The following is a 52,121-nucleotide window of genomic DNA, read 5'->3' on the forward strand; positions in this document are numbered from 1 at the left end:
CCACTACGAGGTGATCGACCCCGCCTCGGAGGAGCTCGTCGGCCTCGCGCCGGAGGCCTCCCGGGCCCAGGTGTACGAGGCGGCCCAGGCGGCCCGCGCGGCCTTCGACGGCTGGTCGCGGACGAAGCCGGAGGAGCGGGCCGCGATCCTGGACCGCGCCGCCGACCTGATGGCCCGCGACGCCGAGGCGAACACCCTGCTGGCCCGCGCGGAGACCGGCGCGACCACCGCGACCGCGCGCGGGATGCAGGTCGCGGTCGGCGCCTCGCGCTTCCGGCGGTACGCGCGCGGCGCCCTGGAGCCGGTCGAGCAGGCGCTCCCGCCGCAGATCAACGAGGCGGGCCCGATGGGCAAGGCGGGCGTGTTCGGGGCGGTGGCGGTGCGGCGCCCGGTCGGCGTGGTCACCTGCATCACCTCGTACAACAACCCCTGGGCCAACCCGGCCGGCAAGATCGCCCCGGCGCTCGCCATGGGCAACACGGTCGTGGTGAAGCCCGCCCCGCAGGACCCGCTGTCGGTGTTCGCGATGGTCCGCGCCCTGGCGGAGGCGGGCGTCCCGGCGGGGGTGGTCAACCTCGTCACGGGCTCCGCACCGGCCGTGGGCGAGGCCGCCGTGGACTCCCCGGAGGTCGACATGGTCTCCTTCACCGGCTCCACGGCCGTCGGCCAGGCGATCGGCGAGGTCTGCGGCCGGGGCCTGAAGCGGCAGCTGATGGAGCTCGGCGGCAAGGGCGCGGCGCTGGTCTTCGACGACGCCGACCTGGACTCCGCGGTGATGGGGATCGGCACGACCTTCTCCTTCTACAGCGGCCAGATCTGCACCGCGCCGACCCGGGTCCTGGTCCAGCGCGGGGTCCACGACGCGCTGATCGAGAAGCTGACCGGCTATCTCGCCTTCATGAAGGTGGGCGACCCGGCCCAGCGGGGCACGGTGGTCGGCCCGGTGATCTCGGCGGCCCACCGGGACCGGATCGAGTCCTATGTCGAGCTGGGCCGCAAGGAGGGGGCCACGGTGGTGGCGGGCGGCGAGCGCCCGGCGGGACCGGGGCTCGACCGGGGCTTCTACGTGGCGCCGACGCTGCTCGCGGACTGCACCAACGAGATGCGGGTGGTGCGGGAGGAGATCTTCGGCCCGGTGGTCGTGGTGGTCCCCTTCGACGACGAGGAGGAGGGCATCGCGCTCGCGAACGACAGCGACTACGGGCTGATCGACTACGTGTGGTCCGGCGACGTGGCCCGCGCCTTCCGGGTCGCGGCGCGGCTGCGGGCCGGCGGCGTCGGGGTGAACACCATCGGCCGGAACATGGAGGCGCCGTTCGGCGGCTTCAAGAAGAGCGGGGTCGGGCGGGACGTCGGCTCGTACGCCCTGCACGCGTACAGCGAGACGCAGGCGGTGGTCTGGCCCGGCTGAGCCCTCCGAGGACCTGTCCGGGGACCCGTCCGGGAACCTGTCCGGGAACCGGTCCGGGAACCTTCGGAAAATTCCTCGGGAAATTTTAAAAACGGACATTTAGGGCAGCGCTGCGGTTCCCGCATATCGGACACCCCGCACCGGACCTACCGGTTGGTCGGTCCGGTGCGGTCGTCGATCTTTCAATCATTGGCGGCTGTCCGGATTCGACCTCTCAATGCAAGGCGATGATCGATCAGATGAGCGGACTTCGATCTTCCGGATGTGGAAACCGCAGCATTTAACGTCCTGTTCATGACTCAGGTGGATGTGCGGCCCCAGGCCGGAGACACGGTAAGGGGCGCCGCGACCGCGGGTGGCGACCACGGCGTGCGCACCAAGGGCCTCGGCGGCAACTCCGTGGGCCTGCTCGGCAGCGCCGTCATCGGCATCTCCACCGTCGCCCCGGTCTACTGCCTCACCTCGACCCTCGGCTCCACCGCCGGCGAGGTCGGCCTCCAGATGCCCGCGATCTTCCTCGCGGGCTTCCTGCCGATGCTGCTCGTCGCGTTCGCGTACCGCGAGCTGAACAAGGTCATGCCCGACTGCGGCACCTCCTTCACCTGGACGGTGAAGGCCTTCGGCCCGAAGGTGGGCTGGATGTGCGGCTGGGGCCTGGTCATCGCGACGATCATCGTCCTGTCCAACCTGGCGGGCGTCGCGACCTCCTACTTCTGGCTGCTCGCCGGGGAGGTCACCAACAACCCCTCGATCGCCGCCCTGGACGACAACAAGGCCGTCCACATCGCCACCTGCCTCGCCCTGATCGCCACCGCCACCGCGATCAGCTACCGCGGCATGACCGCCACCAAGGGCCTCCAGTACACCCTCGTCGGCCTCCAGCTCGTCGTCCTCGGCCTCTTCGTGGCGATGGCGCTGTCGAAGGCCGGCTCCTTCGAGACCTCGGTCGACTTCTCCTGGTCCTGGATGAACCCCTTCGCGGTCCAGTCCTTCGCCGCGTTCACCGCCGGACTCTCCCTGTCGATCTTCATGTACTGGGGCTGGGACGCCTGCATGGCGACCAACGAGGAGACCACCGGCAGCGAGAAGACCCCCGGCCGCGCCGCGCTCATCGCGATGGTCGTCCTGGTCGCCTCCTACCTGGCCACCGGCATCGCCGCCCAGATGGCCGTCGGCTCCGGCGACAAGGGCCTCGGCCTCGCCAACCCGGAGACCTCCGACAACGTCTTCGCCGCCCTGGCCGGACCCGTCATGGGCCCCGCCCTCGGCATCCTGCTCTTCGTCGCGGTGCTCGCCTCGGCCGCCGCCAGCCTCCAGACGACCTTCATCCCGGTCGCCCGCACGGTCCTGGCCATGTCCACCTACGAGGCCCTGCCGAAGTCCTTCACCAAGGTCCACCCGGTCTTCAAGACCCCCGGCAAGGCGACCATCGTCGCCGGCGTCGCCACCGGCGTCTTCTACACGGTGATGACCCTGGTCAGCGAGCACGTCCTGGTCGACACGATCTACGCGCTCGGCCTGATGATCTGCTTCTACTACGCGCTGACGGCCTTCGCCTGCGTCTGGTACTTCCGCGGCGAGCTGTTCCGCTCGGCCCGCGACTTCGCCTTCAAGGGCCTGCTTCCGGCCCTCGGCGGCCTGATGCTGACCGCCGTCTTCGCCAAGACGCTGTACGACATGTGGGACCCGGCCTACGGCTCCGGCTCCGCGGTCTTCGGCGTCGGCTCCGTCTTCGTCATCGGCGTCGGGCTGCTGCTGCTCGGCGTGGTGATCATGCTGGTGATGCAGCGCCGCAGCCCCGCGTTCTTCCGCGGCGAGGTGCTCACCAAGGAGACCCCGTCGCTGGTGGTCGCGGACTGATGGACTCCGCGCCCGTCGGCTGACGGAAACGACGAGGTGGCGGGCCCGTGGGGGGTCCCGCCACCTTCGTCGTTCCCGGTACTGCCGGTGCCGCTCGGTACTGCCGGTACTGCCCGGTGCTCAGTGCCCGCCGGGCAGCAGCCCCGACACCAGCTTGTTGGCACCGGGCATCGCGGCGGGGACCGGCCCCTTGCCCTGGGGCATCAGGACGCCGCTTAGCGGGACGACGGAGGGAAGGTTGGCGCCCCCGGTGTCGGCGGCGGCACTCCCGGCGGCGGCGAGCCCGCCCGCCACGGCGAGCCCGGTGAGCGTGACTGCGGTGAGGATCTTCTTCATGCCCGCTCAACGCGGACGGGGAGGGTCCGGTTACGCGCCCGTCCCCCCGGCTGGTCGGACATGCGGGCGGTGGTCATGGAGCTCTCCTTAGGATGCGCCCGTGCAGACGGAAACGGATCGGGAAGCGGGCTGGCTGATACGCCCCGCGCGGGCGGCGGACGTGGAGCCCGTCGCCGAGCTGAAGGCCGTCGTGATGCGGGACGACCTGGTGCGTCTGGGCCGCTACGACGAGCACCGGGTGCGCGAGCGGCTGCGGGACGAGTTCCGCACCGAGCACACCTCGGTCGTCGAACTGGACGGCGCCTTCGCGGGCTGCGTGGCCTTCGGGCCGTACCCGCACGGCCCCGGCCGCTATCTGGCCCACTTCTACCTCGCCCCCGAGGCCCAGGGGAGGGGCCTCGGGACGGCGGTGCTCGGCACGCTGCTCGACCGGGCGGACGCCGAGGGCGTCCCGGTCCGGCTGACCGTGGTCCAGGGCAGCGCGGCGCGGCGGCTCTACGAGCGGGCGGGTTTCACGGTCGAGTCCGAGGACCCGATCGACGTGCGGATGGTGCGGGAGCCGGTGCTCAGAACGACGCGCCGGCCGGCTGCCGGGTCGTGACGTTGATCCGGTTGAAGAGGTTGGTGACGCCGACCATCAGGATGATCGAGGCGAGCTGCTTCTCGTCGTAGTGGTCGGCCGCCGCGTCCCACACGGCGTCCGGCACGGCGTCCGAACTGTCGGCCAGCCGGGTCGCCGCCTCGGCGAGGGCGAGCGCGGCCCGCTCCTCGTCGGAGAAGTACGGCGCCTCGCGCCAGGCGGCGACCGAGAACAGCTTCTCGTCGCTGACGCCGTTCTTCCGGGCGCTCTTCGCCCCGAAGTCGACACAGAACCCGCAGTTGTTGATCTGGCTGGCCCGCAGGTGCACGAGCTCCAGGGTGGACTCCGGGACGCCGCCCTGGCGGGTGGCCTTCAGCAGCTCCATGATCGCCGGGCCGGCGTCGGGGAGCAGGTGGGCGGGGTTGGCCATCCGGGGCTTGATCTCGTGCTGCATGGTCCGCTCCTCGGTCCGTCTGGGGCGACTTCCTTGGTCTCGCGTCGCCTTCACAGCACTGACGGATCGCACGACGAGGATGTGACAGCCTCGGGGAGGTTTTTTCGAATCACTTCTCCGGAGCGGCCTCCTCCGCCGGTTCGGCGATGAGCGCGGTCGCGATCGTGCGGAAGCCGAGCCGGGCGTACATCCGGGCCACCGTCCCGTCCGTGGCGCTCAGGAACACGGTCGTCACGCCCGCCCCGCGCGCGTCCGCGACCAGCGCCGCCGTGACCGCGAGACCGAGCCCCCGGCGCCGCGCCTCCGGGCGGGTGCCGACGCCGACGACCTCCGAGACCGCGCCGACCGGCTGGTGCTGCCCGGCCGCGAGGGCGGTCCCGGACGCGTCGAAGGCCGCCGCGAGACGGGTCAGGCCCGCCGCGATCCGCTCCCGGACCTGCTCGGCGGCACCGGGCGAGGGCGTCGCGCCGAAGGCGGCGTACGGGGCGGCGACGGCACTCTCCAGGGCCGGGTCGTCGGCGCCGACCATACGTACGACGCACCCTTCCGGAAGCGCGGGCAGCTCCTCCGCCCGCCCGTCGAGCACCATCAGCGGATGCGCGTGGACGACCAGCCCGCTCGCCTCGACCGCCGCCCGCAGCCCCGGCGTCGTCTCCGCCACCCACTCGAACGCCTCGGGCGCCCCCAGCTCCCGCTGCCGGGCCCGTACCCGCTCCACCGCCGCCGGGGGCACCTCGCCGAGGTGGCCGAGCGCGGGCCGCGCGTAATACGGCCAGCCTTCCCCGTCCCGTACGAAGAGGGTCAGCGGCCCGTGCTCCTCGGCGCGGGCGGCGGACCGGGGGACGGCGTCGTAATAGGACTCGATCAGCTTCAGCATGGGCACAAGGATGCAGGTACATGTCCCGGCCGCCCGCGCGCGATGATGGACCCATGACCGAGATCCTCACCCCCCGCCTCCTCCTGCGCCGCTGGACCGACGACGACCTCGTCCCCATGGCCGAGATCAACGCCGACCCGGAGGTCATGCGCTGGATCGGCGACGGCTCCGTGCGGGACCTGGAGCGGACGGCCGAGGGGATCGAGCACTGGGAGGAGGAGTGGGACGAGGAGGGCTTCGGGCTCTTCGCCGTCGAGCTCCTCGGTTCCGGCGAGCTGATCGGCTTCACGGGCCTCTCGGTGCCGCACTTCCTGCCGGAGGCGGAGCACGAGGTGGAGATCGGCTGGCGGCTCGGGCGCCAGTTCTGGGGCCAGGGTTACGCCTCGGAGGCCGCGCACGCGGCCCTGGAGTTCGCCCTCCAGGACCGGGGCCTGGACCGGGTCATCAGCATCTCCCGGCCCGGCAACACGGCCTCGCAGAACGTGATGCGGAAGCTGGGCATGACCCCGGAGCGGGAGACCACGCACCCGGAGTTCGGGCACGCGCTCACGATCCACTCGATCGACCTCACGGAGTACCGCGCCTGACCTGCTGAGGCCCGAGGAAGACCGGATTGGTGAAGGCGGCGAGCGCCCCCGGCAGGGGCGGTGAGCCGGCCGGATGCCGGACCTCCGCCCGTACGTAGGTGGCGTAGGCGGCGGTCGTAGTCCACTCGGTGGTGTCGGTGTCCCGCGCGGTGTGCAGGACGCCCTGGTCCGTGACGAGCCGGAGGGTGCCGCCGGGCGGGGCGCCGGTGACGCGGAGCCGGGCGGTGACGGGCGCGTCGGCGGGGACGTCGAGCCGCTCGCCGATCCCGGCGACGCGTCCGCGCCCGTCGGCGACGGTGAAGTCGACGGAGACCGAGGAGGACTCGGCGACGTAACTCCGCCCCGCTCGCAGCCCGTCCAGGACCGCCGCCCGGCTCAGCTCCTCCGCGAGGACCACGGTCTGCGGGGTGCCGACCCGGTCGGGATCGCGGTGGGCGTCGCTGTTGCCCATCGCGGGGGTCCAGCGCCCGCGCGCCAGGGCCGCGTCCCAGCCGGCCAGGGCGATCTCGTCGTCCGGGGTGTAGGGGCCGTTCCACACCTCGACCGCGTCCGCGTCGCCGAAGCCGAACTTCCAGGCGCAGCCGATGCAGGTGGCCTGCGGGTGGGCGGGGACGACGAGGCCGCCGGAGCGGCGGATCTCGCGGGCGAAGTGGGCGAAACGGTTCTCCCTGGCCCGGTAGCGCCAGTCGACGAAGGTGCCGGGGTCGGTGCCGAGGGCGAGGACGTGCCCGTTGCGGGTGGTGACCTCCTCGCCGAGCAGGACGAGCAGGTCGTCCCCGGCGAGACCGGCCCACGCGCCGTGCCCGGCGTGGGTGTTGTGCTCGGTGGTGGTCAGGAAGTCGAGCCCGGCGGCCCGGGCCAGCGCGGCGACCTCGGCGGGGGTGCGGCGCCCGTCCGAGTACACGGTGTGCAGGTGGCAGTCGCCCCGGTACCAGGCCCGGCCGCGCCCGCGCGCCCGCTCCGGCGGGTAGGCCGGGGCGACGGCGGGGGCGTCGGGCCCGAGCCGCAGGGTCACGGTCACCGTGTACGCGAGCCCCTGCGGGGCGACCGTGTACGGAGCGAGCACGACATGCCAGGTGCCGGCCCGCAGGGGCCCCGCGACGTACCCGGGCGTGGCGTCGTCCCCCCGCACGAAGAACTCCGCCCGGGCCCCGCCCGACCAGCCCCGGAACCCCCGCCCGCCGAGCGCGGTGCCACGCTGGTCGAACAGCCCGATGTCGAGGGCGTTGCCCGGCGTCCCGGCGGGCACACCGGGCCGCTCATAGGAGTACGCGACCCGCAGCTCGCACACCCCACGCGGCAGCTCGACCGGCAGGTACACGTAGTCGGGCGCTCCCGGCGGAAGCCTCCCGCTCACGGTACGGCTGAGCTCACCGCTGTCGGCCCGCGCGAAACTCACGCTCCCCAAGGTAAGCGCGCCCGCCGCGCCCGTCACGAGCACCGCACGCCTGCTGGTCTCCGTCATACCCATGGACTGTCCTCCAGCCCGATGAACGCCGAAACAACACACCACCGGCCCACCACGAACTCCGACCGACCACGCCGTCGGGGGACCGCCGCCCCGCACCCCTCGGAATTCCGCCCCGTACCCCCTACCGTGCCGTCATGCGGATCTCGACCACGATCTTCCTGACCGACGAGACCATCACCCCCGTGCGGCTCGCCCGCGAGCTGGAACAGCGCGGCTACGCCGGGCTCTACCTGCCCGAGCACACCCACATCCCCACCGAGCGGACCACCCCGTACCCGGCCGGCGGCCCACTGCCGCCGGAGTACGGGCGGGTCCTGGACCCCTTCGTCGCGCTCGGCCAGGCCGCCGCCGTCACCGAGCGGCTGCTGCTCGGCACCGGCGTCACCCTGGTCACCGAGCACGACCCGATCTCCCTCGCGAAGCGGATCGCCACCCTCGACCACCTCTCCGGCGGGCGCTTCACGCTCGGCGTCGGCTTCGGGTGGAACCGGGAGGAGGCCGACGACCACGGTGTCGCCTGGTCCACCCGCCGGGAACGCACCCGCGAGGCCATGCACCTGATGCGGGCCCTGTGGGCCCCGGAACCCACCGCGTACGCCGGTCCCTCGGGCCTCTCGGTGCGCGCCTCGCACGCCTGGCCCAAGCCCGCGGGCGGCGCCCCCCGCACGCTCGTGGGCGGGGCGGCGGGCCCGAAGCTCTTCGCGCACATCGCCGACTACGCCGACGGCTGGATGCCCATCGGCGGCCGCGGCCTCACCCAGACCCTCCCGGTCCTCCGCGAGACATGGGAACGGGCCGGCCGCGCCCCGAAGACCCTCCAGGTCGTCCCCTTCGCGATCCACCCCAACCCCGGCAAGCTGGCCCACTACGCGGACCTGGGCTGCGAGGAGGTCGTGGTGCAGCTCCCGCCGGGGGAGGAGGGCGAGGTGCTGCGGGCGCTGGACGGGTTCGCCGCGTACCTGTGAGCGATTGACGAGGCATTGACTTCGGAATACGTTCCGAAGTGTGGTCGGTCCATGCTGACCCCCACTGTCTCCTTCTCCGAGCTCTCCAAGAACTCGAAGCGGGTCGCCGAAAGGCTCGACAGGGCATACCGCCTGCTCGTCACCCGCCGCGACGGCCAGGACCTCTACCTGACCACCGCCAGCTACGACCAGGACCGCGAGGAGACCGCGGACGTCACCGCGAAGCTGCTCGCGGCGCTGCTCACGGCCGACGACGGTGCCCGGGTCATAGGGCGCGCCCTACCCTCGGTCTTCCCGTGGGTGCGCCACCTGTCCCCGGAGGAGCTGCGGGAGTTCGTCGGGGACCTCGTGGACGCGACGCACGACGCGGCCCAGTTGGACGTCCACGCCACCCTCCACCGCACGATCGTGGAATGGCGTGCGACGGCCCGCGTCCTCGCCGACCCGGCCCTCACCGCCCAGCTCACCCGCGCCCTCCCCGACGAGGACCACGGCGAGGTGACCGCCCCGTGACACCGTACGCGGCGCCCCGCCACCCGAAGGACACCGACTGACCCCACGTCGTGGGGGAGACCCATGTCCGCCCGGCGGGACCGCTCGTATGCTCCCTCCATGACGGATCACCAGGCACAACGCCCCGCAGCCCCCACCGAGAACGCGATGCGCCGCGCCCTCAGGCGGGCCAGGGACGGGGTCGCGCTCGATGTCGCAGAGGCCGTGGTGCTGTTGCAGGCGCGCGGGGGGGATCTCGCGGAGCTGGTCGGGGTGGCGGGGCGGGTGCGGGACGCCGGGCTCGCGGCGGCCGGGCGGGCCGGGGTCGTCACGTACTCGAAGAGCGTGTTCATACCGCTCACCCGGCTCTGCCGCGACAAGTGCCACTACTGCACCTTCGCGACCGTCCCCGGCAAGCTGCGCCGGGACGGCCACGGGATGTTCATGACGCCCGACGAGGTCCTCGACATCGCCCGCCGCGGCGCCGAACTCGGCTGCAAGGAAGCGCTGATCACCCTCGGCGACAAGCCGGAGGACCGCTGGCCCGAGGCCCGCGAGTGGCTGGACGCGCACGGCTACGACGACACCATCGCGTACGTACGGGCCATGGCCATCCGGATCCTGGAGGAGACCGGACTGCTGCCGCACCTCAACCCGGGGGTGCTGTCCTGGACGGACTTCCAGCGGCTCAAGCCCGTCGCCCCCAGCATGGGGATGATGCTGGAGACCACCGCCGAGCGGCTGTGGAGCGAGCCGGGCGGGCCGCACTACGGGTCGCCCGACAAGGAGCCCGCGGTCCGGCTCCGGGTGCTTGAGGATGCCGGGCGGTCGTCGGTGCCGTTCACCTCGGGGCTGCTCCTCGGGATCGGCGAGACGTACGAGGAGCGGGCCGACTCGCTGTTCGCGCTGCGCCGGATCGCCCGCGCCTACCACGGTGTCCAGGAGCTGATCATCCAGAACTTCCGCGCCAAGCCGGACACGGCGATGCGCGGCATGCCCGACGCCGAACTCGACGACCTGGTCGCCACGGTCGCCGTCGCCCGCCTCATCATGGGGCCGAGCGCCTGCCTCCAGGCGCCGCCGAATCTGGTGGACGCCGAGTACGAGCGCCTGATCGAGGCCGGCATCGACGACTGGGGCGGCGTCTCCCCGCTCACCATCGACCACGTCAACCCCGAGCGGCCCTGGCCGCAGATCGAGGAGCTGGCGGAACGGTCCGCCGCCGTCGGCTTCGAGCTGCGCGAACGGCTCTGCGTGTACCCCGAGTTCGTGCGGCGCGGCGAGCCCTGGCTCGACCCCCGGCTGCTCCCGCACGTGCGGGCCCTCGCCGACCCCGAGACCGGTCTCGCCAACCCCGACGCCCCCGTCCGCGGCCTCCCCTGGCAGGAGCCCGACGAGGCCTTCACCGGCGCCGGCCGCACCGACCTGCACCGCACCATCGACACCGAGGGCCGCACCGGCGACCGCCGCCAGGACTTCGACGAGGTGTACGGGGACTGGGAGGCGCTGCGCGAGGCCGCCGCGCCCGGCATGGTGCCGCAGCGGATCGACACCGACGTGCGGGAGGCCCTCGCCGTCGCCGCCGACGACCCGACCCGGCTCACCGACGCCCAGGCCCTGGCGCTGCTGCACGCCGACGGGCCCGCCCTCGACGCGCTGACCCGGATCGCCGACGACGTCCGCCGTGCCGTGGTCGGCGACGACGTCACGTACATCGTCACGCGGAACATCAACTTCACCAACGTCTGCTACACCGGCTGCCGTTTCTGCGCCTTCGCCCAGCGCCGCACCGACGCCGACGCGTACACCCTCTCCCTCGACCAGGTCGCCGACCGCGCCCAGCAGGCCTGGGAGGTCGGCGCGGTCGAGGTGTGCATGCAGGGCGGCATCCACCCGGACCTGCCGGGCACCGCGTACTTCGACATCGCGCGGGCCGTGAAGGAACGCGTCCCCGGCATGCACGTGCACGCCTTCTCCCCGATGGAGGTCGTCAACGGAGCCTCCCGCACCGGCCTGTCGATCCGGGAGTGGCTGACCGCCGCCAAGGAGGCCGGGCTCGACTCGATCCCCGGCACCGCCGCCGAGATCCTCGACGACGAGGTCCGCTGGGTGCTCACCAAGGGCAAGCTGCCCACGGCCACCTGGATCGAGGTGATCACCACCGCGCACGAGCTGGGCATCCGCTCCTCGTCCACGATGATGTACGGGCATGTCGACCAGCCCCGGCACTGGCTCGGGCACTTCCGCACGCTCTCCCGCATCCAGCAGGAGACTGGTGGCTTCACGGAGTTCGTGACGCTGCCGTTCATCCACACCAACGCGCCCGTCTACCTGGCGGGGATCGCCCGCCCCGGCCCGACGGTCCGCGACAACCGGGCCGTCATCGCGATGGCCCGGCTGCTGCTCCACCCGCACATCCCCAACATCCAGACCAGCTGGGTGAAGCTGGGCACCGAGGGCGCGGCGGAGATGCTCCGCTCGGGCGCCAACGACCTCGGCGGCACCCTCATGGAGGAGACCATCTCCCGTATGGCGGGGTCGAGTTACGGCTCGTACCGCTCCATCCGCGACCTGGAGGCCATCGCCGAGAGCGCGGGCCGCCCGGCCAAGCCCCGCACGACGCTGTACGGGGAGGTGCCCGAGGAGCGGCAGCGCACCGCCCGCGCCTCGGACGGGCATCTGCCGGAGCTGCTGCCGCTCGTCCAGGAGTAGCGGGGAGGGTCAGCCCACCAGGAGCTCGCGCTTCAGCTCCTTGAGCTCCTGGTGGTCGACGCCCAGGCCCTGGCGCAGATACGCGCGGAAGGAGCCGTACTCCCGCTCCACCTCGTCGAGGCTGGCGTTCAGGTACTCCGGGCGGACGTCGAGCAGCGGCTTGTAGACGGCGGCCTGCTGCGGAGGCAGGTGGGACAGGACGGCCTCGTTGGCGGCGGCCCGGTAGGTGTTGCTGGCGAGGTAGTCGGCCATGACCGTCTCCTCGGGGACGCCGAGCGCGGTGAGCAGCGCGGCGTCGGCCCAGCCGGTGCGGTCCTTGCCTGCGGTGCAGTGGAAGAGGACGCCGCCGTCGCCGAGGGTGTCGAAGACCGTGCCGTACGCGGCCTTCGCGGTGTCGCCGCTGACCATGAAGCGGTTGCCCGTGACCATCATGTTCTCGGCCTCGGCCGGGGACTTGGGCAGCGTGGCGAAGGTGCCGGTGCCCGCGAGGACGTCGGCGACGGCGTAGCGCGCCCCGGCCGGTACGCGGTCGGGGGCGGCCGAGCGCTCGGACTCCATGCGCAGGTCGAAGACGGTGCGTATGCCGAGGCGCTCCAGCTTGGCGAGGTCGGCGGGGGTCGCCTTGTCGAGGGCGTCGGAGCGGTAGACCTCGCCCATCTTCACCCAGTGCCCGTCGCGGGTGCGGTAGCCGCCCGCGTCACGGAAGTTGACCGTGCCCTGGAGGCGGATCAGCCGGTCGGCCAGGTGCAGCGAGCCGCCCCGCTCGGGGACCAGGTCGAACCAGCGGCGGTCGGCGGAGGGCAGCCCGGAGACGGTGACGCTGCCGGAGGAGCCGCCGCGGGCGACCGTGCGGCCGTCGGTGCGGACGGCGACGGCGCGGGTGCCGGGGGCGTCCCAGGTGACGGTGAAGGTGCCGCCGGGGTTCTCGGTGACGGTCGCGGCGGTGAAGGGGATGGCGATGCGGGAGTGCTGCGCGTGGCCGTGCGCGGCGGCGGTGGGGGCGGCGAGACCGACCAGGAGCGCGGCGGCGGCCAGGGCCGCGGAGGAGGTCTTGACTCGTGTCACGGTGTTCATGGCGCGGATGGTTCTGGCCGGGGGCCAACTTCCGGTGAACTGCGCGCAAAAGTGGACTGACAGGCGTCGGATCACATAACGCTCTGCACCCCGAACGAGCGCATCCGGTCTATTACAGTGCTGGACCAGAAGCTGCTGACCGGGGGAGGGCGCGACGTGACCACCACAGCCGCGGCCGTGTGGGGCCGCACCGAACAGCAGGACTTCCGGTCCCGGGTCCGCGGCTGTCTGCTCGGCGGCGCCGTGGGCGACGCGTTCGGCGCCGGGGCGGCCGGGCGCACGCTCGCCGCACTCCGCGAGGCCCACGGCCCGGAGGGCCTGACCGAGCCGGTCCCCGCGTACGGGAGGCACGGCGCCGTCACGGCCGCCACGCAGATGGCCCTGTTCACCGTGGACGGCCTCATCCGCGCCCAGGTCCGCCGCGACACCGGCGCCTGGCACCCGCCCACCGACGTGCACCGGGCGCACCTGCGCTGGGCGGCGACGCAGCGCGACTGGGGCCCCGACGAGCGGCGCCCCGACCTGGGCTGGCTGGCCCGCGAGGAGTGGCTGTACGTCCGCCGGGACCCGGCCAGGGCCTGTCTGACGGGCCTCGGGGACGAGGTGCTCGGCACCCTGGACCGGCCGAAGAACCCCGGCGCGGCGGACTCCGGCGCCCTGGTCCGCTCGGCGCCCTTCGGGCTGCTCGTCGGCTGGGAGCCGCAGCTGGTCTGCCAGCTCGCGGTGGAGTGCGCGGCGCAGACGCACGGCGACCCGGCCGGATATCTGGCCGCCGGCGCCCTCGCGGTCGCCGTGCACGGCGTGGCCCGCGGCGACGGCGTCGAGGGCGCCGTCCGCACCGCGCTGGAGCAGCTCGCCGCGCGCCCCGGCCACGAGCCGGTGACCGAGGCCCTGGAGGCCGCGCTGGCCGCCGTACGCCAGGGGACCCCGGACGCGGAGCGGGTGGCCGCGCTCGGGGCGGCGCAGGACCGGGCGGAGGGGCAGCTGGCGGCCGCCGTGTACTGCGCCTCGGTCGGCGAGGACGTCCGGCACGGCCTGCGCCTGGCGGTCAACCACGACGGCCCGTCCGCGGCGACCGGCGCCCTGACCGGCGCGCTGCTCGGCGCCCTGCACGGCGAGACGGCCCTCCCACCGGCCTGGCTGACCGGCCTGGAGGGCCGCGCGACGATCCTGGAACTGGCGGACGACTTCGCGATGGAGATGACCCAGGGCACGGCCCTGCACGGGCCCACCGACGCGGCTCCGGGGTGGCTGGCGCGGTATCCGAGGGGCTGAGGGGGCCGATGGGGTGGCGGGGCTTCGGGCGCCGGGGCTTCAGGCGCTGGGTCCCGCGCGGCTGGGCCCCGCATGGCTGGGCCCCGCCGAGGAGAGGCGCGCGCGGGAGGCGTCAGCGCATCAGTTCCCCCGCGTTGACCAGCAGCGACTGCCCGGTGATGGCCCGTGCCCGGTCCGAGGCGAGGAAGGCCGCCGCCTCCGCCACGTCCCCGTCCGTCGCCAGCTCCGGGAGTGCCATCCGCTCCGTGAGCCGGCCCAGGACCTCGGCCTCCGGGACCTGCTCGGTGTGCGCGGTGAACTGGACGTACGCCTGGACCGGCGGCCCCCACATCCAGCCCGGCAGCACGGTGTTGACCCGGATCCGGTGCGGGCCGAGCTCGCGTGCCATCGAGTACATCGCCGAGGTCAGCGCGCCCTTGGACGCCGCGTACGCCGCCTGCCACACCTGCGAGGGCGCGGCCACCGCCGACTGGGTGCCGATCAGGACCACCGAGCCGCCGCGCTCCTTCAGGGCCGGCAGACAGGCCCGGGTCATCCGCAGCGTGCCGAGCAGGTTGACGTCCAGGACCCCCTGCCAGGTCGCGAAGTCGGCGTTCTCAAGACCGCCGAAGTACGAGTCCCAGGCGGCCACGTGGACCACCGCGTCGATCCCGCCGAAGCGCTCCACGGCGAGCGCGGCCAGCGCCTCGCACTGGGCCTCGTCGGTGATGTCGGTGACCCGGTAGGCGGTGCGCTCGCCGCCGGGGTCGATCTCGGCGGCCGACTTGGCGAGATTGGCCTCGGTGCGCGCGCCGAGGACCGCGCGGCCCCCGTCCCGTACCACCGTCTCGGCGATCCGGTGGCCGAGCCCGGCGCCGACGCCGGACACCACGACCGTCTTTCCCTGGAGCAGCCCTTGGAACGCCATCCGGAACCTCCCTGGACCTGTTCAATGATCTGACGGCCCGTCAGAGTAGGTGCACGGAACCGAGCAGGGAAGGGGACAGACGATGAGCGACATCGAGAGCGACGTCGAGGGCGGGATCGAGAACGGGATCGAGAGCGGGATCGGGAACGGGATCGAGGGCGGGATCGAGGCCTACGCGGAGCTGGCGTCGGTCGGCCCGTACGGGGTGCACCCCGGTCACGCGCTGATCACCATGGTCGAACCGCACCCGGGCCACGAATACGCCTACAACCGCTGGTACGAGGACGACCACTACTACGCGGGCGCCATGGCGATGCCCTGGATGTTCGCCGGCCGCCGCTGGGTCGCCACCCGCGCGCTCCAGGAGCTGCGCGGCCCGGAGAAGTCCGCGGTCGCCCAGCCCGTCACCGCGGGCTGCTACCTCTCCACGTACTGGATCACCGAGGGCCGCTACGACGAGCACATGAAGTGGACCGTCGGCATCAACAAGCGCCTCAACCGGGACGCCCGGGTCTACCACGACCGCACCCACGTCTTCACCTCGTTCCAGGACCACGAGGCGACCGTCTACCGGGACGGCGCGGCCGGGCCCCGGGACTTCCACGCCCTCGACCACCCGTACGCCGGTCTCGTCCTCCAGGTGGTCGACACCGAGGGACCCGAGGCGCGCGACGCCCTCGTGGAGCGGCTGCGCTCGCGCGAACTGCCGCGCAGGCTCGCCGGTTCGCCCGCGGCGATGGTGACGCTCTTCCGGCCCACCCCACTGCCCGGCGACCGCATGACGTACGTGAAGCAGGTCGAGGGCGTCGACACCCGGCTGACCCTGCTGTGGTTCCTGGAGCGCGACCCGCGCGACTGCTGGGACGGGCACTTCGCGGACCTGGTGGCACCGGAGTGGGGCGCTCGGGTCGAGCTGGTGGCGCCGTTCGTCCCGACGGTGCCGGGCACGGACCGGTACGTGGACGAGCTGCGCTGAGCCGCCGGGGGGGGCATGGCCGAGCCCCCTCGGCCAGGACGGCGGACCGGACGAGAGGGCTCTTTCCACGGGGTGGTGCGGGTGGTGCGGGTGGTACGGGTGATGCGGTGCGGACCGGGGTCACAGGGCCCCGGTGCTCACCTCGCCCACGAACGCGCTCCAGGAACCCGGCGCGAAGGAGAGGGAAGGGCCCGCGGGGGCCTTGGAGTCACGGACCGCGATCGCGCTCACGACGGGGGACTTGACCTCGACGCAGGCCCCGTTACCGCCGGAATACGAAGACTTGGTCCACGTGTCCGTGCCGCCCTGAATGATGCCCATGTTTCTCAACTCCGGTTTCTGTAGGTGTCACGCCAGCGTTCTGCTCCGCTTGACGTGATCGACGCTACTAGCCCATCCCCGTCCGGTGGGACTGGCGTTCACTCGACCGGATGGCATATTCCAACTGCGCTTCCGCCGAGGCGATCCGGGGGTGTACCGTACCGGCCTCCTCCCGTCTGGCCAGGGCGAATGGCGGCATTCACCCCCGATTCCCTTCTTCGTCCGCGTCCTCCTTGTACTCCTTCGCGATCCGCGTCACGAACTCCCGCGTCTGCTCCGCGTTCAGCGCCTGCGCCCGCAGGTGCTCGTACATCACGCTGTACTTCGCGACGTCCTGCGCCTTCTCCAGATACAGGTCGCTCGTCACGCCCTCGATGTAGACCACGCTGGAGTCGGACGTGTCGGGGAATTCCAGGATCGCGTAATGCCCGCTGATGCCCGGGTGCGCGCCCATGTCGAACGGCAGCACCTGCACGGTCACATGGGGCAGCAGCGACTGCTCGACCAGGTGCTCCAACTGCTCCACCATCAGCCGCTTGCTGCCGACCACCCGGCGCAGCGCGCCCTCGTCGATGACGGCCCACAGCCGCAGCGGGCGCTCCTCGTCCTTGACCCGGTCCTGGCGGCGGGTGCGGACGGTGACCCGCTTGTCGATGTCGGCGGGCGTCGACTCCGGCAGCGCCCCGCTGATGACGGCCTCGGCGTAGCCGTGCGTCTGGAGCAGGCCCGGGATGATCTGCGGCTCGTACACCCGCAGACTCTCCGCGTCGGTCTCCAGACCGATGTAGACGCTGTACGGGATGTCGCCGAAGGCGTGCCACCAGCCCTGCTGGCGGGAGTCCTTGGCCATCTGCATGAGCGAGTCGACCACCCGCTCGTCCTCGACCTCGTACACCCCGCACAGGTCGCGGACATCGCGCTGGCTGATGGAACGACGGCCGTTCTCAAGGCGGCTGATCTTCGACTGGGAGACGAGGAGACGCTCGGCGACCTGCTCGGCCGTCATGTTCTTCGCTTCCCGGAGCCGGCGCAGCTCCTGGCCCAATCGGCGTCGCCTGACGGTGGGGTTGACACTGGACGCCACGGAAACTGCACCTCCGGCTGTCGGCTGCGTAGCTGTGAGTATCTACTGCTTGGCAGACTGCCACCAAAGGTGTGGTGTGCGCTGGGAAATCACCAGACGCGCGCATGCGGGACGGCCGTCACGACGGCCGTCCCGCACACGTATGCGGCTCCCGGTTCGGATCCGGTGTGGACCCGATTCGGATCCGGTGTGGATCACGGGGCGTGGGTCACGCGCGGCTCGCACGGCGACCGCACGCCCGGGGTCACATGGCGCGGGCCATGCTGCCCCGGCGCGGCTGCTGCGGAACCCCGCCCGCGGCCGCGTTGTTGCGGCGCGGCTGTGCGGCCACGCCGTTCTGGACGTCCATCACGGCGTGCGCCACGAGTCCGCCCATGGGGTCGTGCCGGATCAGGTCGCGCAGCCGGGACCGCGACGACCGTCCTTCGTTCCCCGGGTACAGGTGCTTGCCGAGACCGACCGCGTGGGCCAGCGCGGCGAGCGCCGCGGTCCGCGGGTCCGGCGGTACGCCGGTGCGGATCGCACTGTCCAGCCGGGACCTGATGTCCCGGCTGATCGCCGTGTCCGTCGCCTGGTAGCGAGTCGTCGGCAGCACCCCGCACATCTGGGTCTCCACGGCATGGACCATGCCGCAGCGCTCCAGGTGCGCGAGATAGATCTGACGCAGCCCCAGTCGGGGCCCGCCGATCCAGTGGACGGCCCGCACCGGGCTGCCGCGTCGGCGCAGCAGTTCCAGCGCGGAGTCCAGAGTCGGATCTCCGGTCGGCCGTGGCATCACCACGGCGATACGATCCCCGTCAGGGGCTATCCGTCCTGCCAGAGCCAGCTCCACTAGCTGTGCTCCGGCGAGGCCGAGGTCGAGCGACTGCGGCTGCGCTGTGGTACCCGTGGCCGGGTCCAGAGCGAGCAGCAGAAGCTCCTCCGGAATTGTTCTGCGGCTCCTGCCCATCCATGCCTCCCCGCGTGGATGAATGACAGGGTGACCCCTCTCACATTCATCTGTCGAGAGTGCCTGGCCGGTTCGTACGGGAACCAGCAGGTATGTCGTTCTCGTCTAGCACGGGAGCCAAGGGGTCCACACGGGACACTGGTAGATGGTTCGGACGTCCGGACGAGTTCCGGACTCTTTTCGTATGACGTTTCGTAATGACGCATGGAGGAGGCACGGTGGCGGGCGAGTCCCCGGACAAGGCGGAGCAGCGGAAGAGCGCGGCCGGCGACGACGGCAAGGACCCGCGGCTGTCCGTGCTCCAGGACCGCGTGGACGAGCCGACGGCGGTCTTCAAGGCGCTGGCGCCGAGGACGGCACCGGAGGATGCGGGGGTGCCCGAGGGGGCTGCTGCCCGGGAGACCGAGGGGGCCGCTGCCCCGGGGACTGCCGGGGGTGCCGCCGAGGGCGCCGTTGAGGACGCCCAGGGCGCGCCGGAAGGGGGCGCTTCCGGTGGGGACGCCCGGGAGGCCGCCGAGGACGCGGAGGCGCCTGCCGGGGGCGCACCGGAGGGCGACCGGCTGAGGGCGGCGGTGGCGGCGTGGGTCGCCACGGAGGACGAGGACGAGGACGGCCCGGAGGCCGCCGGGACGGCGGGCGAGGCGCCCGCCGACGCGGGGGCCGACGCCGACGCCGGTGCGGCCGAGGCCGGGCCCGCTGGGGCCGGTGCTGCCGAGCCCGCCGCTGGCGGTGCCACTGCGGCTGCCGCCGCGGTTGATGCCGCCGAGGCTGGTGCGGCCGAGTCCGCCCGTGCTGGTGCGGCTACCGACGCCGACGCCGACGAGGTTCATGCAGCCGCTGCCGGTGCCGCCGTGTCTGGTGCGGCTACCGTCGCCGCAGCCGACAACGACGCGGCTGATGCCGCCCCTGCCGGTGCCGCCGAGCCCGCCCGTGCCGGTGCCACTGCGGCTGCCGCCAATGCCGCCGCCGCCGACGCCACCGAGACCAGCGCCACCGAACCCGCCGGTGTCGCAGCCGCCACCCCGGAGCCCGAGGCGGACGCCACGCCCAAGGCCGAGCCCGAGGCCTCCGGCGCCGCCCCGGCCCGTACCACCTCCTGGGCCAAGGCCGCCGACGCCGCCGAGGCGCCGAAGGCGGCGGCCGCCGGTGACGAGTCCTGGTTCGCCGCCCGGAAGCCGACGCCCAAGGCGGAGCCCGAGGACGCCCCCGCCCCGGCGGCGAAGCCGGCCCCGGCCCCCGTTCCCGTGGACCAGCCGACCGCCGTCTTCAAGGCGCCCAAGCTGCCGGCGGAGCCCAAGGCGCCCAAGCCGCCCGTCGTCGACCAGCCGACCACGGCCCTGAAGCTGCCCGAGTCGATGTTCCGCCCGCTCCAGGGCGACATCACCCAGGAGCAGCCGAGCCCGAGCCCGACCCCGCCGCCCGCCGCCAAGGCGCCCGTAACCCCGTCCCTCTCCGAGCCGGAGCGCACCCGGCAGCAGCCGCTGCCGCCCCGCCCGCCGCTGGAGATCCTGGCGGAGCTGACGAACACCCCGCCGCCGCCGGAGACGCCGCTGCGGACCGGCGTGCGGCGGGTGAAGATCTGGACCCCGATCGTCATCCTGCTGCTCGTCGTGTTTGCGGTCGTACAGTTCGTGCGCCCGCTGCCCGAGCCGGCCCTGACGCTCTCGGCGGAGCCGACGTTCACCTTCGACGGCGGCGAGCTCAGCATGCCGTGGCCGTCCGAGGGCCAGGGCGCCGCCGAGGTCGAGGGCGTGGGCTCGCTCGGCACGTACGGCCCGCAGAAGCCGGCCCCGATCGCGAGCGTCGCGAAGACGATGACGGCGTACGTGATCCTCCGCGACCACCCGATCAAGGGGAAGGAGAAGGGCCCGGAGATCGAGGTCGACAAGACCGCGGGCGAGCAGGCGAAGGCGAAGGACGAGTCGACGGCCCCGATCAAGGAGGGCCAGAGCTACACGGAGAAGGAGCTCCTGGAGCTCCTGATGATCCCGTCCGGCAACAACGTGGCGCGGCTCCTGGCCCGCTGGGACGCCGGTTCGGAGGCCGCGTTCGTCGAGAAGATGAACGCCGCGGCCAAGGAGCTCGGGATGACGGAGTCGACGTACACGGACCCGTCCGGTCTGCAGTCGAGCACCGTGTCGACCCCCCTGGACCAGCTGAAGCTGGCGAAGGCGGTCATGCAGTACGACGTGTTCCGCGAGATCGTGGACATGCCGAACGTGACCGTCGACGGCATCCCCGGCCGGATCGAGAACAACAACAAGATCCTGCTGGAGCCGGGCGTCAGCGGCATCAAGACCGGCTCGTCCACCCCGGCCGGCGGCAACCTGCTCTGGGCGGCGAACACGGTCGTCGACGGCAAGAAGCAGCGCATCCTCGGCATCGTGATGGGCGCCAAGGACGCCGACCAGCTCTACCAGAAGCTGGACCTGGCCATCGCGAACAGCCTCAAGGTGATCCAGCAGGCGCAGAAGGACGTCACGTCCGCGGCGGTGGTGAAGAAGGGGCAGGTCGTCGGGTACGTGGACGACGGCCTCGGCGGCCGGACGCCGGTCGTGGCGACCAAGGAGCTCCGCGCGATCGGCTGGCCGGGGCTGAAGGTGAGGCTGGAGCTCACGAACGGCGGAAAGGCCGTGCCGCACTCCGGGAAGTCCGGTGACGTGGTCGGCCAGGTGTCGATCGGCACGGGCAACGGCAAGGTCAGCGCCCCGGTGGCCCTCCAGGGCGACCTGGTCGAGCCGGGCTTCGACAAGAAGCTGACGCGCGTCGGCTGACCCGCGCGGTCCGAAACGGTCGGGTGCCCGGGGAGCTCCCCGGGCACCCAGCTGTTAGCGTCGTGCCCGGGGACGGGAAGCGGAAGGGCCGGTACGGAGAGGCACCGGCGGAGCCGGGCAGGGCAGGGGAGAGGGCCGCAGTTGACCACCGCAGAGGGGACCCGGGAAACCGGAGGCCAAACCCACGTGTCTTCGCCTTCGCGAATAGAGCTCCCGGGCCAGCGACCGGCCCCGGAACCGCCCGAGCCACCCACCGCGCCGCGCCGAAAGCGCCGCTACACGGTCCTCGCGGCGACGGCCGCGGCGGCCGTGACGCACCTCCTCTGGTTCTTCTTCTTCGCGAACAGCGGCGGCGATCTGGCGGCGCAGGACGCGTGGGCGGAGTTCGTCGGACGGCACCCGGACTCGGCGTACAACCTCGCCTGGTACGGCGGGATGCACCCGGTCTCGTACAGCGTGGTGTCGCCGTACGTGATGTCGGTGCTGGGCGTCCGTACGACGATGATGATCGCCGGGACGCTGTCGGCGGCGCTGACGGCACTGATCCTGGTGCGGGTGCGGGCGGTCCGTAACCCGATGGCGTGCGCGATGGCCGGGGTCTTCGCGTTCCTGTGCAACGCGCTGTCGGGCCGGGTGACCTTCGGCCTCGGCATGATGTTCGCGCTCGGCGCGGTCGCGGCGGTCTTCTGCTGGCCGCACCGCTGGCGCTACCGCCGCTGGGCGAAGGCGGCGGTGGCGGCGCCACTGGCCGGCCTGGCGACGGCGTGCAGTCCGGTGGCGGGCCTGTTCCTGGGCGTGGCGGCGGCGGCGCTGTTCCTGAACAAGCGCCGCCCGGGCGCGTACGCGCTGGGCCTGGCCCCGGTCGTGGTCGTAGCCCTCTCCGCCTGGCTCTTCCCTTTCTCGGGCACGCAGCCGATGTCCCTGATGTCGACCTCCCTACCCTTCCTCTTCGGCGTCCTCTGCTTCGCCCTCGTCCCCCGGGACTGGCGCACGATCCGCACGGGCGCGGCGGTCTACTCGGCGGGCACGCTCCTGACCTGGCTGATCGACTCACAGATCGGCTCGAACGTCTCCCGCCTGGTGATGCTCTTCGCAGGCGTGGTCCTCCTCGCCGCACTCCCCTACACAGCCCCCCGCTCCCGCCGCTGGTACGCGATCGTCATCGCCTTCATCGGCCTGAACGCGTGGATCGGCTTCAAGGGCGTGGACGACGTGATCCGCACCGCCCCGGACGCGTCGTGGGCGCGCGAGGTGGCGCCGCTGATCAACCAGCTCCAGGTACGGGGCGCGGAGACGGCCCGCGTGGAGGTCGTCCCGGCCTCCAGCCACCGCGAGTCGTCCGCCCTGGCCCCGTACATCAACCTGGCCCGCGGCTGGAACCGCCAGGCGGACATGGAGCGCAACCCGCTCTTCTACGACGACACCCTGAACGCGGCGAACTACCAGGACTGGCTCGGCCGCTGGGCGGTCCACTACGTGGTCCTGCCGACGGGCGCCCCCGACTCGGGCGCGGAACGCGAGGCGGAGCTGGTGGACAAGGGCCTGCCCTACCTCCACCAGGTCTGGTCGGACGCGAACTGGCGCCTGTACGAGGTCACCGACCCGACCCCGCTGGCGGACCCCCCGGCCAAGGTCCAGCGCGCCGAGGCCAACGAGGTCGTCATCACCCTCGACACCCCCGGCCGCGTCCTCATCCGCGTCCCGTACTCCCCGTGGCTCGCCCTCCTGGACGCCGACGGCACCAAGATCGAACCCCCACAGGAGACGAAGGCCTCGAAGCAGGCCCGCGAATCCTCGGAGACCGACCTCCCGAAGCTCTTCGCCAACAAGGAGGGCTGCCTCCTGAAGGCGAAGCCCGACGCGGAGGGCGACGAATGGACCGAACTCCTCGCCCCGAAACCCGGCACCTACCGCCTGGGCGCCCCGTACAAACTCTTCCCCCGAGGCACCACCTGCCCGGAGGAACTCCGCTGAGACCCCGGCACACGCAAGAAGGGCACCTACGAAAATCCGTAGGTGCCCTTCTCCCTTGTGCCCCCGGCAGGATTCGTGGCAGGTCGGATCGGGCGAGTCGCCCTGTCCGGGTGCCTGAGTGGCTGGGATCGCCGTGCTGATACGGGCGACCAGTGGTTGGCTGTCAGCCCAGAGTGTCATGAGGTGTCGCATGGCCTCGATGGGCGACACCCCGGTCCCCACAGCGATCCAGAGGATCTTGGATTCAGAACGGCTCATAGGAATCTGTGCCGAGCCGACCGGATCGCCGACCCGAGTTGTAGGCCTCACGAACCACCCTGACGATTCCTTCGACGACCGTGCCGCCGGTGACCTCCTTGAAGCCTCGCCCCTTCCCAAGGAGGCTCGAAGGTCCGCCGGGTAGCTTGGACAGCTTCCGCACCAGCGCATCGGCGTCGAGGAAGGGGAACTCGTGAAGCACGGACGCTACCCCGAGGAGTACGTAGCTGTTCCCTGCGGCGGGGATGTTTCCCCATGAGTCAGTTACGACCCTGAGGGTTCGCCTGAGGAGCTGGCCCTTCTCTGTCGACTTCCCGTAGATCTTTCGTAGCGCCGCAACCGCGATGATCGCGTTGCTGGCGCCAGAATCTGAGACGACCCAGCCACTTTCCTGTGCTGTGCGCATGATGTCGAGAGACTCCGCATGCCCTGCGGTTACTTCGGCCATGAATTTGTACAGGGGTTGCACGCGTCGGTTGTCGTTCAGGCCGAGAAAGAGCTCTGCTTCCTGCTCCGTCGTTAGGCCGCGGAACACCTTCATCTCGATTCTCGAGTCGCCGTGGTCTGCGGCGATGCAAAGTGCTCCTCGATGCTGACCGTCAAGCCAGATGTACGTTCCGTCCGGTCGGGCGGATACTTGAGGAACGCCCAGGCGTCCCAGATCAAACCCCTCCCGGAGTTTTCGCATCACCCAGGAATTATCCACTGGGCGGGTGTTTACGCCTCGATCTGTCGTCACTTGGCTGGGTACGAGAAACTCGATTTCGACGGAGTGTTGGGTTCGGTTACTCATCACGCATCTTCTCCATCTTCTTTACGTAGGTGTGTGACATTCGGCGAGCGTCTTTTAGGGCTTTGAACACGTATGGGAAGTGTTCTGAGGATGCCAGGTCGTCTGTGACGACGTCAGACAATCCTTGGAGGATGCCAGTCACTACATCAGCGGTTCGGACGTAGTCGTAGTCCCGTCTTGTTGTGCGCGCCCTGGGGGCCGTGCGGCCCGGACGATCAGTGCTGATTGGGTCACTGGTTTTCGTCCCCGGTTTTCCGCTCAGGTACGGGAAGCACGATTCCAGCGTGTCTGGACAGATTCCCTGTAGAAGCAGTTGGTGCAGCTTCGCGACTACGGATGTTAGTGGGTAATGAAGGGTGGGCCTTTCAACTGCTTCCACCATGAGTTCGAGCGACTTCTGCGCTTTCCTCGTCGAGCCAGGGAGGGTCGTCTCCCTCTCTGCCTTTCGGAGGGTTGAGTGAAGTACCGTGTAGACCTTGGTCGGCAGGCCTACGGCAGCGGCGGCCGTCACCTCTCGACGGAAAACTTCCTCTGTTTCGTCAGGCAGCGGGAGTCGATGAAGGCTGAAGGCGGCCGTCACTCTTTCTGTAACGGTCATGGGGATCGAGTAGATCGGGTCAGGGTTTGTGAGGTGTCGCCGCAATTCGCGTGCACCTTCTTCGATGTCCCTGGCGAAGAACGCGTCCACGAAATGCACGTGAGCCCGTTTGCTCGCCTCGAACCTCCTGTTGCCACTCAGCAGGAAGTGGTCCTTCTCGGCGATGAGCAATGGATCCTTCAGGCCGGATTTCCTGATGGAAGAGACCAAGCCGTCCAGGTCTCGAAGTCTGCCGGTCGGAGCTGACGTGGTCTTAATGTCGGAAAGTCTGATTTTTGCCTGCTCCAACGCTTTCCTCTTCTCAGGCCGGCGGCGTCCGTTTGGCGGGGCGGATGCGCTAGGTGAGAGGGAGATTAAGCGGACTCCGTGGTGAATGTAAAAGTCACCACACGGCTGGAGTATTCGTCGTATCGCTGAGTGGTCATAAACAAGGTGGTGGTCGGCCAGTCAGTCACAGGCGAGGGCGGACATCGATCTTCCAGCAGTTCCAAGCCGCCGGCTCCACGACCTGCGCCACGGCGCGGCGACCCTCGCCCACGCGGCCGGCGCCGACCTGAAGGAGATCCAGGAGATGCTCGGCCACTCCTCGATCGCCATCACGGCGGACGCGTACACGAGCCTGCTCCCTGAAGCGGATCTCGCGATCGCCGAGGCTGCTGCCCGTCTCGTCCCGCGTGCGCGCGCCCCTCGCGACGTGCCGAATGGTGTTGATCGTTTGGGAGGAATTTAGGAGGCTGCCGCCCCGTCCGCTCACGCAGCGCTCACGCAAACGGCCTCGGACGAGACGTCCGAGGCCGAGTGAGACTCCTACCTAAGGGGGTGAACCCCAGGTCAGAGCAGTACCGCATGGTGCCCCCGGCAGGATTCGAACCTGCGACACCCGCTTTAGGAGAGCGGTGCTCTATCCCCTGAGCTACGAAGGCGGGGTTCCAACGCTCGACAGTGTAGCGGGTGGCGTTTCTCGGCGGCGGCGGGTCGACTCCTGGAGGAGGACGGCGCAGGAGTGGAGTCTGGATGGGCCGCAGGGGTGGGTCATCAGGGTGGGGCCGGCTTTGCGGACGGCTGTGAGGCGGAGGTGCTGGACTCGGAGGAAGGCGCGGAGGAAGGGGCGGTCGGGGTGGGCGGCGAGGTCGACGAGGTGGCGGGCGGCCGTCAAGGAACGCGCCGCGCGGTCCGTCTGGTCCGTGACGAGGGCCTTGAACGCTCCGGGCCTGGGCTCGGACAGGCGTCCGTTCCGTATGACCAGGCCGTACCGGTCGAGGGCCGAGGTGGGGACGCCGACTCGGCCTTCCTCGGCGTCCTCCGCGATGTCCTCCAGGAAGTCCAGGCGCTGCATCGCCGAGATGAGTGCGAGGCAGCCGTCCTCGAAGCGGGTCGACGCCGGTTCCGTGGCGGGGGACAGGAGGGACATGGACAGCATCAGGGCGGGGAGTGAGTAGCCCTCGATGTAGCGTTCCAGGTCTGTCTCCGAGGCGAATCGGTCCCAGGAGACCTCCAGTTCCGCGCCGTCGAGGAAGGCCTTGACCCGGTCCCGCAGTGCCGGATGCCGCGCCACCGCGTGCGCGAGGGTCCGGAGGACCGGCAGCGCGGGCCTTCCGCCGTCCAACGCCTCCTCCACGAGGTGCCGCCACTGCCGCAGGGCCTCCTCGCGGTCGGCGCGGGGGCCCCGGTCGATGCGGTCGTCGGTCTCGTGCATGAAGGAGACCAGCACGACGGCGTCGGGCTGGAGGCGCGCCGGCAGCAGCAGTCTCGCCGCCGCGTACTCGGCGGGTGCGAAGCGGCGTACCGCTCTTCGCTGTGCCGTGTACGCGCGACGGGTCTCCGGGGTCAGTATCCCGGCGCGGTCGAGTATGTGTCCCCACATGGTTTACGTCCCCGTGTCAGCGGTTGATCAGGACGCGGGCGGCCCGGCCGAGGAGCCGGAGGTCGGTCAGGGCGCGCGGGGGCTGTTCCATGTTGAGCACGCTCATGTAGGCGGTGTTCACCTCGGAGTCGATCACCGACGCCTCCGTGAGCCGGTCGGCGACCCACTTCTGCACACGGTAGCCGCGGGGGTAGGGGCCCGTGACATGGGGCTGGGCGAGGTCCGCGGCCGTGGAGAGCTGCCAGGCGCCCTCGACGACGGCTTCGGCGAGCCGGAAGTAGTGGAGTGCCGGCTCCCGCCACGCCGGTGCGGTGCGGAGGTGGACGGCCAGCGCGTTGGCCTCCAGCGCCGCGAGGGTCAGGCCCTGGCCGTAGACGGGGTTCACGCTGGCCAGGGCGTCGCCGACGACCACCAGGCCGCCGGGGAAGCGGCTCAGCCGGGAGTAGACCCGTCGTCGGCTCTCGACGAAGCGGTACGTCTTGACGTCGCCGGTCATCGCGCAGGTGTCGGCGACGGTCCGGAGCGGCGCGACGCATCGGCGCATGCGCCGGAGGAAGTCCTCCCGGTCGGGCCCCGGACGGTGGTCGGCGTAGCCGGCCAGGACGACCGACCAGCGGTCGCCTTCCACGGCCGCGAGGCCGCCGGGTTCCGTCACCTCGGGCCGGTAGCCGCTCGCGGGCCCGGGGCTGGAGTGCGCGATGACGGTGCTGCCCAGTTCGTCGCCGCGGCGGAACGTCGCCGTGGCGTAGCCGAGGTCGATGCGCATGCGGTCGACGGGCGCGTCGTCCCAGCCCTGCCGGGTCAGCCAGGCGCCGAGCCGGCTCGACCGGCCCGTCGCGTCGACGACGAGGTCCGCTTCGAGCGTCTCACCCGGCTGCCCGTCCCCGCCGGGAGGCGTCGTCACCACGCCCGCGACGGAGCCGTTTCGGATCACGACGTCCGTGACCTCGGCCCGGACGAAGCGGACGTGTCCGATGCCCTGGACCCGGCGACGCAGGTGGCTCTCCAGGAAGGGCCGGGTGGCCCCGAGCATGCGGGCCCCCGCCGCCGGGGCCTTGAGCTGTCCGTCCAGGTAGAACTGGATGTCGGGGCCTTCGCCGAGCTGGGCGCCGCCCTCGATCAGTTCGGCGGTGATCCCGGGGAACCAGCGTTCCAGCTGGGTGTGCCCCATGGACAGCAGGGCGTGCAGCTGTTCCCGCTGCGGCGTCCGCCGGCCGAGGCCGTCCGCGCCGATCTCGTCGGACTCCACCACCACGACGTCCTCGGCGTGGTCGCTCAGCACGCGGGCGGCGAAGAGCCCCGCGTAACTGCCGCCCATCACGATCGCTCGACTCATGTGCTCCCCCGAAGTGATGCGAAGTGATCCGGATGATCCGGATCACTGGGGCCCACTGTGCCGTACGCGGCCCGTCCCCGGCCTGTACGGGGATCGGTTCAGGTCAGTGCGTGAATCGGTTACGTCAGTACGTGAACCGGTTCAGATAATCCGCGTTCGCGATCGGCGTGGTCGTCAGGTATTCGGTCGGGAGGTCGAAGGCGGCGGCCAGGGGGGTGAGGTGGGGGGCCAGGGTGGCGAGGGTGTGGTTTGTCGTGGTGTGGAGGGAGTCGACCTGGGCGGGGGTCAGGTGGCCGGCCGCGAGGAGGTCGCCGGTGTGGGGGCGCAGTTCGTGCAGGAGGAAGAGGCGGCCCAGGTCCTCCAGGAGGGGGCGGGCGGTGGTCGCGCGGCCCGTGGCGGCGAGGAACGCGTCGGCGGCGGCCAGCCGGGCGTGGGCCGCGACCATCTCCAGGGCGGCGCCCGAGGTCTCGTTCCAGCGGCCGACGGGGTCGCCGGAGGGGCCGTTGCGCAGGGCGGTGCGGGCGCGGGTCTGCCAGATGCGTTCGACGCAGGCGTGCAGGTCGCGCAGGAAGGGCAGGTCCGTGAGGTCGTTGCGGGAGCCGTCGGGCGCGGTCGCGGGGCCCGCCTCGTGGGCGAAGACGAGTTCCGAGGCGGCCTTCTGCCAGATGACCAGGTTGTCGCCCTCGGCGGTGATGCCGCCCTCGACGTTCAGCGGCAGGTCCGCCAGGCCGTTCTCGGGGAAGAGGCCCTGCGCCCCGCAGCGCTCGCGGCTCTCGATGGTGATGTCCCGGGCCTGCCAGGTGATCCAGCCCTTGGCGACGGCGATGAGCCGCTCCGCCTCCTCGCGCTCCGCCGGGTCGGTGGGGTCGTGGGCGGCCCACCGGTCGAGGACGGCGCGGTGCAGGAAGGTCATCGCGTACGCCGTGGCCAGGGAGTGCAGCAGGCGCCCGTGGTGGCTGCGGTGGGCGGTGAGCGGGATGCGCTCGCCGGCCCGGGGCGCGGCCACCTGCCGGTGCTGCGCGTAGCGGACGGCGATGGCGAGCGAGGCGCGGGCCATGCCCAGCGTGCCGGCGCTCATGCACAGCTTGCCGACGGTGACCCGGCCGACCGAGCGCAGGAACCGCTTGCGCCGGTTGCCGAGGCTGCTGCCGAACCGCCCGTCCTTGTCGAAGCGGCCGTGCGCCGCCTCCAGCATCGCCTCGCGGGGGAGCCGGACCCGGTCGAAGGAGGTCAGGCAGTGGTCGACGGGGGTGCCGGTGCGGTCGGGCAGCCGGCGCACGCGTATGCCCGGCAGATGCCCGTGCTCGTCGCTGAGCGGGGTGAGGAAGAGGAAGACGCCCTGGTCCTCGCCGTCCACGAGCAGCCGGGCGGAGACCAGGGCGCTCTTCGGGCCGCCGGTGAGGCTCGTGTTGGGCATGAACTTCTGCGCCCCGGGGTGCGGGGTGTGCAGCTCGAAGTCGCCGGTCTCCCGGTCCAGCACGGCCACCGTCTCCAGCGCGGCGACGTCGTTGCCGTGGGCGAGCTCGGTGCACAGGAACGTTCCGGTGTGTTCCATCGTCGTGTACGCGGTGAGGTCGCGCCGGTAGCCGTCGTGGTCGAGCAGGCTGCCGAGGAACAGGTTGTAGTGGATGCTGGCGAGCGTGCACAGGCCGCCGTCGACGAAGCCGGTCCACTCGTGGAGGGCGGCGAGCCGGTGGGCGTCGTAGCTGAGCACCTCGGCGCCGGTTCCGGCCACGGTGTCGTTCACCAGGCGCAGCCGCTCGTAGGAGAGGGCCGTGCGCTCGGCCGGGGTGAGGCCGGGGCGATGGGCGAAGGCCTCGCCCGCGACCAGCAGGCGCCAGTCGGCGTGGATCCGCTCGCGGTCGTCCGCGTCGAAGAGGAGACGGGTCAGTTCGCCGGTCGTCGTGCCGTTCTCCTCGGCCCCACGTACGGCTTCCACGGGCTCGGGGGCTGCGGTGTCTTCTCTGAGCGGCGTCTCCGCGTGGAGCGGCGTCTCCGCGTGCTGGAGCATCGACTCGTCCCCCGAAGAGAGTGACCCGGTAAGGATGGTGGTGACCTGCCCCAATAAAGATACGGATCCACCGGTTTTGTTTCAATATCCTTGTCAAACCGGTTGGATGGTTTTATTCTCGAAATGTGGACGTGTGAAGAATCCGGTCTCGCCCGGCCTCACCCTACTGCCGGCGGGAGTTCGTGCGGACCGGTCGCCGACTCATCACTCCATGTGAGCCGTTGGAATACCAGCCTCCCGGCCTCGCAGGCCGCGGGGTACGGAGGGATGTAGTGGCACAGCAAGAACGGGCCATCCGCACGCGCCAGAAGATCGTGCTCGCGGCGGCCGAACTGTTCGACGAGGTCGGCTATGAGGCGGCGACGATCTCCGAGGTCCTCAAGAAGTGCGGCGTGACCAAGGGCGCCCTGTACTTCCACTTCGCCTCCAAGGAAGAGCTCGCCCAGGAGGTGCTGGCCGGGCAGGTCGCCGCCCTCCCTCCCGTGCCCGAGCGTGAACTCCTGTTGCAGCAGATCACGGACGAGGCGCTGGTCCTCGCCCATCTGCTGCACGTCGGCGACCCCATGGTGCGCGGCAGCGTGCGCCTCACCGTCGACCAGGGCTCGCCCCACGACGGGCTCGACCGCCGGGTCCCCATGCAGGGGTGGATCGACCACAACGTCGACCTGCTCAGCCGCGCCAAGGAGGCCGGCGAGCTGCTCCCGCACGTGGACATCCCCTCCGCGGCCGCCCTGTTCACCGGCAGTTTCACCGGAGTCCAGGTGCTGTCCAAGATCATGACCGGGCACGGGGACATCGTCGAGCGGGAGGCGGACCTCATGCGGACGCTGCTGAGCGCCATCGCCGTCCCCGGTGTGCTCGTCCGCCTCGACTTCAGCCCCTCCCGTGCCGAGCAGTCGTACGAGGAGGCGGTACGGCTGCGCGACGGCGGCGCCGCCGTCACGATCACCGGCGGCTGACGGAAGCCGGAGGGCCCGGAGGGCCGGAAGCGGGCGTTCTCCTCGGTCGCGTGCGGTGGGGGCGCGGAATCAAGGTTGAACCGAATGGAGCGCACACACATGGACACCCGTACCGGCATGGCCACCTGCCCGTATGCCCCCGATGCCCCCGAGGCCGCAGAGGCCTCCCTGGCCTCCCAGGTCTCCCAGGCCTCCCTGGCCTCGCGCGTCGCCCTGGCCCCCCACCCCCTCGACGTCACCGGGCAGGACCTCGCGGGTGAGGCCGCCGCGCTCCGCGCGCAAGGGCCCGCCGTCCCGATCGAACTGCCCGGCGGCGTACGCGCCTGGGCCGTCGTCGGGCAGGAGCACGTCGAACGGCTGCTGCTCGACCCCCGGGTCTCCAAGGACGCCCGCCGGCACTGGCCCGCCTTCGTCGAGGGCCGCATCACCCCCGAGTGGCCGCTCTACCCCTGGGTCGCCAACGAGAACATGCTCTTCTCGTACGGGGCCGAGCACGCCCGCCTGCGCCGCCTGGTCGCCGCCGCGTTCACCGCCCGCAGGACCGCCGCGCTCAAGCCCCGTATCGAGGAGATAGCGGCCTCGCTGCTCGACCCGCTCGCCGCGACGCTCGACGCCGGCGACACCGCCGAACTCCGCACCGCCTACGCCGAGTCGCTCCCCCTCCAGGTCATCTGCGAGCTCTTCGGCGTCGCCGAGGGGGCTGCCCGCGACGAACTCACCGCGGCCCTGCGCACGGTGTTCAGCTCCAGCGTCTCCGCCGCCACCATGGAGGCCGCCCGCGGCACCGCCTTCCGGCAGCTCGCCGGGCTCGTCGCCGAACGGCGCCGGGCGCCCGGCGACGACCTCACCTCCTCCCTCATCGCCGCCCGCGACGGCGCCGACGCGCTCACCGAGAACGAACTCCTCGGCTCCCTCTTCCTGTTGATCGCCGCAGGCCAGGACACCACCGCCGCGCTCATCGTCAACGCCGCCGCCGCCCTGCTCGCCCACCCCGAGCAGCTCGGCCACGTGCGCGCCGGCCGGGCCTCCTGGGAGGACGTGGTCGCCGAGACCCTCCGTACGCACAGCCCCGCCGCCTACTCGCCGATGCGCTTCGCCGTCGAGGACATCGAGCTCGACGGCGTACGGATCGCCCAGGGCGACCCGATCCTCGTCAACTTCGCGGCCGGGGGCCTCGATCGGAGCCGGTACGGGGCCGACGCCGCCCGCTTCGACCTGCTCCGCACCGACCGGGACACGCTCGGTTTCGGCCACGGTGTGCACCGCTGCCTCGGCGCCCCGCTCGCGGTCCTGGAGGCGTCCGTCGCGCTCTCCGCGCTCTTCGACCGCTTCCCCCGCCTGGAACTCGGCTGCTCCGCGACCGCGTTGGCGCCGATGCCGACCTTCCTCCTCAACGGGTACGGGGCGTTGCCCGTACGACTGGCCGTCTAGCCGGTCCCGGACGGTCCTGGCCGGTCCTGGCGGGGCGGTCCGCCTCTCTTTCGCTCCCACTGAAAACCGCAGGGCCGGTTTGTTAAAGTGCTCGGAAGAGTGACACGTGTTGGCACGCCCGCGACGGAGCGGCGGTAGCGACGGAGGCCCCTTGGCCAAGCAGGAGCGGGCGATCCGGACCCGCAACGCGCTCATCGAGTCGGCCGCCGCGCTCTTCGACCGGGACGGCTTCGAGGTCGCCTCGCTCGCGACCATCAGCGCCCGCGCCGGAGTCAGCAGCGGTGCGCTGCACTTCCACTTCCAGAGCAAGGCGGCGCTCGCCGACGCGGTCGTCGGCGCGGCGGGGGAGCGGCTCGTCCGGATCACCCGCGACCGCGAGGCCCTGTCGCTCCAGATCCTCATCGACGCCAGCCATGAACTGGTGCAGGGGCTGCGGGCCGACGCGGTGCTGCGCGCGGGCTTCGACCTGAGCGCGGGTTCCGAGCGGCGGCCGCGGGCGGCCCAGGACCTGCGGCGGCTCTGGCGCGACTGGGTCGAGTCGACCGTGGCCCGGGCCGAGCGCGAGGGGCTGCTCGCCCCGGACGCGGCGGCCCGCGACGTCGCCGCGGCGGTGGTGGCCGTGGCCGCCGGGCACGAGGTCCTTGGCCACCAGGACCCCTGCTGGCTGGAGCGCGCGCCGCTGACCCGCTTCTGGTCCTTCCTGCTGCCCCGGGTGGTCGGCACCGCCCGCGTCGGCCTCTTCGTCGCCTCGGGCGACCCGGCGGCTGAGCCCGCGACGGCGGGGTAGACCGGCTGCTCTTGACGCTGCGGAGGGGCGGGCATAGCGTCGGCGGCCGGCGGGCTGAGCGAGCGCTTAGGAGTGGCAGTCGTGGTCGAACCGCACAACGACCCGCGGAGGGACCGGGAGGCGGACCCGCGTACGGGAACACCCCGCCTCCTCACCGCCCCCGGCGCCCCCTTCGCCGTCGAGGACGGCGTCTACGTCGGCGGGCCCCGGACCCTGCGGGAGTTCGTCGAGGCCACCTGGGGGTACGGCGACCGGCCCTTCCTCGTCGCCGACGACCGGGTGCTGAGCTACCGGGAGTTCTTCGACGCCGCCTGCGGGCTCGCCCGCCGGCTCGTGGACGTCCACGGGCTGCGCCCCGGCGACCGGGCCGTCGTCGCGATGCGCAACCACCCCGAGTGGCAGATCGCCTTCTGGGCCGCGCAGCTCGCCGGGCTCGTCGCCGTACCGCTCAACGCGTGGTGGACGGAGGGCGAGTTCACGTACGCGCTCGACGACTGCGCGCCCCGCGTCCTGCTCGTGGACGGCGAGCGGGTCCCGCGCGTCGCCGCCTGGGCCCGGGCCCGCTCCGTACCCGGCATCGTCTTCCACGGGGAGCCGGACTGCGGGCCGCCCGAGGGCTTCGAGGCGTACGTCCCCGATCTCGACCCGGTCCTCGGGCCCCCGGTCGTGGACGTGCTGCCCGAGCAGGACGCCACCGTCCTCTACACCTCCGGCACCACCGGCCGCCCCAAGGGAGCCGTCGCCACCCATCTCGCCCAGGCGGGTGCGGCGATGAACCCGCGCTACCACGCGGCCGCCTCCGCGCTCGGCCGCGGCCTGATGCCGGGGGCCGGGCCGGCGCCGGTCTCGCTGATCACCTTCCCCTTCTTCCACGTCGCCGCGTTCACCTCCTTCTATTCGGTGATGGCGGCCGGCGGCACGCTCGTCATGATGCGCAAGTGGGACGCGGAACGGGCCCTGGAGCTGATCCGCGCCCACGGCGTCACCCACTACGCGGGCGTCCCCACCACCGCGCTCCAGCTGCTCGACGCCGCCGGGCGCGCCGGGGACCCGATGGCGTCGCTCACCATGCTCAACACCGGGGGAGCGGCGGCCCCGCCCGGGATCGCCGGGCTGATCGCGGCGCGTTACGGGGAGCGCGTCGAGCCCCGCAACGGCTACGGCCTCACCGAGACCTGCGGCGGGGTGCTGGCCAACTTCGGCGCCGAGTACCGGGCCCATCCCGAGAGCGTCGGGCGGCCCACCCCCGCCACCGAGGTGCGCGTGGAGAGCCCGGACGCCGACGGCGTCGGCGAGCTGTGGCTGCGCGGCCAGTCGCTGATCCGCGGCTACTGGGGCGACGAGGAGGCGACCCGGGCCGCGTTCACCCCGGACGGCTGGTTCCGCACCGGCGACCTGGCGCACGTCAGGGACGGGCGGGTCACGATCGTCGACCGGATCAAGGACATGGTGATCCGGGGCGGCGAGAACGTGTACTGCGTCGAGGTCGAGGGCGTCCTCCAGGACCACCCGGACGTCGTCGAGGCCGCCGTCGTCGGCGTCCCACACTCCACCCTCGGCGAGGAGGTCGCCGCCGTGGTCCGCCTCCGCGCGGGCGCGACGCCGGACCCCGCCCGGCTGCGGGCCCATGTCGGGGCACGGCTCGCGGCGTTCAAGGTCCCGGCGCACGTCTTCGTACGGGAGGCGGAGCTGCCCCGCAACGAGACGGGCAAGGTCCTGAAGCGCCGCCTGCGGGAGGAGCTGGGGGAGGAGCTCGGGGAGGGGATCCTCCCGGGGTGACCCGCCCTCAGCCCCGCGTCACCCGCACCCGGTAGCCGCCCGTCGTCTCGTCCTCCGCGATCACGCTGATCCGGATGCCGTTGGCCCGGTCGGTGAAGCTCTCGCCCGGCTGGTACGGGGCGTCCGAGAGCTCCGCGTGGACGTTGGGGCGGCGGGTGCAGCCGCCGCTGCCGTGTTCGCTGTCGGTGACGGTGACCGGGCCGCGGCCGGTGTCCACGTCGGTGTCGACGCGGTAGATCAGGACGCCGGGCCGGCAGACGGCCTCGTCGTTGCCCTCGCGGGTGCGGACCTCGGCCGCGTACCCGGCCTTGTCGGAGAGCGGGACGAAGAGCAGCTTGCGGCCGCCGGTGGTGGCCAGCGGGGTCAGGGCGTACTCGACGTCGCCCGTGCGCGAGGCGCAGCCGACCTGGTCGTTGTCGAGCCAGCCCAGCTTCCACTTGTGCCAGCCGAGCAGGTCGTTGTTGGCCCCCCAGTCCTCGGACATGATGTCCCAGTGCCCGACGGTGCCGCCGCCGTCGACGGTGTAGAGGTCGGGCAGGCCGAAGACGTGCCCGTTCTCGTGCGGCAGGACCCGGTAGCCGGTCTCGGCGTACGTCCCCGAGCCGTCGTCCTGGCGGCTGTAGACGAAGGACGTGTTGGAGAGCGGGACCCCGTCCGCGTAGGGGGCGTCGTCGTTGCCGGAGAAGGTGACGGACAGGACGGTGTCCAGGGCCGAGGGGCCCGCGTTGGGTGTGACGAGCACGTTGACCAGGTCGTACGCGCTGAAGTCCACCCTCGCGTCGGCGGCCTTCACGATGTCCTCGACCAGCCTGCGGTAGCCCGGCTCGTACGGGGAGCCGCGCTCGACGCCGTACGAGGAGAAGGTCCGGGGCATCCGCAGCCAGTCGGGTATCGGGGCCTCGGGCTGGTAGACGAGGCGGCCGTACGAGCTGGTGCGGAACCAGTCGGCGGTCTGCGGGAAGAACTCGCGGTAGCGGCTCATGGCGGTGCCCTCGCCGGGGGCGTCCGGGAAGTCGACCATCAGGTTGAGCGCCCTGATCCGCCCCGTGGACCGCGCGTATCCGGGGGAGGTGGGCAGGCCCTCCGACATCTGCACACCCATCGTCGTGGCGATCCGGCACGGTCCGAGCGGCGCTTCCCCGGGTCCGGCGGCGACGGGTCCCGCGGAGGCGGGAGCCGGGCCGGGCAGGGTCGTGCTGGCCGATACCAGGGCGGCGAGCGCGAGCACGCCGGCCGAGGCCAGGGCGATGGGTCTGCGTATCCGCCGGCGGGACTCCTGCATGCGGTCGCCTCTCTGATCTGCGCCGATTGGGTCGGCACCGTGGGATCAGCCTGTGGCGGGGGTCGGGGGAGCGCGCGTCGGGTGGCCCGACCGGGGTACCCCGGAGCGGCTCGCGCGCTCGGCCATTCGATGTGACCCAGGTCACATGTGAGAGGGGAAATAACCGGGGACCAAGTCCCCGTTTAAGCCTGAGTCGAACGAAGTGGGGACTTGGTCCCCGGATAAGGGAAGCCGGTCCATCCGTTCACCGGTCAATCCGTTCATGGGAGGCAGGGCAGTGAGTAGGAGCAGCAGCACCGGTACCGGTACCGGCACCGCCGACGACGCGCCGGTGCGCCGGGTGCCCCGCCCCCGCGCGGACGCGCTGCGCAACCGCGAGCGGATCGTGACGGCCGCGCGGGAGATGTTCGTCGAGTTCGGCGCCCAGGTGCCGCTCGACGAGATCGCGCGCCGCGCGGGCGTCGGAAACGCGACGCTCTACCGCAACTTCCCCGAGCGGGGCGACCTCGTCCGCGAGGTCGTGAACTCCCTCATGGCCCGCGTCACCGAGCGCGCCCTGGAGGCCGGCGCGGAGGAGGCGGACACCTTCGCCGCCCTGCGCCGCTTCACCCACGCCGCCGCCGACGAGCGGATCGGCGCCCTGTGCCCGATGCTCGACGGCGGCTTCGACAAGGACCACCCCGACCTGCGGGCCGAGCGCGAGCGTCTGGAGGAGGCCGTGCAGGGCCTCGTCGACCGGGCGCAGGCGGCCGGCCGGCTCCGGGCCGACGTGGGCGTCGGGGACCTGATGGTCGCCGTCTCCCAGCTGACCAGGCCGCTGCCGGGGACGGGCTGCCTGAACATGGACCGCTTCGTCCACCGGCACCTCCAGGTGTTCCTGGACGGCCTGGAGGCGCCCGCGCGCTCCGAACTCCCCGGCGCCGCCGCGACCCTGGAGGACCTGAGGAGCGATGCCCGCTGCTCCTCGTGACCCCGCGCTCAGCTCCGTAACGCCTTCTTAGAAGTCCGTTTTCAGTAGTTTTCACCCGTACGCGCCAAGAGGTGGCTGCCCCCATGTCAAAAATCGCCGACATCCCGGATTCCCCGGCTCCGGCCCAAGCCGACCCGAGCCGCTGGAAGGCGCTCGTCTTCATCGCCCTGGCCCAGCTGATGGTCGTGCTCGACGCGACGATCGTGAACATCGCGCTGCCCTCCGCCCAGCAGGACCTGGGGATCTCGGACGGCAACCGGCAGTGGGTCATCACCGCCTACGCCCTCGCCTTCGGCGGTCTGCTCCTGTTCGGCGGCCGGGTCGCCGACCTGTGGGGCCGCAAGCGCACCTTCGTGGTCGGCCTGATCGGCTTCGCCGCGGCCTCCGCCCTCGGCGGCGCCGCCACCGGCGAGGCGATGATGCTCGGCGCCCGCGCGCTCCAGGGCGCGTTCGGCGCGCTGCTCGCCCCGGCCGCCCTCTCGCTGCTCGCGGTGATGTTCACCGACGCCAGGGAGCGCGCCAAGGCCTTCGGCATCTACGGTGCCATCGCCGGTGGCGGCGGCGCCGTGGGCCTGATCCTCGGCGGCTTCCTCACCGAGTACCTGAACTGGCGCTGGACCTTCTTCGTCAACATCCCGTTCGCGATCGTCGCCGCCCTGGGCGCGTACTTCGTGATCCGTGAGCCGGCCGGCGGCCGCAACCGCACGCGGCTCGACGTCCCGGGCGTGGTCCTGTCCACCCTCGGTCTGGTCTCCCTGGTGTACGGCTTCACGCGCGCAGAGTCCGACGGCTGGAGCGACCCCGTCACCATCGGCCTGTTCGTCGGCGCGGTCGTGCTCCTGGGCGCCTTCGCCCTCGTCGAGTCGCGGGTGAAGTCGCCGCTGCTGCCGCTGCGCGTGGTGGCCGACCGCAACCGCGGCGGTGTCTACCTCTCGCTGGGGCTCGCCGTCATCGCGATGTTCGGCCTGTTCCTGTTCCTGACCTACTACCTCCAGGTCGTGAAGGGGTACTCGCCGGTCAAGACGGGCTTCGCCTTCCTGCCGATGATCGCGGGCATGATCACCGGATCCACCCAGATCGGTACGCGGCTGATGACCCGGGTCCCGCCGCGCTTCCTGATGGGCCCCGGCTTCCTGACCGCCGCGGTCGGCATGCTGCTCCTGACGCAGCTGGAGATCGGCTCCTCGTACGCCGGTCTGATCCTGCCGGCGCAGCTGCTGCTGGGCCTCGGCATGGGTACGGCGTTCATGCCGGCGATGTCGCTGGCCACCCACGGGGTCGACCCCCGGGACGCCGGTGTGGCCTCCGCGATGGTGAACACCTCGCAGCAGGTCGGCGGCGCCATCGGTACGGCCCTGCTGAACACGATCGCCGCCTCGGCGACCACCGCGTACCTGGTCGACCACGCGGCGGGCGCGACCACCCCGGCGGCGCAGAAGCTGCTCCAGCTCCAGGGCATGGTCGAGGGCTACTCGGCGGCGATCTGGTGGGCGGTCGGCATCCTGGTCGCCTCGGCCACGATCGCGCTGACCCTGATCAACACCGGTAAGCCGGGCGCGGGTTTGGTGGCCGCCTCGGGCTCCGGCGCGGGCGCGGGCGCGGGCGCGGCGGACGAGGTGACGGTCCCGGTCATCGCCCACTGATCCCCGGTCGCCCCCCTCGCGCGTCACCGCCTGCCCTGGCTCCCGTTCAGCGGAGCCAGGGCAGGTCCGCGTCCGGGCCCGTCGGCTGGAGGCCCTCGGCCACCGTGCGCATGATGGCGCCGAGCTGTTCGACCTGCTCCGGGGTGAGCCGGTCGAAGAGTGCCTGGCGCACCGCGGCGACATGGCCGGGCGCGGTCCTGCGCAGCACCTCGTACCCCTCGTCGGTCAGGGCGGCGAACTGGCCGCGCTTGTCGGAGGGGCACTCCTCGCGGGTCACCCAGCCGTTCTTCTCCAGGCGCGCGACGGCGTGCGAGAGCCGGGAGCGGGTGATCTTCGCGTCCTTGGCCAGCTCCGTCATGCGCATCCGCCGCCGGGGGGCCTGGGAGAGCTGGACCAGCAGCCCGTAGTACGTGTGCGGCATCCCGGCGTCACGCTGGAGCTGGCGGTCGAGATGGTCCTCCAGGAGGGTGGTGGCATGGCGGTAGGCACGCCAGACGCACTGCTCCTCGTCGCTGAGCCAGCGGGGTTCGGTCACGGTCATGGCATCCATCGTACGACTCATTCTTGAAAGTTGAACTATATGGACCTACGCTATTGGGGACAGTGAACTTGAAAGTTCAATGACAGGCTCCTGGGAGCACGGACGAAAGGCGGACGCCATGGACGCCACGCTGGAACGGATGCCCGCCCTCTACCTCTCGCACGGCGCCCCGCCGCTCGCCGACGACCCGGTCTGGCCCGGCGAGCTCGCCGCCTGGTCCGGGACGCTGCCCCGCCCCAAGGCGATCCTCATGGTCTCCGCCCACTGGGAGGAGGCCCCGCTGGCCCTCGGCGCCACCGAGACCGTCCCGCTCGTCTACGACTTCTGGGGCTTCCCCGAGCACTACTACCGGGTCCAGTACGCCGCCCCGGGCGCCCCGGCGCTCGCCGAGTCCGTCCGCAAGCTGCTGCGCGCCCCCGGCACGCCCGTGCAGGACATGCCCGACCGGGGGCTCGACCACGGCGCGTACGTGCCGCTCGTCGAGATGTACCCCGGCGCCGACATCCCGGTGCTCCAGATCTCCATGCCCACCCTCGACCCCCGCCGCCTCATGGAGATCGGGCGCAGGCTGGCCCCGCTGCGCGACGAGGGCGTGCTGATCGTCGGCAGCGGCTTCTTCACCCACAACCTCGCCGCCCTGCGCCACACCGGCCCCGGCGTGCCCGGCTGGTCCGCCGAGTTCGACGCCTGGGGGCACGAGGCCCTCGTCGCGCGCGACGTCGACGCCCTGCTCGACTTCGAGGCGAAGTCCCCCGCCGGACGGCTCGCCCACCCGCGCACCGAGCACTTCGCCCCGCTCTTCGTGGCGATGGGTGCGGCGGACGCGGCGGGCGACCTGGATCAGGAGCGCAGCGTCATCGACGGCTTCTGGATGGGGCTCGCGAAGCGGTCGGTCCAGTTCGGCTGAGCGGGCGGGGCGTCGTGGCGACCGCCGTCTCGGAGGCCCCCGCGACGCCCGTCACAGATCCTTCTGGTGCCAGGCCACGTCCCAGTAGCGGCCGAACTTGCGGCCCACCTCCTCGTACGTCCCGATGGGGCGGAAGCCGAAGCGTGCGTGGAGGCGGGTCGACGCCTCGTTCGGCTGCGCGATCCCGGCGTACGCACGGTGGACGTCCTCCGTGGCCAGGGCCTTGAACAGCTCCTCGTACAGCAGCGTGCCGATGCCCCGGCCGCCGGCGGTGGGGGAGAGGTAGACGCTGACCTCCACGGACGTGGCGTAGGCGGCCTTCGGGCGGAAGGCGCTGCTCGTCGCGTACCCCAGGATCTCGCCCGTCTCCGCGCGCTGAGCAACCAGGAGACGGTGGGGGCCGTCTTCAGGGTGGGAGCGGAGCCAAGGGAGTCGCTGCTCCGGAGTGAACGGCTCCGTGTCGAATGTGATGGCGGTCTCACGCACGTAGTGGTTGTAGAGCTCGGTGAGGGCGGCCAGATCGCCCTCCGTAGCCGCTCTGACCTGCGTGTCCGTGGGTTCCATCGCCCTGCCCTCGCTGTCGCCGGCGGCGCAGGATACTGCATGATCGCGAAAATCCATGTGCCGGGTGGGAATTCTGTCCTGATTCCAGTCGTTGTTTCCGTCGGATGCAGGGCACCCGAAAGGGTGTCGCGACCTACTCAGCAAGGGAGCACGCATGGCAACCCGTGCCGTCGCCCGTCGTCAGTCCTCCGCCAAGAGCGGAAGCAGCCGGGCAAGCAGCGTTCGCGCCGTGGGCGGGGAGATCGCCGACCGCGACCTGGTCGGCATGTACCTCGACGAGATCGCGCGCACCCCCCTGCTCGACGCCGCCAAGGAGGTCGAGCTCTCCCAGACCATCGAGGCGGGCGTCTACGCCCGGCAGATCCTCGACGGCGAGGTGGAGAGCGAGGCGGGTGGCGCGACGCGTGAGGAGCTGGAGGCGCTCTTCGCCGAGGGCGAGCGTGCCAAGGACCTCTTCATCAAGTCGAATCTGCGACTCGTCGTCGCCGTGGCCCGGCGCTATCCGCGCAGCGGGCTGCCGCTGCTCGACCTGATCCAGGAGGGGAACGCGGGCCTGGTGCGCGCGGTCGAGAAGTTCGACTACGCCAAGGGCTTCAAGTTCTCCACGTACGCGACCTGGTGGATCCGCCAGGCCATCACCCGGTCCATAGCCGACCAGTCCCGCACCATCCGGCTCCCCGTCCACCTGGTGGAGGAGCTCGGCCGGATCCGCCGCGTCCAGCGCGAGTTCAACCGCGAGCACGGGCGCGAGCCGGAGCCCGCGGAGATCGCGGCCGAGCTGGACTCGACCCCCGCGCGGGTCACCGACGTCCTGGACTGGGCGCGCGACCCGGTCTCGCTCAACATGTCGGTGGACGACGAGGGCGAGACGCAGTTCGGCGACCTCCTGGAGGACACGTCGGCGATCTCGCCGGAGCAGTCGGTCCTGACCCTGCTGCGCAGCGAGGAGCTGGACGACCTCATCGACAAGCTGGACGGGCGCACCGCCTCGATCATCCGTATGCGCTACGGCATCGAGGACGGCCGCGAGCGCACCCTGACGGAGGTGGGCAAGCAGCACGGCCTGACCCGCGAACGCATCCGCCAGATCGAGAAGCACGCGCTCCTCGAACTGAAGAAGATGGCAACGGACACGGGCTTCGACGCGGTGGCCTAGGGCGGCCGGCGACGGACGACGACGGGGCCCGGTGCTCGACACCGGGCCCCGCCGTCGGCTCGGGGCCCCGGGCCTCGTCACCGGGCCCCGTCACCGGGCTCCGCCCCGCACCCGCCGACGCTGCTTGCCCCCCGCAGGGACACCCGCACCTCTGTCCCCCACCCGCACGGGTGGTGCGGGTGGGAACACCGAGCCCGGTCGGAGGCCGGGCGCAGTTTCAGGCGCGCGTCGCCGCGTCCAGCCGCGTCGACAGGTCCGCCACGTACTCGCGCAGCGACTCCGGTCCGTGGATCCTGAAGGGCGCGTCGACCAGGGCCAGGCGGAGGGCCAGCCACTCGGTCGAGTCGGTCGTGCGGGTGCGGAGGCGGCAGGTCGTCCCGCTCGTCGCCGTCGGGGTCAGGTGGGACGGGAGGCGGGCCGCGACGAACTCCGCCGGGGCCTCGAAGGTGACGTCCAGGTCCAGCTCGGGCTGGGTCCTGGCCATCGACTGGACCATGTAGGCCGCGGCGTCCTCCGCCGGGAGCTCGCGCGGGGTGAAGCGGGCGCCCGTCGGGAACGGGTCGCTCACCCGGTCGACCCGGAAGGTGCGCCAGTCCTCGCGCCCCAGGTCGTACGCGACGAGGTACCAGCGCCGCCCGGTCGACACGAGCCGGTACGGCTCCACGAGCCGCTTCGTCTCGGTGCCGTCGCCCGCGCGGTAGCCGAAGCGCAGCCGCTCGTGGCCCGTCACCGTGCCCGCGAGCGCCGTGAGCGTGGAGGGGGCGACCGTCGCGCCGTCCCCGCGGGTCAGCGGGATCGTCGCGTTCTGGAGGGTGGAGACCCGGTGCCGCAGCCGGGACGGCAGCACCTGTTCCAGCTTGGCCAGGGCCCGTACGGAGGCCTCCTCGACGCCCTCGATGGCATGGCCCGCGCCCGCCCGCAGCCCCACCGCGATGGCCACCGCCTCCTCGTCGTCGAGGAGCAGCGGCGGCATCGCCGTACCGGCGACCAGGCGGTAGCCGCCCACCGCGCCCATCGTCGCCTCGACGGGATAGCCGAGGTCCCGCAGCCGGTCGATGTCCCGCCGGATCGTGCGCGCGGAGACCGCGAGCCGCTCGGCGAGCTCGCTGCCGGGCCACTCGCGCGGGGTCTGGAGGAGCGACAGCAGATTCAGGAGTCGTGCCGGAGTGTCCGTCATGTCTTCCAGGATGCGGCCCATCTAGGACACGGACTGGCCTACATCACTCTTATCTTTCTCATATGAGTCAACACGACGCCGTCACGGACGCGGCCCCCACGGACAAGAGGCGCTGGATCGCCCTCGCCATCGTCATGACCGCCGCCTTCATGGACCTGGTCGACGCCACGATCGTGAACATCGCGATCCCCAGCATCGAGCGGGACCTCGGCGCCTCCTTCGGCGCGATCCAGTGGATCACCGCCGGGTACGCCCTGGCGTTCGCCGCCGGCCTGATCACCGGCGGACGGCTCGGCGACATCTACGGCCGCAAGCGCCTCTTCCTGGTCGGCACCGCGGGCTTCACGATCGCCTCGGCCCTGTGCGGCGTCGCCGCCAACCAGGAGATGCTGGTCGGCTCGCGCCTGCTCCAGGGCGCGGCGGCGGCCATGATGGTGCCGCAGGTCCTGTCGATCGTGCACGTCACCTTCCCGGCGCACGAGCGCGGCAAGGTCTTCGGCATGTTCGGCGCGATCATCGGCCTGGGCGCGGTCTCGGGCCCGCTGCTCGGCGCGCTGCTCACGCAGTGGAACATCGCGGGCCTCGAATGGCGCCCGATCTTCCTCATCAACCTGCCGGTCGGCGTCGCCGCCCTCATCCTGGGCCGCCGCTTCATCACCGAGTCCAAGGCCCCGAAGGCGCTCCGCCTGGACATCGTGGGCATGGTCCTGGTCACCGCCGCGCTGCTCATGCTGATCTACCCGCTGACCCGGGGCCGCGAGCTGGACTGGCCGCTGTGGGGCCACCTGATGATGGCCGGCAGCCTCGTCGTCTTCGGCGCCCTCGTCGCGTACGAGAAGTACAAGACGAAGAAGGACGGCTCGCCGCTCGTCGAGCTGTCGCTGTTCAGGGTGAAGAGCTTCGCGGCGGGCATCGCGGTCCAGCTCGCGTTCGGTGTCGTGATGGGCATCTTCTTCCTGGTCTGGACGCTCTACATGCAGATCGGCCTCGGCTGGACCCCGCTGCACGCGGGTCTGACCGGTGTCCCGTTCTCGATCGCGGTCTCGATGGCGGCCGGCCTCTCGGTGCAGAAGCTGGTGCCGCGCTTCGGCCGCAAGGTGCTCCAGGCCGGCGCCCTGACCATGGCCGCGGGCATCGGGCTCTACCTCTTCGAGGCGGGCCGGTACGGGACCGGGATCCACTCCTGGCAGATGATCCCGCCGCTCGTCGTGATGGGCCTGGGCATGGGCCTGATCGTCGCCCCGCTGACGGACGCGGTCCTCTCCGAGGTGCCGCGCGAGCACGCCGGTTCGGCCTCGGGCCTGATCAACACGACCGGCCAGATGGGCAACGCGCTGGGCCTCGGCCTGGTGTCGGTGGTCTTCTTCGGCACGATCGACGACGAGCGGCTCGCCCGCTTCCCTGCGGAGACGGGCGCGGCGTTCACGGACGCGTTCCAGAACTCGCTGGGCTGGGCGGCGGCGGTCCTCGGCGCCATCTTCCTGATCATGTTCGCGCTGCCGGCCAAGCCGAAGCAGCACCTGGAGGGCGGGGAGGACAGCGAGGACGCGGCGGAGCTTTCCGCCTCCGCCTCCGCCGCCGAGGAGCAGGAGCCCGTGCTCGTCCCCTGAGCCGCTCCTGAGCCGCCGAGACCTGCCAGGGCACAAGGCCCCGGCCCGGGATCCCCGGGCCGGGGCCTTCGGCATGCCCAGGGGCGGCCCTTCGGCCCGAATGTCCGCGCGATGCCCGTTCCTGCCCGTATCGATGCCCGATTCCGTTTACTTTCCCCAAACCCGGGCGTAGCCTGACGCTGAAACCACAGGTTCGGGCATGGAACGGACGTAAACCCACATGTACGCACCGGAGCGCCAGCAGGCGATCCTCAGCCTCGCCCGCGAGAGCGGCCGGGTCGACGTGCTCTCCCTCGCCGAGGAGTTCCAGGTCACCGCCGAGACCGTACGGCGCGACCTCAAGGCACTCGACCGCGCCGGGCTCGTCCGCCGCGTGCACGGCGGCGCCATCCCCGCCGGGCGGCTCGACTTCGAGCCCGACCTGGCCGAGCGCGAGTCCACCGCCGCCGACGAGAAGGAGCGGATCGTCCGCGCCGCCCTCGCCGAACTCCCCGAGGAGGGCAGCGTCGTCCTCGACGCGGGCAGCACGCTCGCGCGCCTCGCGGCGGAGTTCCCGCTGGACCGCGACCTGACCGTCGTCACCCACGCCCTGCCCGTCGCCGCGCGGCTCGCCGACCACCCGGGCATCGACCTCCACCTCGTCGGGGGCAGGGTCCGCCACCGCACCCGCGCCGCCGTCGACGCCTGGGCGCTGCGGGCGTACGGGGAGATCCGCGCCGACGTCGCCTTCCTCGGCGCCAACGGCTTCTCGACCGCCCACGGCCTGACCACCCCGGACCTCGCCGAGGCCGCCGTCAAGCGGGCCGTCATCGCCTCCGCCCGCCGGGTCGTGCTGCTCGCCGACTCCGCCAAGCACGGCCAGGAACACTTCGCCCGCTTCGGCGACCTGGCCGACATCGATCTGCTCATCACCGACAGCGGCCTCGCCGCCGAGGACGCCGCCGCCATCGAGGCGGCAGGAACGGAGGTCGTCCGCGCATGATCCTCACCGTCACCCCCAACCCCTCCCTCGACCGGACCTACGAGGTCCCGGACCTGGAGCGCGGCGCGGTGCTGCGCGCCTCCGCGGAACGCGTGGACCCCGGCGGCAAGGGCGTCAACGTCTCCCGCGCGGTCGCCGCCGCCGGCCGGCGCACCGTCGCCGTCGTCCCGCTCGGCGGGGCGCCCGGGGCGCTCGTCGCCCAACTGCTCGCCGGGCAGGGCATCGAGGTCGCCCCCGTGCCGGTTGCCGGACTGACCCGCTCCAACATCGCGATAGCCGAACCCGACGGCACCCTGACCAAGGTCAACGCGCCGGGCCCGGAGCTGACGCCGGAGGAGTCCGAGACCGTCCTCGCCACGGTCTCCGCGCACGCCCCGGCCGCCGACTGGATCGCCTGCTGCGGCAGCCTCCCGCGCGGCCTCGCCCCCGAGTGGTACGCCGAGCTGGTCACCCGCGTCCACGGCGCCGGCGCCCGGATCGCCCTCGACACCTCGGGACCCTCCCTGCTCGCCGCCCTCGCGGCCCGCCCCGACGTGGTCAAGCCCAACGCCGAGGAGCTCGCGGAGGCCGTCGGCCGCCCGCTCGCCACCGTCGGCGACGCGGTCAAGGCGGCGGAGGAGCTGCGCGAGCGCGGCGCGGGCGCGGTCCTCGCCAGCCTCGGCGCCGACGGCCAGTTGCTGGTCACGGCGGACGGCGTCCACTACGGCCGGGCGTCCGTCCCCGTGGTCCGCTCCAACGTCGGCGCGGGCGACGCGTCCCTCGCCGGTTTCCTGGCGGCGGGCGGCGACGGCCCGCGAGCCCTGGCCGCGGCCGTGGCCCACGGGGCGGCGGCCGTCCAGCTCCCCGGCAGCAAGATGCCCACCCCGGCGGACCTGGACCCGGCCGCGGTGACGGTGACGGCCGAGGTCCCGCTGGACCTCGTCCTCACCGAGCAGGGGGGCGCGCGATGAGCGCGGACGCCCTTCCGACGACCACCGACGTCCTTCCGGACCTCACCCTCAGCGAGCAAGGGAGCCCGCGATGAGCAGCATGATCGCCGCGGACCTGGTCGACCTCGACCTGGCCGCCGCAAGCAAGGAGGCGGCGGCCCGCTCGCTCGCCGAGCGGATGGTCGCCCGGGGCCGGGTGACCGACCTCGAAGGATTCCTGGCGGACGTCGCCGCCCGAGAGGCCCAGATGCCGACCGGGCTCGACGGCGGCATCGGCATCCCGCACTGCCGCAGCGCCCATGTCACCGAGCCGACCCTGGCCTTCGGCCGCTCGGCCGAGGGCATCGACTTCGGCGCCCCCGACGGCCCGGCGGACCTGGTCTTCCTGATCGCCGCCCCGGCCGGAGCGGACGACGCCCACCTGACGATCCTCTCCTCCCTGGCCCGGCACCTGATGGACCCCGAGTTCACGGGCGCGCTCCGCTCGGCGACCTCGCCGGAGGAGGCGGCGGCGCTGATCGCGGGGGAGGAGGCACCGGAGCCGCAGGAGGAGGAGGAGGAGGAGGAGGAGCCGCAGGCGGCGCAGGCGCCCCACGGGTCCTTCCGTATCGTCGCCGTCACCTCCTGCCCCACCGGCATCGCCCACACCTACATGGCCGCCGAGGCCCTGGAGAAGGCGGGCGGGGCGGCGGGAGTCGAGCTCGTGGTGGAGACGCAGGGCTCGGCCGGTTTCACCCGGCTCGACCCGGCGGTCGTGGCCGCCGCCGACGGCGTGATCTTCGCGCACGACGTCCCCGTACGGGAGAAGGAACGGTTCGCCGGAAAGCCGACCGTCGACGTCGGCGTGAAGGCCGGCATCAACCGCCCCGCCGAACTCATCGCCGAGGTCCGCGACAAGGCCGCGCGCGGCGAGCTCAGCACGCCCGCCACGGCGACCCCGGTGGAGAACGCGGGCGAGCCCGACGAGGGATACGGCACCAAGCTCCGCAAGTGGCTCATGTCCGGCGTCAGTTACATGGTGCCGTTCGTCGCCGCAGGCGGCCTCCTCATCGCCCTCGGCTTCGCGCTCGGCGGCTGGGACATCAACCAGGCCCCGTCCGTCGCCGAGCACTTCGACTGGGGCCAGGTCGACAGCTGGGCCGCCCTGATGTTCCAGATCGGCGGACTGGCCTTCGGCTTCCTCGTACCGGTCCTGGCCGGCTACATCGCGTACGGGATGGCCGACCGTCCCGGTCTCGTCCCCGGCTTCGTCGGCGGCGCCATCGCCCTGACCATCGACGCGGGCTTCCTCGGCGGCCTCGTCGCCGGTCTGGTGGCCGGCGGCACCGTCCTCGCGATCCAGAAGGTACGGATCCCGGCCGCCCTCAGAGGGATCATGCCGGTGGTCGTGATCCCGCTGCTCTCGTCGATCGTCGTCGGCTTCCTGATGTTCCTCGTCATCGGAAAGCCCATCGCGAGCCTCCAGAGCGCGCTGACCGACTGGCTGTCCGGCCTCTCCGGCGCCAACGCGGTGATCCTCGGCGTCATCCTGGGCCTGATGATGTGCTTCGACCTCGGCGGACCCGTCAACAAGGTCGCGTACGCGTTCGCCGTCGGCGGTCTCGCCACGCCCAACGACGGCTCGCTCAAGGTCATGGCCGCCGTGATGGCCGCCGGCATGGTGCCGCCGCTCGCGATGGCGCTGGCGACGACCGTGCGCGGCCGCCTCTTCACCAGGACCGAGCGCGAGAACGGCAAGGCCGCCTGGGTGCTGGGCGCGTCCTTCATCTCCGAGGGCGCGATCCCCTTCGCGGCGGCCGACCCGCTGCGGGTCATCCCGGCCGCGATGGCGGGCGGCGCGGTCACCGGCGCCCTGTCGATGGCCTTCGAATGCACCCTGCGGGCCCCGCACGGCGGCCTGTTCGTGATCCCGCTGATCGGCAACCCGCTGCTGTACCTGCTCGCGATCGTGGCGGGCACGGTGGTGAGCGCCGGGCTCGTCATCCTCCTCAAGAGCGCGCGGAAGCCCGCGCCGGGGCGGACGGAGACGGACGGACCGGCCGGGGCCGAGGCCCCGAGCGGCCCGAAGGTGACCGTCGCGGCCTGAGGGCCCGACCGGCCCGACCGGCCTGAGCGACAGGTGGAGTGGAGGGGTCCCCGCGGGGGCCCCTCCATCGTTCCGTCAGCGCACCCGGGAGCGGGACTCCATCGCGCCGCGGGCCGCGCGCTCGTCCTCGTACACCTCGCACATGTGGCGCCCGTCCGGGGTAGCCGTGTGCTCGACCTCCCAGAGGCTGACCTCGCTGCCGTCGAGGAGCAGGAACTGGTGCTCGTAGAGGGTGAAGCCGGCGTCCCGGCCGCCCTCCACGGGGCAGTGGCGCCCGAAGGCCTGGGTGATGTGGTGCGCGAACGCGAGCCGCAGCCGTCGGGCGGTCGGCTCGCCCGGCCGGTCCGCGTTCTCCGCGCGGCGGAGCACCCGGCGGGCGTGGTCCGCGGAGTTGTCCGGCACGTACATCCTGGGCTGGGCGGGTATGGGGCGCGCGAGGAGCGCGCTCAGCACCTCCAGGTCGTCGTCCTCGTCGGCGGCGGTGCCGTCGGCGCGCTCGACGCTCCAGCCGAGCGAGGGGCCGGCCGGGAGGCGGGAGGCGGCGAGCCGGGCCTCGGCCTCCTCCTCGTACAGCTCGTGCTGCTCGGTCCCGTCGCGGCCGGAGTTGTGCACCAGCTCCCAGAGGCTGAGGGCCGTGCCGTCGGCGAGGAGATAGGTGTGGCGGTAGGTGGTGCGGTGCAGCGACGCGCTGTGGTGCGAGGAGTGCAGCGCGCTGGAGTGGGCGAGCGCCGACGCCAGGCGCTCGACCGTGGAGTCGGGCAGGTCGAAGGAGTTGAGCGCGCGGCCGAGGAGCCGCTCAACCTGGGTGTCGGTCGTCTCGTACGGATCGTGCGAAGGATCCTGCGGAGCGTGCGGATCGTTCAAGGGGGTCTCCAGGCCGTCGCCGCATGTCACTTGGTGCTTGCTAAACGTAGTCCCTGGGTCTGACATCGTGTCCGGCGTTCGGGAAAACGAACGGGGGCGCGTATGGAGTTCCCGCGCCCCCCTCACGAGTTCGTCAACTCCCTTTGGTATACCGGGAGTCGGTTCGGGAGGCTAGTCGTCGTACGTGTCGCCGTAGAGCTCACGGTACGCCGGGTGGTCCCCGCCGGGCCCCGTGACTCCCGCCTCCGGAGCGAGAAGCGCCTGGACGATGGCCCGTGTGACCGTGTCGGCGCCCGCCGCGAGGATCTCGTTGAGGGCGAGCGGGCCCGCGTCGGAGGGCAGTTCGCGCGCCCCGGTCGCGAGGGCGAAGACCGTGTCGCCGTCGTTGAGGAGATGCACCGGACGGACGGCGCGCGCGATGCCGTCGTGCGCCGTCCCGGCCAGCTTCTGCGCCTGCGCGCGGGTCAGCGCCGCGTCCGTGGCGACCACCGCGAGCGTGGTGTTCATCGGCGGCGCCGCCGCCTTCGCCCGGGCCTCCGCGAGCCGCCGCCGCGCCGCCTCGTGCACGGCCGGGTCGGGGCGCCCGTACCGCCCGCCCGTGAAGTACCTCCCGTACGGCACGCCCGTCTCCGGGTCGACCGCCGAGCCGACCGCGTTCACGACCACGAGCACCCCGACGGTGATCCCCGAGGGCAGCACGGTGCTCGCCGTCCCCACCCCGCCCTTGAGCCCGCCGACCACGGCCCCCGTGCCCGCGCCCACCGAGCCCGTCGCCACCGGCGCGTACGGCCCGGTGGCGGCGGCGTCCTCCACCGCCGCCCGGCCGGTCGAGGCGTCGGGGCGGGCCGCGAAGTCGCCGCCCCTGCCGAGGTCGAAGAGGCAGGCGGCGGGGACGACCGGCACCACGTGCGCCGGGTCGGGCCCGACCCGCACCCCGCGCCGCCGCTCCTCCAGCCAGGCCATCACCCCGCCCGCCGCGTCGAGCCCGTAGGCACTGCCGCCGGTCAGGACGACGGCGTCGATCCGCTGGACGAGGTTCCGGGGGTCGAGCGCGTCCGTCTCCCGCGTACCGGGGCCCCCGCCGCGTACGTCCACGGCGGCCACGGCCCCGCCCTCCGGGGCGAGGACGACGGTGGTGCCGGAGAGCGCCCGGGCGCCCGGCAGCCGCGCGTGGCCGACCCGCAGGCCGGCCACGTCGGTGAGTGCGTCGTTGCGTGCGGCGGTGCGTGCCCCGGTGCCTGCGTCGTTCCGATGCGGTGTCATGTCCCCTGCGTACCACGCGGGTCGTCGCTCAGGCGGCCTTGCGGGTGGCCGGGTTGGTCGCGGTCAGGGTCACCCCCACCGCGACCGTCGCGGCGGCGACCAGACCGGCCGCGAGGACCGCCCAGCGCCCGGCGAACGTGCACAGCAGGATGGCGAGGGCGGAGACCGGGAGGACGGACTGCTGGGCGAGGCCGACCTTGAAGTAGCGGGCGTGCAGGAGCCATACGCAGAGGAGGAGGACGGCGGTGGGGACGGTGACGGAGGAGGCGGCGGCGAGGGCGGAGATGGGGGCCTCGCCGACGGCCTGCTCGACGGAGATCTCCAGACCGGCGCCGATCGCGGCGGCCGAGGTGAAGATCGGGAAGTGCCCGTAGCCCCACAGGAAGCCCTCGTGGTTGGAGGCGAGCCGGTCGTGCGAGGGCACGACGAAGTAGATCCACCAGACGGCGAAGACGATGAGCAGCCCGCCGGCGGCGATCGGCAGCAGCTCGCGCAGCGCGTCGTTCTCGGCGACGGCCGACTTCACGGCGACCGTCGCGGCGGCGATCGACTCGCCGAGCACGATGATCGTGAACAGGCCGTAGCGCTCGGCGATGTGGTGCGGGTGCCACTGCGTCCTGATGTCCTTCTCCGCGAAGACCGGGACGGCCATCTCGACGAGCGCCATCCCGAGGAACACCCAGGGCCGCACGTTCTCGGGGACGACGAGGACCAGGATCCACCCGACCTGGCAGCCGACGACCCCGCCCGCGTACCGCAGGCACATTGTCCGCTCGGTGGAGTCGGTGGCGTGGTGCGCGGCGCGCAGCCACTGGGAGGAGAGCGCGAGCCGCATCACCACGTAACCGATGTAGACGACGAGGAAATCGTGCTCCTCGAAGGCGCGCGAGACGCCCGCGGCGAGGATGAGGACACCGGCGATCTGGACGAGGGTGACGACCCGGTAGAGGACGTCGTCGTTGTCGTAGGCCGAGGCGAACCAGGTGAAGTTCATCCACGCCCACCAGATGGCCCAGAAGACCATCGTGTAGTTGATGATGCCGGTTACGGGGTGCCCCTCGGCGACGGCGTGCACGAGCTCGGCACCGGCCTGGGCGACGGCGACGACGAAGCAGAGGTCGAAGAAGAGCTCCAGGGGCGTGGGGGGGGGGGGGGGGGGCGCCCCCGGCCGGGGGGGGGGGGGGGGGGGCCCGTTGGTATATAGCCACACCAACGACTAGGCACGGGGGGGGGTGGGGGGATTGTGGGTGTG

The 52,121-nt window shown here is 72.1% G+C and carries 45 protein-coding genes and 1 tRNA gene (1 of these 46 running past the window's edge); 24 read left to right on the forward strand and 22 right to left on the reverse strand.

Going from position 1 to position 52,121, the window contains the following annotated elements:
• Together ABTZ54_RS25015 and ABTZ54_RS25020 are read left to right on the forward strand one after the other, a co-directional pair.
• Nucleotides 1-1,411, forward strand: the 3' portion of a protein-coding gene (locus tag ABTZ54_RS25015; RefSeq protein ID WP_351667074.1) for an aldehyde dehydrogenase family protein. The gene continues 56 nt to the left of window position 1, outside the view; the window shows 1,411 of its 1,467 coding nt (coding positions 57-1,467); its start codon lies beyond the left edge, outside the window; its stop codon occupies nt 1,409-1,411.
• A 294-nt stretch (nt 1,412-1,705) separates the two neighbouring features.
• Nucleotides 1,706-3,271, forward strand: a complete 1,566-nt coding sequence (locus ABTZ54_RS25020; protein ID WP_351667076.1) for an APC family permease — start codon at nt 1,706-1,708, stop codon at nt 3,269-3,271.
• A 120-nt stretch (nt 3,272-3,391) separates the two neighbouring features.
• Here the strand turns inward: ABTZ54_RS25020 and ABTZ54_RS25025 are convergent, their stop codons facing one another.
• The gene (locus ABTZ54_RS25025; RefSeq protein WP_351667078.1) at nt 3,392-3,607 is read right to left on the reverse strand and encodes a hypothetical protein; all 216 of its coding nucleotides are present in this window, start codon (nt 3,605-3,607) and stop codon (nt 3,392-3,394) included.
• A 100-nt stretch (nt 3,608-3,707) separates the two neighbouring features.
• Between ABTZ54_RS25025 and ABTZ54_RS25030 the strand changes: the two genes are divergently transcribed.
• A complete protein-coding gene (locus ABTZ54_RS25030) occupies nt 3,708-4,208 on the forward strand; it encodes a GNAT family N-acetyltransferase (protein ID WP_351667080.1) in 501 nt (166 codons plus the stop codon).
• Here ABTZ54_RS25030 and ABTZ54_RS25035 read toward each other — a convergent pair.
• A complete protein-coding gene (locus tag ABTZ54_RS25035) occupies nt 4,174-4,641 on the reverse strand; it encodes a carboxymuconolactone decarboxylase family protein (protein ID WP_351667082.1) in 468 nt (155 codons plus the stop codon). The genes ABTZ54_RS25030 and ABTZ54_RS25035 overlap by 35 nt on opposite strands.
• 109 nt (nt 4,642-4,750) lie before the next feature.
• Nucleotides 4,751-5,518 carry a GNAT family N-acetyltransferase gene (locus ABTZ54_RS25040; RefSeq protein ID WP_351667084.1) on the reverse strand — a complete coding sequence of 256 codons (768 nt, stop codon included), beginning with the start codon at nt 5,516-5,518 and terminating at the stop codon, nt 4,751-4,753.
• A gap of 53 nt (nt 5,519-5,571) precedes the next feature.
• Here ABTZ54_RS25040 and ABTZ54_RS25045 point away from each other — a divergent pair, with 53 nt between their 5' ends.
• Complete coding sequence (locus ABTZ54_RS25045; protein WP_351667086.1) at nt 5,572-6,105, forward strand: GNAT family N-acetyltransferase; 534 nt, start codon at nt 5,572-5,574, stop codon at nt 6,103-6,105.
• Here the strand turns inward: ABTZ54_RS25045 and ABTZ54_RS25050 are convergent.
• The gene (locus tag ABTZ54_RS25050; protein WP_351667088.1) at nt 6,086-7,576 is read right to left on the reverse strand and encodes a CehA/McbA family metallohydrolase; all 1,491 of its coding nucleotides are present in this window, start codon (nt 7,574-7,576) and stop codon (nt 6,086-6,088) included. The genes ABTZ54_RS25045 and ABTZ54_RS25050 overlap by 20 nt on opposite strands.
• Nucleotides 7,577-7,710: 134 nt before the next feature.
• Between ABTZ54_RS25050 and ABTZ54_RS25055 the strand changes: the two genes are divergently transcribed.
• From ABTZ54_RS25055 to ABTZ54_RS25065, 3 genes are all read left to right on the forward strand, one after another.
• Nucleotides 7,711-8,541, forward strand: coding sequence for a TIGR03619 family F420-dependent LLM class oxidoreductase (locus ABTZ54_RS25055; RefSeq protein ID WP_351667090.1), 831 nt, complete (start codon nt 7,711-7,713; stop codon nt 8,539-8,541).
• A 51-nt stretch (nt 8,542-8,592) separates the two neighbouring features.
• Nucleotides 8,593-9,054 (forward strand): prevent-host-death family protein, encoded by a 462-nt coding sequence (locus ABTZ54_RS25060; protein WP_351667092.1) that lies wholly within the window; start codon nt 8,593-8,595, stop codon nt 9,052-9,054.
• A gap of 99 nt (nt 9,055-9,153) precedes the next feature.
• A complete protein-coding gene (locus tag ABTZ54_RS25065) occupies nt 9,154-11,745 on the forward strand; it encodes a bifunctional FO biosynthesis protein CofGH (RefSeq protein ID WP_351667094.1) in 2,592 nt (863 codons plus the stop codon).
• Nucleotides 11,746-11,754: 9 nt separating this feature from the next.
• On the opposite strand, the gene ABTZ54_RS25070 is transcribed toward ABTZ54_RS25065, so the two are convergent.
• On the reverse strand, nt 11,755-12,819 hold the full coding sequence (locus tag ABTZ54_RS25070) for a tyrosine-protein phosphatase (RefSeq protein ID WP_351667096.1): 1,065 nt from the start codon (nt 12,817-12,819) through the stop codon (nt 11,755-11,757).
• A 156-nt stretch (nt 12,820-12,975) separates the two neighbouring features.
• On the opposite strand from ABTZ54_RS25070, the gene ABTZ54_RS25075 reads away from it, so the two are divergent.
• Nucleotides 12,976-14,094, forward strand: coding sequence for an ADP-ribosylglycohydrolase family protein (locus ABTZ54_RS25075; RefSeq protein ID WP_351667098.1), 1,119 nt, complete (start codon nt 12,976-12,978; stop codon nt 14,092-14,094).
• A 112-nt stretch (nt 14,095-14,206) separates the two neighbouring features.
• Here ABTZ54_RS25075 and ABTZ54_RS25080 read toward each other — a convergent pair whose 3' ends face one another.
• A complete protein-coding gene (locus tag ABTZ54_RS25080) occupies nt 14,207-15,001 on the reverse strand; it encodes an SDR family oxidoreductase (protein WP_351667100.1) in 795 nt (264 codons plus the stop codon).
• A gap of 82 nt (nt 15,002-15,083) precedes the next feature.
• On the opposite strand from ABTZ54_RS25080, the gene ABTZ54_RS25085 reads away from it, so the two are divergent.
• A complete protein-coding gene (locus ABTZ54_RS25085) occupies nt 15,084-15,977 on the forward strand; it encodes a hypothetical protein (RefSeq protein ID WP_351667102.1) in 894 nt (297 codons plus the stop codon).
• Nucleotides 15,978-16,097: 120 nt separating this feature from the next.
• Here ABTZ54_RS25085 and ABTZ54_RS25090 read toward each other — a convergent pair whose 3' ends face one another.
• The 3 genes from ABTZ54_RS25090 to ABTZ54_RS25100 all read right to left on the reverse strand — a co-directional run bounded on the left by ABTZ54_RS25090 (nt 16,098) and on the right by ABTZ54_RS25100 (nt 18,331).
• Nucleotides 16,098-16,298: a DUF397 domain-containing protein gene (locus tag ABTZ54_RS25090; RefSeq protein WP_351667104.1), complete on the reverse strand. Its 201-nt coding sequence runs from the start codon at nt 16,296-16,298 to the stop codon at nt 16,098-16,100.
• Between the two features lie 199 nt (nt 16,299-16,497).
• Nucleotides 16,498-17,382 (reverse strand): helix-turn-helix domain-containing protein, encoded by an 885-nt coding sequence (locus ABTZ54_RS25095; protein WP_351667106.1) that lies wholly within the window; start codon nt 17,380-17,382, stop codon nt 16,498-16,500.
• A 244-nt stretch (nt 17,383-17,626) separates the two neighbouring features.
• Nucleotides 17,627-18,331 (reverse strand): GOLPH3/VPS74 family protein, encoded by a 705-nt coding sequence (locus tag ABTZ54_RS25100; protein WP_351667108.1) that lies wholly within the window; start codon nt 18,329-18,331, stop codon nt 17,627-17,629.
• A gap of 197 nt (nt 18,332-18,528) precedes the next feature.
• Here ABTZ54_RS25100 and ABTZ54_RS25105 point away from each other — a divergent pair, with 197 nt between their 5' ends.
• Both ABTZ54_RS25105 and ABTZ54_RS25110 read left to right on the forward strand, forming a co-directional pair.
• Nucleotides 18,529-21,105 (forward strand): D-alanyl-D-alanine carboxypeptidase family protein, encoded by a 2,577-nt coding sequence (locus ABTZ54_RS25105; RefSeq protein WP_351667110.1) that lies wholly within the window; start codon nt 18,529-18,531, stop codon nt 21,103-21,105.
• Between the two features lie 186 nt (nt 21,106-21,291).
• A complete protein-coding gene (locus ABTZ54_RS25110; RefSeq protein WP_502997308.1) occupies nt 21,292-23,079 on the forward strand; it encodes a DUF8823 domain-containing protein in 1,788 nt (595 codons plus the stop codon).
• Nucleotides 23,080-23,323: 244 nt separating this feature from the next.
• Here ABTZ54_RS25110 and ABTZ54_RS25115 read toward each other — a convergent pair whose 3' ends face one another.
• Both ABTZ54_RS25115 and ABTZ54_RS25120 read right to left on the reverse strand, forming a co-directional pair.
• Nucleotides 23,324-24,130 (reverse strand): DUF6551 family protein, encoded by an 807-nt coding sequence (locus tag ABTZ54_RS25115; protein ID WP_351667112.1) that lies wholly within the window; start codon nt 24,128-24,130, stop codon nt 23,324-23,326.
• The gene (locus tag ABTZ54_RS25120; RefSeq protein ID WP_351667114.1) at nt 24,123-25,016 is read right to left on the reverse strand and encodes a ParB/RepB/Spo0J family partition protein; all 894 of its coding nucleotides are present in this window, start codon (nt 25,014-25,016) and stop codon (nt 24,123-24,125) included. Before ABTZ54_RS25120 ends, ABTZ54_RS25115 begins: the two co-directional genes overlap by 8 nt.
• Nucleotides 25,017-25,197: 181 nt before the next feature.
• On the opposite strand from ABTZ54_RS25120, the gene ABTZ54_RS25125 reads away from it, so the two are divergent.
• Nucleotides 25,198-25,458, forward strand: coding sequence for a tyrosine-type recombinase/integrase (locus ABTZ54_RS25125; protein WP_351667172.1), 261 nt, complete (start codon nt 25,198-25,200; stop codon nt 25,456-25,458).
• A gap of 117 nt (nt 25,459-25,575) precedes the next feature.
• Here ABTZ54_RS25125 and ABTZ54_RS25130 read toward each other — a convergent pair.
• The 4 genes from ABTZ54_RS25130 to ABTZ54_RS25145 all read right to left on the reverse strand — a co-directional run bounded on the left by ABTZ54_RS25130 (nt 25,576) and on the right by ABTZ54_RS25145 (nt 29,939).
• Nucleotides 25,576-25,651: transfer RNA gene (locus tag ABTZ54_RS25130), tRNA-Arg, on the reverse strand.
• Complete coding sequence (locus tag ABTZ54_RS25135) at nt 25,642-26,592, reverse strand: squalene/phytoene synthase family protein (protein ID WP_351667116.1); 951 nt, start codon at nt 26,590-26,592, stop codon at nt 25,642-25,644. The genes ABTZ54_RS25130 and ABTZ54_RS25135 overlap by 10 nt, the downstream gene beginning before the upstream one ends.
• A 16-nt stretch (nt 26,593-26,608) precedes the next feature.
• Entirely contained in the window at nt 26,609-27,928 is a 1,320-nt protein-coding gene (locus tag ABTZ54_RS25140; RefSeq protein WP_351667118.1) for an NAD(P)/FAD-dependent oxidoreductase, read from the reverse strand.
• Between the two features lie 124 nt (nt 27,929-28,052).
• A complete protein-coding gene (locus ABTZ54_RS25145; RefSeq protein WP_351667120.1) occupies nt 28,053-29,939 on the reverse strand; it encodes an acyl-CoA dehydrogenase family protein in 1,887 nt (628 codons plus the stop codon).
• A gap of 272 nt (nt 29,940-30,211) precedes the next feature.
• Between ABTZ54_RS25145 and ABTZ54_RS25150 the strand changes: the two genes are divergently transcribed.
• The 4 genes from ABTZ54_RS25150 to ABTZ54_RS25165 all read left to right on the forward strand — a co-directional run bounded on the left by ABTZ54_RS25150 (nt 30,212) and on the right by ABTZ54_RS25165 (nt 34,895).
• Nucleotides 30,212-30,898 (forward strand): ScbR family autoregulator-binding transcription factor, encoded by a 687-nt coding sequence (locus ABTZ54_RS25150; RefSeq protein WP_351667122.1) that lies wholly within the window; start codon nt 30,212-30,214, stop codon nt 30,896-30,898.
• An 84-nt stretch (nt 30,899-30,982) separates the two neighbouring features.
• Entirely contained in the window at nt 30,983-32,329 is a 1,347-nt protein-coding gene (locus ABTZ54_RS25155) for a cytochrome P450 family protein (protein WP_351667124.1), read from the forward strand.
• Nucleotides 32,330-32,480: 151 nt separating this feature from the next.
• Complete coding sequence (locus ABTZ54_RS25160) at nt 32,481-33,116, forward strand: ScbR family autoregulator-binding transcription factor (RefSeq protein WP_351667126.1); 636 nt, start codon at nt 32,481-32,483, stop codon at nt 33,114-33,116.
• An 81-nt stretch (nt 33,117-33,197) separates the two neighbouring features.
• Nucleotides 33,198-34,895: a class I adenylate-forming enzyme family protein gene (locus tag ABTZ54_RS25165; protein ID WP_351667128.1), complete on the forward strand. Its 1,698-nt coding sequence runs from the start codon at nt 33,198-33,200 to the stop codon at nt 34,893-34,895.
• A 7-nt stretch (nt 34,896-34,902) separates the two neighbouring features.
• Here the strand turns inward: ABTZ54_RS25165 and ABTZ54_RS25170 are convergent, their stop codons facing one another.
• Nucleotides 34,903-36,177: a M6 family metalloprotease domain-containing protein gene (locus tag ABTZ54_RS25170; protein WP_351667130.1), complete on the reverse strand. Its 1,275-nt coding sequence runs from the start codon at nt 36,175-36,177 to the stop codon at nt 34,903-34,905.
• A 277-nt stretch (nt 36,178-36,454) separates the two neighbouring features.
• Here ABTZ54_RS25170 and ABTZ54_RS25175 point away from each other — a divergent pair, with 277 nt between their 5' ends.
• Nucleotides 36,455-37,147, forward strand: a complete 693-nt coding sequence (locus ABTZ54_RS25175; protein WP_502997309.1) for a TetR/AcrR family transcriptional regulator — start codon at nt 36,455-36,457, stop codon at nt 37,145-37,147.
• A gap of 83 nt (nt 37,148-37,230) precedes the next feature.
• Nucleotides 37,231-38,790: an MFS transporter gene (locus tag ABTZ54_RS25180; protein WP_351667132.1), complete on the forward strand. Its 1,560-nt coding sequence runs from the start codon at nt 37,231-37,233 to the stop codon at nt 38,788-38,790.
• Between the two features lie 46 nt (nt 38,791-38,836).
• On the opposite strand, the gene ABTZ54_RS25185 is transcribed toward ABTZ54_RS25180, so the two are convergent.
• The gene (locus ABTZ54_RS25185; RefSeq protein ID WP_351667134.1) at nt 38,837-39,340 is read right to left on the reverse strand and encodes a MarR family winged helix-turn-helix transcriptional regulator; all 504 of its coding nucleotides are present in this window, start codon (nt 39,338-39,340) and stop codon (nt 38,837-38,839) included.
• Between the two features lie 109 nt (nt 39,341-39,449).
• Here ABTZ54_RS25185 and ABTZ54_RS25190 point away from each other — a divergent pair, with 109 nt between their 5' ends.
• The gene (locus ABTZ54_RS25190; RefSeq protein ID WP_351667136.1) at nt 39,450-40,238 is read left to right on the forward strand and encodes a dioxygenase family protein; all 789 of its coding nucleotides are present in this window, start codon (nt 39,450-39,452) and stop codon (nt 40,236-40,238) included.
• A gap of 51 nt (nt 40,239-40,289) precedes the next feature.
• Here ABTZ54_RS25190 and ABTZ54_RS25195 read toward each other — a convergent pair whose 3' ends face one another.
• Nucleotides 40,290-40,802, reverse strand: coding sequence for a GNAT family N-acetyltransferase (locus tag ABTZ54_RS25195; protein ID WP_351667138.1), 513 nt, complete (start codon nt 40,800-40,802; stop codon nt 40,290-40,292).
• Nucleotides 40,803-40,956: 154 nt separating this feature from the next.
• Between ABTZ54_RS25195 and ABTZ54_RS25200 the strand changes: the two genes are divergently transcribed.
• Nucleotides 40,957-41,958: a sigma-70 family RNA polymerase sigma factor gene (locus ABTZ54_RS25200; RefSeq protein ID WP_351667140.1), complete on the forward strand. Its 1,002-nt coding sequence runs from the start codon at nt 40,957-40,959 to the stop codon at nt 41,956-41,958.
• A 217-nt stretch (nt 41,959-42,175) separates the two neighbouring features.
• Here ABTZ54_RS25200 and ABTZ54_RS25205 read toward each other — a convergent pair whose 3' ends face one another.
• Nucleotides 42,176-43,135 (reverse strand): helix-turn-helix transcriptional regulator, encoded by a 960-nt coding sequence (locus ABTZ54_RS25205; protein ID WP_351667142.1) that lies wholly within the window; start codon nt 43,133-43,135, stop codon nt 42,176-42,178.
• Between the two features lie 62 nt (nt 43,136-43,197).
• Between ABTZ54_RS25205 and ABTZ54_RS25210 the strand changes: the two genes are divergently transcribed.
• The 4 genes from ABTZ54_RS25210 (at nt 43,198) to ABTZ54_RS25225 (ending at nt 48,742) form a co-directional block, all read left to right on the forward strand.
• Nucleotides 43,198-44,745 (forward strand): MFS transporter, encoded by a 1,548-nt coding sequence (locus ABTZ54_RS25210; protein WP_351667144.1) that lies wholly within the window; start codon nt 43,198-43,200, stop codon nt 44,743-44,745.
• 220 nt (nt 44,746-44,965) lie between these two features.
• Nucleotides 44,966-45,727 (forward strand): DeoR/GlpR family DNA-binding transcription regulator, encoded by a 762-nt coding sequence (locus tag ABTZ54_RS25215; RefSeq protein ID WP_351667146.1) that lies wholly within the window; start codon nt 44,966-44,968, stop codon nt 45,725-45,727.
• A complete protein-coding gene (gene pfkB, locus ABTZ54_RS25220) occupies nt 45,724-46,677 on the forward strand; it encodes a 1-phosphofructokinase (RefSeq protein WP_351667148.1) in 954 nt (317 codons plus the stop codon). Before ABTZ54_RS25215 ends, pfkB begins: the two co-directional genes overlap by 4 nt.
• 70 nt (nt 46,678-46,747) lie before the next feature.
• Nucleotides 46,748-48,742 carry a PTS fructose transporter subunit IIABC gene (locus tag ABTZ54_RS25225; RefSeq protein WP_351667150.1) on the forward strand — a complete coding sequence of 665 codons (1,995 nt, stop codon included), beginning with the start codon at nt 46,748-46,750 and terminating at the stop codon, nt 48,740-48,742.
• Nucleotides 48,743-48,817: 75 nt separating this feature from the next.
• Here the strand turns inward: ABTZ54_RS25225 and ABTZ54_RS25230 are convergent, their stop codons facing one another.
• The 3 genes from ABTZ54_RS25230 to ABTZ54_RS25240 form a co-directional block, all read right to left on the reverse strand.
• Nucleotides 48,818-49,606: a DUF6227 family protein gene (locus ABTZ54_RS25230; RefSeq protein ID WP_502997310.1), complete on the reverse strand. Its 789-nt coding sequence runs from the start codon at nt 49,604-49,606 to the stop codon at nt 48,818-48,820.
• 171 nt (nt 49,607-49,777) lie between these two features.
• Entirely contained in the window at nt 49,778-50,869 is a 1,092-nt protein-coding gene (locus ABTZ54_RS25235; RefSeq protein WP_351667154.1) for a P1 family peptidase, read from the reverse strand.
• A 28-nt stretch (nt 50,870-50,897) separates the two neighbouring features.
• Nucleotides 50,898-52,079, reverse strand: a complete 1,182-nt coding sequence (locus ABTZ54_RS25240; protein ID WP_502997311.1) for a low temperature requirement protein A — start codon at nt 52,077-52,079, stop codon at nt 50,898-50,900.
• Nucleotides 52,080-52,121: the final 42 nt, after the last annotated feature.

The organism is Streptomyces sp. NPDC094032, assembly GCF_040303965.1.
Classification (GTDB): Bacteria; Actinomycetota; Actinomycetes; order Streptomycetales; family Streptomycetaceae; genus Streptomyces.

What these genes read in the sequence shown, in the direction of transcription:
- ABTZ54_RS25020 (WP_351667076.1), top strand. Translation starts at nt 1,706, where the DNA reads ATGACTCAGGTGGATGTGCGGCCCCAGGCCGGAGACACGGTAAGGGGC.
- ABTZ54_RS25025 (WP_351667078.1), bottom strand. Translation starts at nt 3,607, where the DNA reads ATGAAGAAGATCCTCACCGCAGTCACGCTCACCGGGCTCGCCGTGGCG.
- ABTZ54_RS25035 (WP_351667082.1), bottom strand. Translation starts at nt 4,641, where the DNA reads ATGCAGCACGAGATCAAGCCCCGGATGGCCAACCCCGCCCACCTGCTC.
- ABTZ54_RS25040 (WP_351667084.1), bottom strand. Translation starts at nt 5,518, where the DNA reads ATGCTGAAGCTGATCGAGTCCTATTACGACGCCGTCCCCCGGTCCGCC.
- ABTZ54_RS25045 (WP_351667086.1), top strand. Translation starts at nt 5,572, where the DNA reads ATGACCGAGATCCTCACCCCCCGCCTCCTCCTGCGCCGCTGGACCGAC.
- ABTZ54_RS25050 (WP_351667088.1), bottom strand. Translation starts at nt 7,576, where the DNA reads ATGGGTATGACGGAGACCAGCAGGCGTGCGGTGCTCGTGACGGGCGCG.
- ABTZ54_RS25055 (WP_351667090.1), top strand. Translation starts at nt 7,711, where the DNA reads ATGCGGATCTCGACCACGATCTTCCTGACCGACGAGACCATCACCCCC.
- ABTZ54_RS25060 (WP_351667092.1), top strand. Translation starts at nt 8,593, where the DNA reads ATGCTGACCCCCACTGTCTCCTTCTCCGAGCTCTCCAAGAACTCGAAG.
- ABTZ54_RS25065 (WP_351667094.1), top strand. Translation starts at nt 9,154, where the DNA reads ATGACGGATCACCAGGCACAACGCCCCGCAGCCCCCACCGAGAACGCG.
- ABTZ54_RS25070 (WP_351667096.1), bottom strand. Translation starts at nt 12,819, where the DNA reads ATGAACACCGTGACACGAGTCAAGACCTCCTCCGCGGCCCTGGCCGCC.
- ABTZ54_RS25080 (WP_351667100.1), bottom strand. Translation starts at nt 15,001, where the DNA reads ATGGCGTTCCAAGGGCTGCTCCAGGGAAAGACGGTCGTGGTGTCCGGC.
- ABTZ54_RS25085 (WP_351667102.1), top strand. Translation starts at nt 15,084, where the DNA reads ATGAGCGACATCGAGAGCGACGTCGAGGGCGGGATCGAGAACGGGATC.
- ABTZ54_RS25090 (WP_351667104.1), bottom strand. Translation starts at nt 16,298, where the DNA reads ATGGGCATCATTCAGGGCGGCACGGACACGTGGACCAAGTCTTCGTAT.
- ABTZ54_RS25100 (WP_351667108.1), bottom strand. Translation starts at nt 18,331, where the DNA reads ATGGGCAGGAGCCGCAGAACAATTCCGGAGGAGCTTCTGCTGCTCGCT.
- ABTZ54_RS25105 (WP_351667110.1), top strand. Translation starts at nt 18,529, where the DNA reads ATGACGCATGGAGGAGGCACGGTGGCGGGCGAGTCCCCGGACAAGGCG.
- ABTZ54_RS25115 (WP_351667112.1), bottom strand. Translation starts at nt 24,130, where the DNA reads ATGAGTAACCGAACCCAACACTCCGTCGAAATCGAGTTTCTCGTACCC.
- ABTZ54_RS25135 (WP_351667116.1), bottom strand. Translation starts at nt 26,592, where the DNA reads ATGTGGGGACACATACTCGACCGCGCCGGGATACTGACCCCGGAGACC.
- ABTZ54_RS25140 (WP_351667118.1), bottom strand. Translation starts at nt 27,928, where the DNA reads ATGAGTCGAGCGATCGTGATGGGCGGCAGTTACGCGGGGCTCTTCGCC.
- ABTZ54_RS25145 (WP_351667120.1), bottom strand. Translation starts at nt 29,939, where the DNA reads ATGCTCCAGCACGCGGAGACGCCGCTCCACGCGGAGACGCCGCTCAGA.
- ABTZ54_RS25155 (WP_351667124.1), top strand. Translation starts at nt 30,983, where the DNA reads ATGGAGCGCACACACATGGACACCCGTACCGGCATGGCCACCTGCCCG.
- ABTZ54_RS25170 (WP_351667130.1), bottom strand. Translation starts at nt 36,177, where the DNA reads ATGCAGGAGTCCCGCCGGCGGATACGCAGACCCATCGCCCTGGCCTCG.
- ABTZ54_RS25180 (WP_351667132.1), top strand. Translation starts at nt 37,231, where the DNA reads ATGTCAAAAATCGCCGACATCCCGGATTCCCCGGCTCCGGCCCAAGCC.
- ABTZ54_RS25185 (WP_351667134.1), bottom strand. Translation starts at nt 39,340, where the DNA reads ATGGATGCCATGACCGTGACCGAACCCCGCTGGCTCAGCGACGAGGAG.
- ABTZ54_RS25190 (WP_351667136.1), top strand. Translation starts at nt 39,450, where the DNA reads ATGGACGCCACGCTGGAACGGATGCCCGCCCTCTACCTCTCGCACGGC.
- ABTZ54_RS25195 (WP_351667138.1), bottom strand. Translation starts at nt 40,802, where the DNA reads ATGGAACCCACGGACACGCAGGTCAGAGCGGCTACGGAGGGCGATCTG.
- ABTZ54_RS25200 (WP_351667140.1), top strand. Translation starts at nt 40,957, where the DNA reads ATGGCAACCCGTGCCGTCGCCCGTCGTCAGTCCTCCGCCAAGAGCGGA.
- ABTZ54_RS25205 (WP_351667142.1), bottom strand. Translation starts at nt 43,135, where the DNA reads ATGACGGACACTCCGGCACGACTCCTGAATCTGCTGTCGCTCCTCCAG.
- ABTZ54_RS25210 (WP_351667144.1), top strand. Translation starts at nt 43,198, where the DNA reads ATGAGTCAACACGACGCCGTCACGGACGCGGCCCCCACGGACAAGAGG.
- ABTZ54_RS25215 (WP_351667146.1), top strand. Translation starts at nt 44,966, where the DNA reads ATGTACGCACCGGAGCGCCAGCAGGCGATCCTCAGCCTCGCCCGCGAG.
- pfkB (WP_351667148.1), top strand. Translation starts at nt 45,724, where the DNA reads ATGATCCTCACCGTCACCCCCAACCCCTCCCTCGACCGGACCTACGAG.
- ABTZ54_RS25225 (WP_351667150.1), top strand. Translation starts at nt 46,748, where the DNA reads ATGAGCAGCATGATCGCCGCGGACCTGGTCGACCTCGACCTGGCCGCC.
- ABTZ54_RS25235 (WP_351667154.1), bottom strand. Translation starts at nt 50,869, where the DNA reads ATGACACCGCATCGGAACGACGCAGGCACCGGGGCACGCACCGCCGCA.